Source organism: Pseudomonas danubii, assembly GCF_042980055.1.
GTDB lineage: Bacteria > Pseudomonadota > Gammaproteobacteria > Pseudomonadales > Pseudomonadaceae > Aquipseudomonas > Aquipseudomonas danubii.
Genome location: NZ_CP116502.1, coordinates 1,104,480 through 1,159,414, shown reverse-complemented (window position 1 = coordinate 1,159,414; position 54,935 = coordinate 1,104,480). Strand labels below are relative to the sequence as shown.

Below are 54,935 nucleotides of genomic sequence, written 5' to 3'. Positions count from 1 at the left end.
CCGTCTTCCAGGTTGCGCGTGCCCTCCGGAAAGATGATCAGCGAGTCGCCGTTGTCCAGGGCATCGAGCATCGGCTGCAGCGGGTTGTTATCCACAGCCTCCTTGCGCTCGCGGTCGATCAGCACGCCGTTGAACACCCGGTTGATGATGTAGCGGCGCAGGGCGCTTTTGTGCCAGTAGTCGGCACCGGCCACGGGCCGGGTCAGTTTGCGCAGGGCCGGCGGCAGCGAGGCCCAGAGCAGCACGAAGTCGCCGTGGCTGCTGTGGTTGGCGAAGTAGATCCGCTGCACCGGTCGCGGCGCGGAGCCGAGCCACAGGCTGCGGGCGCCAGTGATGCTGCGGGCGGCGGAGGTGATGAGGTTGGCAACCAGGGGTTCGAACATGGGCATTCCTTATCCGGCGAAGGTCAGCCAGGGGCTGGCCAGGATCAAGCTCAACAGCACCAGCACTTGTGCCGCCAGCAGCAACGCCTGGCGGCGCAGCAGGCCCAGGGCACCGCGGCTGCGTTCGTTCCAGGGCCGGCCGCCGCGCTGCGCAGGTTGCAGGCCGAGGGCGCTCAGGGCCTGATCCAGGGCCTGGGTGCTGTGTTCGAGGGACGCGGGGCCATCGGCCACGCGCTGAAACAGGTCGGCGTCGAAGGCCACGCGCAGCGCCAGGTACTTTTCCACCAGCCCCAGCAGCACCAGGGCGAGGCTGACGATCAGTCCTCCCAGGCTGACACTGGCCAGCAGGTACTGGCCCAGGCCATACAGGGCGCCCAGCAGGGTCAGGCCTGTGGATAACTGATCCAGGGCCCGGCCCCGGCGCAGCAGGCTGGCGACGCTGTAGAGCTGCATCTCACTGGACATGGGCCGCTCTCTTGCTACTGATCAGGGTTTCCAGCGCCTGCCGATGGGCCGCTTGCAGGACGATCTGCGGGCGTGCCCGCTGGATCTGCACGATGGCCGCGTCCACGGTGGCGGCGCGGCCGCTGTGCAGCAGCCAGGCGGCAATGGCCGTGGCACTGCGGGAATAGCCCAGGGCGCAGCACACCAGCAGCGGGCCTTGCTGGCGCAGGCGTTCAACGGCTTGCGCCGCAGCCAGGCACTGCTCGGGGCTGAGGGCACACAGGTCCAGTACCGGCAGGCTCTGGTAGGCCTGCAAGCCACGGCGGTCCAGGGACAGCTCGGCGCACAGGTCGAGCACCGCGACAAAGGGGCTGTCCTTGAGCTCGGCTGGGGTGGGCAGGCGGCCGAGCCAGACGTTATCCACAACCTGATCCGGCTGTGGATGTTTTTTTGTCCACAGCCGCGAGTTGATCCAGGCCGCTGCCAGATAGGGCGCCAGCAACCAGCGGGCGGCGGGGCTCAGGCGTCCGTCCTCGCGTTTCTGGAACCCTGCGGCGCCGAGCAGCGCATAGTTCAGGGCCACCAGCAACAGCGCCACGGCGGGCCAGATCAACCACAGCCCGGTGCCGCCCCAGGTGAAGGCGGCCACCGCCAATAGCGCCGCGCCCAGGGCGTAGCGCCAGGCCAGTTGGCGGCGCCGCGGGTCTTGGGCCCGCTGTGCGCTGAACAGCGGGCTGGGGCGATCCAGCGGCCACAGCCAGACACACAGCCAGCCGGCCAGGGCGCCGGTAGGCACATCGACAAAGTGGTGTTGATAAGTGGTGAGCACCGACACCCCGATCAAGCCGAACCAGCCATGCACCAGCCAGCGCCAGAAGCCCTGGCTATGCCGGGCGTAGCAGACCCACAGCACCACCAGCAGCGCGATGTGCAGGGAAGGGGCCTGGTTGAAAGGTTTGTCGAAGCCGGCCAGCACCTCGAACAGCCAGCCGAACACCCCGTCCAGTTCTGGCCGGGCAAAGGTGAAGCGCAGCGGCCAGAGCAGGAAGCAACTGACCGCGATCACCTGGGCGGTGAGCAGGCGCAGGGCGTGGCGCTTGAGCTCGTCCCGGCTGCGCGGCAGCAGCAGGGAGAAGCCGTAGAGCAGGTCGATGGACCAGTAGGGCACGATGGTCCAGGCCCAGAACGGCATATGCTGCTCCCAGTCGAAGACCAGACTGCCGACGTCGTCCCGTTGCGCGGTGACCCAGGTGGCGAAGCCGTAGGTGCTGAAGAACAGCGGTGCCAAGAGCAGCAGCCAGAGCACCGCCGGTTTCAGCAGGCCTGGCTCCCGCGCCGGCAAGGCGCCTGCGCTCATCATTGCACCCGTTGCGCCAGGGACACGCTGAAGATCCCCCACTCATCCACGCGCATGGTGATCTTGCGAAAGCCCGCGGCTTCCACCAACTGATCCATTTCCGCCTGGGTGCGGCGGCGCATGACCCAGGCCTGGCCTTCGCGGTGGCTGGTCAGGGCGCGGGCGATCAGTTCCAGTTGCGGGTGCCACGGCTGGCCGGTGTACACCAGGTAGCCGCCGGGTTCCACGGCGCTGGCCAGCCCCGCCAGGGAACCGCCGACCATCTGGTTGTCGGCGAACAGTTCATAGAGCCCGGAGACCACCGCCAGGGTCGGCTTGGGATCAAGGGCGGCGAGGTCCTCACGGTCGAAGGCGTTGCCTTTGACGAAGCGCGCGATGTCACCCAGGCCCTTTTCCTGGATCAGGGCACTGCCGTCGCGCACGTTGATGTCGCTGTAGTCGCGCAGCAGGATCGATTCCGGCAGCGGGCTGACCCCTTGCAGGGCTTCGAGGATGTAGCGGCCGTGGCCGGCAGCGATGTCGACGATGCGCACTTCGCTGTCCTGCTCACGGAGCTTTTCCATGGCCTGGCGCAGCAACTCTTCCACGTGTAGCTTGCGCTGGCGAATGCCGCGCCAGCCGATGGAGTTCAGGTAGTTCTGGTCAATCAGCCGGCCCAGGGCGGAATGCCCGGTGGGTTGGTTGCGGTAGACGTAGTCCAGGGTGCTGCCGGAGTCGAAGCCGGTGTCGAAGCCCAGCTTGACCCCCGCCGACAGCTGGCTGCCCAGGCGCATGCTGGCGCGGGTGGCGCGCCAGTACAGGTCGCGCAGGGAGTTGTGGGGCAGCGGCGCGGCCAGGGCTTCGGACTCGGCGCAGGTCACGCCCAGGCGGTCGGCGTCCAGCAGGGCAGGGCGGTTCAGCGGGCGGGCGAAGTTCTGCAGGATGAAGCGGCGGATGCTGGCCATGGCCGGCGCGCGGTTCTTTTCTCCCAGGGTGTCGTGGAAGAAGCCCGGGAGGATGTGTTTTTCCTTGTGCAGGCTGCCCAGGCGTTCGAAGAACTGCTCCTGGGGCTTGCGGTGCACCACGAAGTCCGAGCCGGAGATCAGCAGTTGGGTCGGCACCTGAATGGCCTGGGCATCGGCCACCACCCGGTCGGCTGCTTCATACAGGCCCAGCAGCACGTTGACCGAGATCGCCTTGGTGATCAGCGGGTCGGCGTCGTAGCTGTGGACCCGTTCCGGGTCGTGGCTCAAGAAGCGCGCCTTGACGTAGCTGTTGACGAAGAAGTTGCCGCGAAAGCGCCGCATCAGGGCCAGGCCCGGGCGGGCGAAAGGCACGTACAGCTTGACCTTGAACGCCGGCGAGGCCAGCACCAGGGAGCGAATCCGTGGGGCGTAGTCGTGGACCCAGGTGGAGGCGATCACCGCACCGACGCTCTGAGCCACCACGGCGATGTTTTCTTCGTCGATGCCGTGGGCGCTGCCCAGGTGGTCGCAGAAGGTCTGCACGTCACGCACGCTGGTGGCGAAGCTCGGGCTGTCGCCCCGGGCGCCCGGCGATTGGCCGTGGCCGCGAGCGTCCCAGGCGAAGAAGTCGACCTGCGGCAGGTTCAGCTCGTCCACCAGATGGGCAATGCGCCCGGAGTGTTCGTGACCGCGATGGAACAGCATCACCGCCTGCCGCGGTTCGCCTGGGGCCACTTCAGTGGCCGGCCAGTGGCGGTAAAACAGTTCGACGCCGTCATGGGTCCGGAACGTCTGGTGTTGAGCGTCGCGCATTACCATTTCCTTATGCAGAGGGAGCGTTGTGCTGAACTTCTTTGAGGCCCTGGCGGACCCGATTGATCAGGGTGTAGACCAGCAGTGCGGCGACCAGTGCCAACACGCCGTTGATCCACAGGGCGCCGAGCCAGCCCAGGGCGATGCCGGTGGCCAGCACGCCGAGGATGAAGGCGCGGTCGCTTTTGCCCATGGGCCCGTCGTAGCGCCGTGAGGCGCCGACCATCGGCCCGAGCACACCGGCGTATTCGCTTAACAGCGCCAATAGGGTCACGGCCAGCACCAGCAGCAGGCTGACGCCCGGGAGCAGGGCGAAGGGCAGGATCAGGGCGCTGTCGGCGACCACGTCGCACAGTTCATTGAGGTAGGCGCCCAGGCGCGATTGCTGGCCGAATTCCCGGGCCAGCATGCCGTCGATGGCATTGAGCGCCATGCGCAGGATCATCCACAGCGGAATCAGGGCGAAGAGCCAGGTGTGGCTGGCGAACAGGGCGATGACGGTGCCGACCAGGAGTGAGACGACGGCGGCCAGGACGGTGATCTGGTTGGCCGTGGTGCCGTTGTCGTACAGGCGCTGCACCAACGGCCGCAGCAGGTTCTGAAAGCGCGGTTTGAGCTGGTAAATCGAGAGCATGATGGGACGGTTCCTTGTCGCACGCGGTGAGCAGGGCTGGATTATTGCCATAAATGCCAGGGGCTGACATCAGAAGTTTCTGCGTGAGCAACTGGCTGCCAGTGGTGTCTGGGCTCTGTACGAAAAGCCTGGATACTCGGTGATGCTGCGTTGAAAACGGTCTCGTGCGCGAGTCCGATCGGAATGCTCATTTACACCCCGTAAAGTCGAACGCGACCCCGGCCGTTCCTCGACCGTTTTCGCCTTGCCTGACCTTCGTCTCAAAACTGTTCGTACAGAGACTACGACGCACGCCGTAGATGAAAAGGCATGGCGTGCGACAAAAAAATCACTCGATGGCTTATACAGCAACGCATTGTCCCAGCGTTATCCGCAGCGCCGGCGCGCCTGGCGGTATTGATCGGCGCGCAGTTCCGGGTACTGGTGGATGGTCCGCCGAGCCTGCCGAGCAAAGCATCCGGATCGCAGCCATGAGTAAGGTTCCACGTGGAACACATGAACTGGGTAGCCCGTGGATTCCCGTCGGTCGTCTGGCGTTTATCGCTCTGTTTGCTGTCGCGGTACTGGCTGCTGCGGTGTGTGTGCTGCTGATCCGCGGCACCTGCTGCGGTTTCAGGAGCCGTTGCTGAAGCCTGTAGCTGCCGGGTTACCGGCGAAAGGCCGCCGCGCAGAATTTTTTTAAACCGGCTGTAACGCCGGGGAGCTTCCTCTCTCTAGTGCTATGACGGGATTGCACACGCCTCCCGTCGTCCCCTGCGATTATTGAGGAACAAAAAATGAACATGAAGAAAACTGCTGCTGGTGCTGCCCTGGCTTTCGCTGCCGCCACCCTGTTTGCCGGTGTTGCCACTCAGGCGTCGGCAGCTGATGCCCAGGTTCATTGTTATGGCGTCAACGGCTGCAAAGGCCAGAACGACTGCAAGACCAAAGACCACGCCTGCAAAGGCATGGGCGCTTGCAAAGGCCAGGGCTTCAAGGCGATGACCCAGTCGGAGTGCGAAAAAGCCGGCGGCAAAGTCGGCGAGTAAGCGGCGAATCCGTGCAGCCGCAGTGGGACTGACGACCACTGCGGCCACCTTGCGAGGAGTTCGCTATGTCTGACCTTTCTTCCTGCCTGGGCTATGGCCTGGGTTTGCGCAGCGCCTACTACCAGCAGATTCTCGATGAAGCACCGGACGTCGACTGGTTTGAAGTGGTGTCCGAGAACTTCATGGTCGAGGGCGGCAAGGCCCTTTACTACCTGGACGCCATTGCCGAGCGTTACCCCATCGTGATGCATGGGGTGTCGTTGTCCATTGGCGGTCCCCACGCCCTGGACCTGGACTACCTCAAGCAACTCAAGCAACTGGCCCGGCGGGTTGAGCCGGCCTGGATTTCCGATCACCTGTGCTGGAGCCGCGGCAACGCTCATCAACTGCACGATCTGCTGCCCTTGCCCTACACCGAGGAAAGCCTGGAATACGTGGCGGGCCGGGTGCGCCAGGTGCAGGAGGTGCTGGAGCGTCCCCTGGTGCTGGAGAACGTCTCCAGCTATGTGCGGGCCGCGGCGGATCAGTTCAGCGAGTGGGAGTTTCTGGCCGCCTTGAGCCAGCTCAGTGGCTGCGAGCTGTTGCTGGACGTGAACAACGTCTACGTCAGTTCACGCAATCACGGCTTCGATCCCTGGCAGTTCATCCAGGGGCTGCCGGCGCAACGGGTGCGGCAATTGCATCTGGCCGGGCATCAGGATCATGGCGACTACGTGATCGACACCCATGACCAGCCGGTCTGCGATCCGGTCTGGGCGCTGTATCAGCGCACCCTGCAACACCTTGGGCCGGTCGCGACCCTGCTGGAGCGTGACGATCATTTTCCGCCGTTGAGCGAACTGCTCGGCGAACTGCACAAGGCTCGCGCGCTGGGGCAACGGGCGCTGTCCGGGAGGCTTGAATGCGCCTGAACGAATGGCAACTGGCCTTTGAACGCTACCTGCTGGCCGAGCAGTCCCAGGCGGACAGCCTGCTGGGCAACAGCCTGATCGGCGGACCGACCCTGAATGTCGCCACCGGTCTGGCGATTTACCACAACGCCTACCAGGCGCGGCTGCTGGAAGTCATGGTGGCGGACTTTCCGACGATCCTGCAGTGGCTTGGCGATGAGGAGTTCGCGTCACTGGCCGGCGCTTATATACGCCAATCTCCCTCCCGGCATTTCAGCCTGCGCTGGTTGGGGCAGGGCTTCGCCGAGTTCATCCAGGGCCATCTGGTGCCGGAGCAGGGCCTGCCCCTGGCGGAACTGGCGCGCCTGGAGTGGGCGTTCACCCTGGCCTTTGACGCCGCCGAGGCCCAGGTGCTGACGGTGGCGGACATGGCGGCCCTGGACGCCGAAGAGTGGCCGCTGCTGCAACTGCAACTGGCGCCTTGTGTGCAGTGGCTGGACTGCCGTTACAACAGCCTCGCCCAGTGGCGCGCGGTCAAGGATCGGGCGGATTTCCCCGAGAGTGCTTTACTCGAACAAGAGCAGCCTTGCCTGGTATGGCGGGTGGATCGGGTCTGTCGCTATCGCAGCTTGTCGTCAGCAGAAGCCCAAGGGTTGCGAGGCATGATCGAGGCGCAGTGGAGTTTCGCGGAACTCTGTGCCGAGCTGGCCGTCACTTACCTTGAGGGGGCCCCGTTGCAGGCCGTTACCTGGCTCAAACAGTGGGTCGAAGACGGCCTGGTGGTACGCCGCGAGTCCTGGAAAACCGCTGGAAATTCGATAGCCAGCTAATTTTCCAAGATGGTCTACCCTCATTTCAGACGTCTGAAACAGGGGGGATTTTTCATGCTCGCGCAACTTCCACCGGCCTTACAGAATCTGCAATTACCCTTGCGCCTGCGGCTCTGGGATGGCCATGAATTCAATCTTGGGCCGGAGCCCAGCGTCACCATCGTGGTCAAGGACCCGCAGCTGGTTGCGCAATTTACCCATCCCAGCCTGGACGCACTGGGGGGCGCCTTTGTCGAGGGCAAGCTGGAACTCGAAGGCTCCATCAGTGAAGTCATCCGGGTGTGCGATGAGCTGAGCCAGGCCTTGCTGAATGAGGATGACGACGATCAGCCGGTGCGCACGCAGCACGACAAGGCCACGGACGCGGCGGCCATTTCCTACCATTACGACCTTTCCAACGCCTTCTATCAGCTCTGGCTCGACAGTGACATGGCCTATTCCTGCGCCTACTTCGAGACCGGCAGCGAGTCCCTGGAACAGGCCCAGCAAGCCAAGTTCCGCCACCTGTGCCGCAAGCTGCGCCTGCAACCGGGGGATTACCTGCTGGATGTCGGTTGCGGTTGGGGCGGGCTGGCCCGTTACGCTGCCCGCGAGTTCGGCGCCAAGGTCTTTGGCATCACCTTGAGCAAGGAACAACTGGCCCTGGCCCGTGAACGGGTCAGTGCCGAAGGCCTGGACGATCTGGTGGAGCTGCAGTTGCTGGACTATCGCGACCTGCCTCAGGATGGCCGCTTCGACAAGGTGGTCAGCGTCGGCATGTTCGAACATGTGGGCCATGCCAATCTGCCGGAATACTGCCGGACCCTGTTCAACGCGGTGCGCGAGGGCGGCCTGGTGATGAACCACGGCATCACCGCCAAGCACACCGACGGACGTCCCGTGGGCCGGGGCGCCGGGGATTTCATCGAGCGGTATGTATTCCCCAATGGCGAGCTGCCGCACCTGGCGATGATCTCGGCGCAAATCAGCGAGGCCGGGCTGGAAATCGTCGATGTCGAAAGCCTGCGCCTGCATTACGCCCGCACCCTGGATCACTGGAGCGAGCGCCTGGAGGACAACCTGGAGGCGGCCGGCCAGCAGGTGCCGCCGCAAGCGCTACGGATCTGGCGGCTGTACCTGGCGGGTTGCGCTTATGCGTTTGCCAAGGGCTGGATCAATCTGCACCAGATCCTCGCGGTCAAGACCCATGCCGATGGCAGTCATGAGTTGCCCTGGACCCGGGACGACCTCTATCACCCCTAGGCCCGGCAGCGTTTGCTGCAGACCCTGAGTGGCTCCCTACAGGATCGGTGAAATCAGCCGCGCGACCCGCATGCCCAGTTGTTGCAGGCGGTGGGTCTGGCGGCTTTCTTCCCGGGCGATTTCCCGGGCCTTGGCGAAGTCGGCGTCCAGCATCTGCTCCACCTCGGTGGCGAAGTCGTCATCCACGGTCAGCAGCATCACTTCGAAATTCAAGCGGAACGAACGGTTGTCCAGGTTGGCGCTGCCAATGGCGCTGATCTCGTTGTCGATCAACACCACCTTTTGATGCAGGAACCCCGGCTGATAACGGAAGACCCGGACCCCGGCGCGCACCGCCTCGAAGGCGTAGAGGCTGGAGGCGGCGTAGACGATGCGATGGTCCGGGCGCGAGGGCAGCAGGATGCGCACGTCCACATCCCGCAGCACGGCCAGGCGCAGGGCGGCGAAGACCGCTTCATCGGGAATGAAATACGGGCTGGTGATCCACACCCGTTCGGTGGCGGCATGGATCGCTTCGACGAAGAACAGCGAGCATGTTTCGTAGGCATCGGCGGGACCGCTGGCGAGCAATTGGCAGAGCACGCCGTCATCCGGGTAGGTGTCTGGAAGGATCAGCGGCGGCAGTTCCCGGGCCGCCCAGAACCAGTCTTCGGCAAAGGACTCCTGCAGGCAGGCCACCACCGGGCCGCTGACCTGGACGTGGGTATCGCGCCAGGGCGCCAAGGGCGGCTTCTTGCCCAGGTATTCGTCACCGACGTTGTGCCCGCCGACAAAGCCCAGCAAGCCGTCCACCACCACAATCTTGCGGTGATTGCGGAAGTTCACCTGGAAGCGGTTGAGCCAGCCACTGCGAGTGGCGAAGGCATGCACCTGGACCCCGGCGTCACGCAGGGTCTGCACATAAGCGGCGGGCAGGGAATGGCTGCCGACGCGGTCGTAGAGCAGATGGATGGAGACGCCTTCGGCGGCCTTTTCCAGCAGCAGGCGTTGCAGGCGCCGGCCCAGCTCGTCGTCGTGAATGATGAAGAACTGGATCAGCACCGCCTTGTGGGAGCGGCGGATGGCATTGAAGATCGCTTCGAAGGTGGCGTCGCCGTTGACCAGCAGGCGCACCTGATTGTTGGCCAGGCACGGCATGCGCCCCAGCTTGGGCATGGCCCGCAGCGTGGCATAGGCCTGGGAGGCACGGGCGGTGAGCGCCTCTTCGACCCAGGGCCGCCAGTTCAGCTCATTGATGGCCTTGTGCATTTCCACGTTGGCCTGGCGCCGGGCCTGGATGTAGGCATCGAAGGTGCTGCGGCCGAACACCAGGTAGGGAATCAGGGTCAGGTAGGGCATGAACATCAGTGACAGGGCCCAGGCAATGGCGCCTTGGGCGGTCCTGACGGTGAGCACCGCGTGGATCGCGGCGATCAGCCCGAGAAAATGCAACAGCGCGATGAGATAGCCGAAGATGTGCGGGCCAAAATAATCCATGGGGCAACCTTTGCTCCTGAAGATTCAATGCCTAACAGACCATGTTCCACAGCGAATGTCGCTATTTTATTCTGCATGCAACGCCGTGCCTTGGCCGAAGTCTAACGGCCACTACTGTCTAGGAGTCATTCGATGAAACTTCGTTTACTGGGTTGGGCCTTGGCGGCGGGATTGGCGCTGCCACTGGCTGCGCAGGCGCAGATGCTGCAACCGGGCTTGTGGGAACTGACCAGCAGCAACATGAAGGTTGATGACCAGAACTTGCCGGACTTGTCGCTGATTCTTGGCCAGCTGCAGCAACAGATGACCCCGGAACAACGGGCGATGCTGGAGAAACAGGGCGTGACCATGGGCGGCAAGGGTATTCGGGTGTGCTTGACGCCGGACCAGGTGAAATCCGACACCATTCCGCTGCAGGACCCGCAATCGGGTTGCCAGCAGCAGGTCACCGAGCGCAACGGCAATCAATGGAAGTTTCGTTTCACTTGTCCCAAGGCTCAGGGCAACGGGGTGGCCAAGTTCATCAGTGATCGCGAGTTCACCACCAACGTGATCGGCACCTTCAATGCCACCGGCCTGCAGCAAAAAGGCAGCATGGACACCCGCGCCGTATGGCTGGGCCAGGACTGCGGCACGGTCAAACCTCGCGCTTCCTGACCGCCCCTGGTGAGCGGCCGGAGGGCCGCTGCGCTTGTCGGCGAAGCGGCCCTCCAGGCACCTGGACCAGGGCCCTCGCCGACAAGCCCGGGCTCCGGCTAGCTAATCCGTTCCACTACCTGCTCCAGCGTCAGCTGTCCCAGATCCTCGCCATCTCTGCTGCGCAGGCTGACGTAGCCTCCGGCTTTCTCCTTGTCCCCGATCACCAGCAGGTAGGGCACTTTCTGCAGGCTGTGCTCACGGATCTTGTAGCCGATCTTTTCGTTGCGCAGGTCGGCACTGGACCGCAGCCCCTCTCGGCGCAGGCGTTCGCTGATTTCCCAGGCATAGTCCGCCTGAGCTTCGCTGATGTTGAGCACCACCACCTGCTGCGGCGCCAGCCACAAGGGCAGGGCGCCGCCATGGTGCTCGATGAGGATGCCGATGAAGCGCTCCAGGGAGCCGAACAGCGCGCGGTGCAGCATCACCGGTTGCCGGCGTTCGCCGTTGTCGGCGATGTAGCTGATGGCGAAGCGCTCGGGGAGGTTGAGATCCACTTGCAGGGTGCCGCACTGCCAGTCGCGGCCAATGGCGTCGCGCAGCACGAACTCCAGTTTCGGACCGTAGAAGGCGCCTTCTCCCGGGTTGAGCCGATAGTCGATCTGCATGCTTTGCAGGGCGCCGACCAGGGCGCTTTCCAGCTGATCCCAGGTCTCGTCGCTGCCGATGCGATTGGCCGGGCGCGTGGAGAGCTTCACCGCCACCTCGTCAAAACCGAACTCCTTATAGATGTCGAACACCAGGGCGATGGTGCGGGCGCATTCGTCTTGCATCTGTTCCGGGGTGCAGAAGATGTGGGCGTCGTCCTGGGTGAAGTGGCGGACCCGCAGCAAGCCGTGCAGTGCCCCTGAAGGTTCGTAGCGATGGACCTTGCCGAATTCGGCGATGCGCAGGGGCAGGTCGCGGTAGCTCTTCAAGCCGTGGCCGAAGATCGCCACCGCGCCGGGGCAGTTCATGGGCTTGAGGGCGAAGGTGCGCTGGTCCTCGGTGCTGGTGGTGAACATGTGGTCGCGGTAGTTCTGCCAGTGCCCGGAGGTTTCCCAGAGGCTGCGGTCCATCACGTCCGGGGTGTTCACTTCCTGGTAGCCGGCCTGTTCCTGGCGCTGGCGCATGTAGCCGATCAACAGCTTGAACAGGGTCCAGCCCTTGGCGTGCCAGAACACCGAACCCGGCGCGCAATCGTCGAAGTGGAACAGGTCCAGTTGCTGCCCCAGCTTGCGGTGGTCGCGCTTGGCGGCCTGTTCCTGACGCAGCAGATAGGCGTCCAGATCCTGGCGGGTGGCCCAGCAGGTGCCGTAGATCCGTTGCAACGGCGCGTTGCTGGCATCGCCGCGCCAATAGGCGCCGGCCACCTTGGTCAGCTTGAAGGCCCGCAACTGGCCGGTGGTACGCACGTGGGGGCCGCGGCACAGGTCTTCGAAATCGCCCTGGCGGTACAGCGACAGCACGGCCTCCGGGGGCAGGTCGCGGATCAGCTCGACCTTGTAGTGCTCGCCCTGGTCGGCGAAGTGTTGCAGCGCCTGCTCCCGGGACAGCTCGCGGCGGCGCAAGGTGTGGTTGGTGGCGGCAAGGCTGTGCATGCGCGCCTCGATCAGTTCCAGATCCTCGGGGGTGAAAGGGCGCTCATAGGCGAAGTCGTAGAAGAAGCCGTCCTCGATCACCGGGCCGATGGTGACCTGGGCCGAGGGATACAGCTGCTTCACCGCCATGGCCAGCAGGTGGGCGCAGGAGTGACGCAGGACTTCCAGGCCATCGGCATCGGTCGCGGTGACGATGCTCAGGCGGCTGTCGGTGTCCAACAGGTAGTCACAGTCCACCAGCCGGCCATCGACCCGTCCGGCCACGGCGGCTTTGGCCAGGCCGCTGCCAATGCTGGCGGCCACTTCGAACACGGACAACGGCTGGTCGTACTCACGGCACGCGCCATCAGGCAGGGTGATGCGGATCATCTTCGGTGGTCCTTGGTCAGGCTTGGGGGATTAGCGGATGAAGCGCAGGGGCAGGCCCTGACAGTGGTCGTACAGACGCCCCTGGTGCCAGGCGAGCTGACCCGAGACCAGGGTGGTGGCGACGCTATGGCGAAAGCGTTGGCCGGCAAACGGCGTCCAGCCGCATTGGGCAAGAATCGGCTGGCGGTCCACAGCCAAGCCCTCGGGCTCGGCGCGGATCAGCACCAAGTCGGCCCAGTAGCCTTCGCGCAGGTAGCCACGGTCGGGGATGGCGAACAGGTCGGCGACCCGGTGGCTGGTCTTGGCCACCAGGGTGGTCAGGGGCAGGACCTGGTCCGCCACCAGTTCCAGCAAGGCCGGCAAGGCGTGCTGCACCAGAGGCAGGCCGGCGGGCGCACGGGTGTAGGGCTGCTGTTTCTGTTCCCAGGTGTGGGGCGCGTGGTCACTGCCGATGATGTCCAGGCGCTGGCTGTTGAGGGCCTGGCGCAAGGCGTCGCGATCGGCCTGGGTCTTGATCGCCGGGTTGCATTTGATCAGGTGGCCAAGACGCGAGTAGTCGCGGTCATCGAACAGCAGGTGGTGCAGGCAGACTTCGGCGGTGATGCGCTTTTCGGCCAGGGGCCGGTCCTCGAACAGGGCCAGTTCCCGGGCGCTGGTCAGGTGCAGGACGTGCAGGCGGGTGCCGTGTTTCTTCGCCAGTTCCACCGCCAGGGACGAGGAGCGGTAGCAGGCCTCGGCGTCGCGAATGCGTGGGTGAGCTGCGGCGGGAATCTGCTCGCCATAGAGTTGCTGCCAGCGTTGTTGCTTGAGCTGGATGCTCGGGGTGTGTTCGCAGTGGGCCAGGAGGAGGGTCGGTACCTGGCGAAACAGCCGGTCCAGCACGTGCGGATCGTCCACCAGCATGTTGCCGGTGGAGGCGCCCATGAACACCTTGACCCCGGCGACCTCGGTGGGATCGAGGGCGGCGACGGTGTCGAGGTTGTCGTTGCTGACGCCGAAGTGAAAGCCGTAGTTGGCCACCGAGGCGATCGCTGCGCGGCGTTTCTTGTCGGCCAGGGCGGCCAGGGTCAAGGTCGCCGGCGAGGTGTTGGGCATGTCCATGAAGCTGGTGATGCCACCGGCCACTGCGGCGCGCGACTCGCTATGGATGCTGCCTTTTTCCGGGGCGCCGGGATCGCGAAAGTGCACCTGGTCGTCGATCATCCCTGGCAGCAGCCATTGGCCCTGGGCGTCGATTTCCAGTTCGGCGCTGAGGTGGTCGAGGCTGCCGATGGTCTCGATGCGCCCGTGATTGACCAGCAGGTCGGCGTCGAACTCCCGTCCTTCGTTCACCAGGCGGGCATTGCGGATAAGGATTCGGCTCATGCTCAAAACTCGTTCTGCAGGGCCTTGTAGCCGCGGACCAGATCGACGTTGGTGCGGGCCACGTCCTCGGAAAACTCCGAGGCACTGATGCTCACCGGAGGGAACTGCGCCAGGTCGGTCTTGGGGCCGATGCGGGTGGTGGAGGGCACGTAGAAGCCTGGGGGCAGGTCGCGCCCGTCCACCACCGAGTTGTGGCGGACCACGCTGCCGTCGCCCACCACGCAGTTGAACAGCACGCTGTTGAAACCGATGAACACCCGGTCGCCGACCACGCAGGGGCCGTGGACGATGGAGCGGTGGGCGATGGAGGTGTGCTGGCCGATGGTGACGGCGGCGCCGGATTTGGAGTGGATCACCACGCCGTCCTGAATGTTCGAATTGGCGCCGATGGTGATGGCTTCCATCTGGCCGCTGGCGTCGACCTCGTCGGCGCGGATCACCGCGTAGGGGCCGACGAACACGTTGTCGCCGATCACCACCTTGCCGCAGATGATGGCGGTCTTGTCCACGTAGGCGGATTCGGCGATCACCGGCAGATCGCCGGAAGGGTTTTTACGAATCATGGCGCGAGTCCTTCAAGGGGGAACTGATGACTTCCACCGCGCCATCGCGAATGGCGTTGTAGAAACAGTTGGGGCGGCCGGTGTGGCAGGCGGGGCCTTGTTGCTCCACTTGCAGCAACACGGCGTCGCCATCGCAGTCCAGGCGCGCTTCGATCAGGCGCTGGCGGTGGCCCGAGCTTTCGCCCTTGCGCCACAGGCACTGGCGCGAGCGCGACCAGTAGCAGACCTGGCCGCTGGCCAGGGTTTCGGCCAGGGCCCGGCGGTTCATCCAGGCCAGCATCAGCACCTCGCCGCTGTCGTGTTGCTGGGCGATGGCGGCGATCAGTCCGTCGCTGTTCCAGGGCAGGGCATCGAGCACCGCGGTCAGCGGCCAGCGACTGCCCTGGGCAGCGCTTTCCAGGTCCAGCAGTGTCAGCGGCGGGCGTTGGATCATGGTCGGCTCAGGGCGTCGTACAGGGTGTTGAGGTTGTATTCGAACAGCCCGATGAAGGTGCTGGCCGGACCCGTGGCGGAGAGCGCGTCGGAGTACAGGGTGCCGCCGATATGGGCGCCGCTTTCGTCGGCGATCTGCTTGAGCAGGCGGGCGTCCTTGATGTTCTCCATGAACACCGCCTTGACCTTGGCGTTGCGGATCTGGGTGATCAGCGCCGCGACTTCGGCGGCCGAGGGTTCGCGTTCGGTGGACAGACCCTGGGGCGCCATGAAGTCGATACCGTAGGCCTGGCCCAGGTAGCCGAAGGCGTCGTGGGAGGTGACGATCTTGCGGTTGCCCGGGGGCAGGGCGCCGAGTTTGGTCTTGGCCTCGGCCAGCAGGCGGTAGATCTGTTGCAGGTAGGCCTGGCTGTTGCGCTGGTAGTCGGCCTGGTGGGCCGGGTCGGCGGCGATCAGCGCCTGGGTGATGGTGTTCACATAGAGTTCGCTGTTGGCCAGGTTGTGCCAGGCGTGCGGGTCGGGCACCTGTTCGCCGTCCTCGTCCAGGGTCCGTGGAATCACCCCGCGACTGGCGGTGATCACCGCAGTCTTGGTGGCCGAGCTGGCCACCAGGCGATCCAGCCAGGGTTCGAAGCCCAGGCCGTTCTTGATGATCAGCCGGGCCTTGAGCAGGGCCTTGGCATCGTCCGGCGTGGGTTCGTAGGTGTGGGCGTCTTCATCGGCGCCTACCAGGTTGGTGATCTGTACATGCTCGCCGCCGACCTGGCGGGTGATGTCGGCGAGGATGCTGAAGCTGGTGACCACGGCCAGCTTGTCCGCGGCCTGGGCGGTGGACCACGACAGTGGCAGCAGCAGGCTGAACAGCACGAGTAGAGCGCGCATCGGGAAACACCTCATGGGGATGTGAGTAACGGCGGGCGGTGCAACAGGCCGTGTACCGGACCGAACACCACGGACAGCAGGTACAGGCTGCCCGCCACCAGCACGATGGCCGGTCCGCTGGGCAGCGAGTAATGGAATGACAGCAACAGGCCGAGCCACACCGAGAGACAACCCAGCAGCGCGGCGATGCCCATCAACAGCGGCAGCCGCCGGCTCCAGAAGCGCGAGGCGGCGGCCGGCAGCATCATCAGCCCCACCACCATCAGGGCGCCGATGGCCTGGAAACCGATCACCAGATTGAGCACCACCAGGGTCAGGAACAGGCCGTGAGCCAGGGGACCCAGGCGACTGACACTGTGCAGGAACAGTGGGTCGAGGGTGTCCAGCAGCAGGGGTTTGTAGATCAGGGCCATGGCCAGCAGGCTGACGGCCGAGACCAGGAGCATGCCGTTGAGGGTCGGGCCGTCCACCGCCAGGGCCGAGCCGAACAGCAGGTGCAACAGATCCAGGCGTTTGCCCGCCAGCCCGAGGATCAACACGCCGCTGGCCAGGGAGATGGGGTAGATAGCCGCGATGCTGGCGTCTTCCCGCAGGCCGGTGCGGCGGGTGATCCAGGCCGCGAGGCCGGCCATGCCCAAGCCGGCGCCCAGGCCGCCGAAGGTCAGGGCCGGCAAACTGAGACCGGCGAACCAGAAGCCCAGGGCCGCTCCGGGAAGGATGCCGTGGGCCACCGCATCGCCGATCAAGCTCATACGTCGCAGGATCAGGAAGACGCCCAGGGGGGCGGTGCTGCAGGCCAGGACCAAACCGCCGAGCAAGGCCCGGCGCATGAACACGAATTCGCTGAAGGGTTGCCAGAACTGTGCGGCGAACTGCATCACACCACCTGCGTCTGGAAGGGCGGGGCGATCAGTTCTTGGCTCTGGCCCAAGACACAGCCGCTGCTTTTGACCCACAAGGTCTGGGGGATGTGCTGGCGCACGGCGGCCAGGTCATGACAAACCACTACCAGCGTTCGGCCCTGGGCGTGCCAGCTGTGCAGGTGTTGCCAGAGCAGGGTCTGGCCCGCTTCGTCGAGGGCGGCGTGGGGTTCGTCCAGGAGCAGCAGAGGCGCTTCGGTCAGGCTCAGTCGGGCCAGCAGCGCGCGCTGTAATTCCCCACCGGAAAGGGCCATCAACGGGCGGCTTTCCAAGCCACTCAAATGCCAGTCTTCGAGCACCGCCTGAAGTTTTTCTGCCCGGGCCCTGGCGGGTTCACGCTTGCCCCAGAAGCCACCGGCCACCAGCGCTTCAAGGCTGATAGGGAACTGGCGATCGAGGTGTTGCTGTTGCGGCAGAAACGAAAAGCCGCCCCGTTTGGGCGCCGCCAGATCGACCTTGCCGGCCAAGGGTTTTTGCAGCCCGGCCAGGACTTTCAGCAGGCTGCTTTTGCCCGAACCGTTGGCGCCGATGATGGCGCTCAGGCTGCCGCTGGGCAGGTGCAGGTCCAGGGCTGGAGTCAGGGGTTGGCCCGGCGCGCCCCAGCGCAAACCTCGACAGCGGATCATCAGGCCTCCCAGTTCCAGCGGCTTTGCGCCACGGCGTCGTGGGCGTGCAGGCTTTCCGCATGCACGACCCGCAGTTGGAAGGCGTTGACCCCGGGGGAGCGGCGCAGGGCCAGATTCAGGCGGCGGGCGGCGTCTTCGCAGAACATCAGGTTTTGTCCGTTGGCCAGGGCGAAGGCCTGCTCATCGGCGCGTTTGACCGCCGTCTGCACGGCAGTGCCCAGGGCGTTTTCCGCGTCGTTGATCAGTGCAATCAACGGCAGTTCGTCGAGGAAGTCGTCCAGGCGCAGATGCAGTTCGGCGTTGCTGCGTTGGCTATGGGGCGTGGCGACTATGCCTTGGGTCGAGCCCAGCCAGGCCAGGATCTCGGCGTGCTGCAATGGCCGGTTGGCGAAATCGTCGACGAATTGCTGTTGGATCAACTGACGGGACAGGGCGGCCGAGCAAGGGCAAGTGGAGGAATAAGGCACGACAATTTTTAGTTCCACGTGGAACATCGCGTTTTTCAGCCGTACTTCGATGCTCAACGGATAGCTCTTCCAACCGGCCAAAGGACTGACCAATGCCGGGCGTTTGAGCAGCAGATCGAAGTGCAGGCGCAGGTAGGCGCTGTTGGCCAGGCCTTCGTGACTGTCGAGAAAGCGCTGTAGCACTTGGCGCAGCAGAGCAGGCGTGAGGTTGTCCTGTTCGAGCATTTCCAGGGCCAGGTACAGCCGCGACATATGAATGCCTCGCGCCTCGCCGTCGTCGAGGCTGACTCCGGCGTCCGCTTTGGCAGCGATCCGTTGGCTGTCCATCAGTACAGGTAAGGCAATGCCGCACATGCCCACCCATTCCAGGGGCAAGGCTTGGCGTGAGGCCTGCGCGGCGATATCCGGCAGAGTCAGCGCGTTCATGAACAGGTCCGTCGTTAGGAATATTTCTGCATGTTATATTATAACAATACATCCGATGAAACATTTTTCCTCGGCGGTTCTTTGGCCTGTTCTTGTGAGTACGGACACTCCCTCATCTGCGGTATTTGTCATGCACAGACGTCAATTGCTCAACCTGCTGTTGGCCGGTACGGCCCTGATGTTGCCCTGGGCTGTTTCTGCCGCGCAGATCCGTAATGCGCGGCTGTGGAAAGACGCCGACAAGCTGCGGCTGGTGCTCGATCTGAGTGGCCCGGTGCAGTACAAGACCTTCACTCTGAGCGCACCGGAGCGCTTGATCATCGATTTGAACGGCGCTCGCCTGAGTGGCGATTTCAGTCAGTTGCCCCTGGCCCGTACGGTGATCCGCGCGATCCGCTCCGGGCATTTTGGCCAGGGCGATACGCGGATCGTCCTCGACCTGAATGAGCCGGTGCAGCTCAACAGTTTTCTCCTGCCGCCCCAGGATGGGCAGGGCCATCGACTGGTGCTGGACCTGTCTGCGCCCGGCAAGGCGCCGTTGCAGATCGCCGCGGCCGCTGCGCCCCTGGCCAAACCCGAGGCGTCGCCGGGCAAGCCTCATCCCAAGCGCGACATCATCGTGGTGGTGGACCCCGGCCACGGTGGCAAGGACCCCGGCGCCGTGGGGGCCAAGGGTGAGCGAGAGAAGGATGTGGTGCTGTCCATCGCCCGGTTGCTGGCCAAGCGGCTCAAGCGCGAGAAGGGCTTTGCCGTGAAGCTAGTGCGCAACGACGACTTCTTCGTGCCGCTGCGCAAGCGGGTAGAGATCGCCCGCAAGCACAAGGCCGACATGTTCATCTCGGTGCACGCCGATGCGGCGCCGCGCCTTAGCGCTTCCGGTGCCTCGGTGTATGCCTTGTCCGAAGGCGGGGCGACTTCGGCCACTGCGCGCTTCATGGCCCAGCGGGAAAACGATGCCGACCTGCTGGGGGCCAGCAGCCTGCTCAATCTCAAGGACAAGGACCCGATGCTGGCGGGGGTGATTCTCGACATGTCGATGAATGCCACTATTGCCGCCAGCCTGCAGCTAGGGGGCACTGTGCTGGACAGCCTGTCGGGGATCACCACCCTGCATCAGAAGCGCGTGGAACAGGCCGGGTTCGCGGTGCTCAAGTCGCCGGACGTGCCATCGATCCTGGTGGAAACCGGCTTCATCTCCAACCGCCGCGACAGCCAGCAACTGGTCACCACGCGGCATCAGCAGGCGATTGCCGACGGCCTGTTCCTGGGTTTGCAGCGCTACTTCGAAAAGAACCCGCCGGCCAACAGCTATCTGGCCTGGCTCCAGGAAACAAAGAACAACCGCACCGTGTAGCCACCAGCGCCTGCATCTGGCGCGATGTGGGGGCGGCTAGCAACCGCTAATGCGGCTGCAGGTGAACTTGGCGCTGCTGCCGCCAGAACTGGAGAAGCGATTGCGGGTGGTCCAACCCACGCGCTGGCTGTAGCCCACCCAGGCTTCACCATCGGAGGCCAGGCCGGTGAAGAAGGTCAGTTGCCCGTAGCGACTGTTGGTCTGCGCCCAGTAGCGTTTGCCGATCACCTCGAACCCGCGCAAGTAAGTGGTGCTGCCCGCCGTGGCGACGCTGTAGGCATTGCCCAAGGGATCGACGCAGGCCAGCAGGGTGGCGCTGCGGGTGCAGGTGGCCAAGGTACTGGGCACGGCGGCTGTGGCGTGGCCGGCCAGCAGCATCAGGCTTGAAAGCAGGGTGGGCAGGACAAGGCGCATGGCAGTTCTCGTGGCGACAGGGGCGCAGCATTGCGCCCTTCGTCGTGGTCGGCAAGGGAGTATTGGCTAATCTGCATTGTTATAATATAACATAAAATAAAGCCTGACCCGTGACCCCCGCCATGACTGAACAAGAGCTCCTCGCCGAACCCTCGGCGCATTACATGAACGACGCCCAGCAGGGCTTCTTCCGCGATCTGCTGCTGGCCCAGCGCAGCGAATTGCAGGAGCGCATTGCCGCTGAGTTCGACCAACTGCGCGAGCAGGAACCCCACAGCGACCCCGCCGACATCGGCAGCGCCGAAGAGCAGCGGCAATGGCAACTGCGCCTGCTGGAGCGGGAAAAGAAGCTCCTGGACAAGATCGACGAGGCCCTGGAGCGCCTGGCCCGCGGCGAGTACGGCTGGTGCCGCGACACCGGCGAGCCCATCGGCCTGCAGCGCCTGCTGCTGCGGCCCACCGCCACCTTGTGTATCGAAGCCAAAGAACGCCAAGAGCTGCGCGAACGCCACCAACGGGCGCTTTGACCCAGCCGCGAACCTGATGAGGAACCCCCCATGACCGAGCGTCTTCCCGTTACCGTGCTGTCCGGCTTTCTTGGCGCGGGCAAAAGCACCCTGCTCAATCACGTCCTGCGTAATCGCGACAACCTGCGGGTAGCGGTGATCGTCAACGACATGAGCGAAATCAACATCGACGGCAGCGAGGTGCAGCGCGATGTCAGCCTCAACCGCGCCGAAGAGAAGCTGGTGGAGATGAGCAACGGCTGCATTTGCTGCACCCTGCGCGAAGACCTGCTGGAGGAAGTGGGCAAGCTGGCCCGCGACGGGCGCTTCGACTACCTGCTGATCGAATCCACCGGGATCTCCGAGCCGCTGCCGGTGGCGGAAACCTTTACCTTTCGCGATGAGGCCGGGCAGAGCCTGGCGGACATCGCCCGCCTCGACACCATGGTGACTGTGGTCGACGGCATGAACTTCCTGCTGGATTACCAGGCGGCGGAAAGCCTCGCCAGTCGCGGTGAAACCCTGGGCGAGGAAGACGAGCGTTCGATCACCGACCTGCTGATCGAGCAGGTGGAGTTTGCCGACGTGATCCTGGTCAGCAAGATCGACCTGATCAGCAGCGCCGAGCGCCAGGAGCTGATGGCGATCCTGGCGCGGCTCAACGCCCAGGCAGAGATCATCCCCATGGTCATGGGCCAGGTGCCCTTGGCCAAGATCCTCAATACCGGGCGCTTCGACTTTGAACGCGCGGCCCAGGCGCCGGGCTGGCTGCAGGAGTTGCGCGGCGAGCACGTGCCGGAAACCCAGGAGTACGGAATCGCTTCAACCGCCTATCGGGCGCGGCGTCCCTTTCATCCGCAGCGCTTCTTCAACTTCATCAACCGGCCCTGGGTCAACGGCAAGCTGCTGCGCTCCAAAGGCTTCTTCTGGCTGGCCAGCAAGTACCAGGAGGCGGGCAGCTGGTCCCAGGCCGGTGGCTTGATGCGCCACGGTTTTGCCGGGCGCTGGTGGCGCTTCGTGCCCAAGCAGCAATGGCCCCAGGACGAGGAAAGCATGGCGGCGATCCTGCACAACTGGACCCCGGCCACGGGCGACTGTCGCCAGGAGCTGGTGTTCATCGGCCAGAACATCGACTTCACCCGGCTCTGTGCCGAGCTCGACCTGTGCCTGCTGGATGACGATGAAATGGCCCTGGGTGTCGAGGGCTGGAGCCTGATGACCGACCCTTTCGGTGCCTGGCATGAAGAGGAGGCGGCCTGATGCTGACCCTGAGTTCTCCGGTGACTCCACTGAGCATTCCATTGGCGGCCAGGAGCTTGCTGCTGCCTTGTGCGGTGCCGCTGGTTTCCCGGCGCGCGGCCATTGGCCCGACCCCGGCGGTCCTGGCCGAGGTGCTGGACGATGAGGTCAACCTCGGCCTCTGGCAGCGCCAGTTGCCGGCGCACATCGAGGACTTCGGCCAGTTGCTGTTGTCCCTCAACGAGCCCTTGGCCGAGTCCCTGTCCCTGGAACTGCCGGATGAGGATTGCCCACCGAACCTGCGGGGCCTGGCCTCGCGCTTCAGCGACTTGCACGGTTATGACGGCTTTATCGCCGACGTTTCCTGGCTGGTCAGCGCCTTTGCCTGCCTGTTGGGCGCCAAGCGCGTGGGCCTGCGCTTGCGGGTGCTGGACAAGGCCATGTGCCCGCGCTTTCACGTCGACCATGTGCCCGTGCGCCTGATCACCACCTATGCCGGGATTGGCAGCCAGTGGTTGCGCGAAGGGGCGATGGACCGTCGGCAACTGGGACAGGCCAGCGCTGAACCTCGAGACCCGGCGCTGATCCAGCAGATCGGCAGCGGTGAGGTGGCGCTGTTCAAGGGCGAGAAGTGGCACGGCAACGAAGGTTTCGGCCTGATCCACCGCTCGCCGCAACTGGCGCCGGGGGAGCGCCGGCTGATCCTTACCCTTGATTGGCTGGGTTGAGCCAGGCGTGTAGCCGCTGCCGAGCCTGTGAGGCTGCGCCAAGGTCCGCAGGACCTTCAGTGCGCTCAAGAACGGCGTCTGCTGCGGCGTCGTTCTTGAGCGCGCGGATTTTCGCCTTGCTCGGGAAGGGCGTAGCATCACCTCACAGGCTTTCCGGACCCCTTCCCATGCTGCAGAACATTCCTACCCATGTGATCGCCGGCCCCCTGGGGGCCGGCAAGACCAGCCTGATCCGTCATCTGCTGAGCCAGCGTCCGGCCCATGAGCGCTGGGCGGTGCTGATCAATGAGTTCGGCCAGATCGGCCTGGACGCGGCCTTGCTGACTCGGGATGACGATGGCATCGCCCTGGGCGAAGTGGCCGGCGGCTGTCTGTGCTGCGTCAACGGCGCACCGTTTCAGGTGGGCTTGGGGCGTCTGCTGCGCAAGGCCAAGCCGGATCGTCTGTTCATCGAGCCTTCCGGCCTCGGTCACCCGGCGCAATTGCTCAAGCAACTGAGCGTCGCGCCCTGGCAAGGGGTGCTGGCGTTGCAGCCCTGTGTGCTGGTGCTCGACGCCCAGGCCCTGGCGGCCGGCAAGCCGCTGCCCCAGGCCCAGCAGGACGCCCTGTCCAGCGCCGGCCTGTTGGTGTTGAACAAGGACGAACTGCTCAGCGACAGCGATCGGCTGCGGGTGCTGGAGCAGTTGCCGGACCTGCCCTTGTTCTGGACGCGCCACGCCGCCTTGCCCCTGGCCGAGCTACCGGGCCTGGAGGCCAGCGCCGGGGCGGCGCTGGAGCACCTGGATGTTCCCCAGGGCCTGGCACAGTTACCGGCGGTGTGGAGCGATCCGGCGTTGCCGATCTGCCTCAGTCAGTCTCAAGAGGAGGGCTGGAGCATCGGCTGGCGCTGGCACCCGAGCCAGCAGTTCGACCTGACCCGGGTCGATCACTGGCTGCAGAACCTCGACTGGCGTCGGGCCAAACTGGTGATCCACAGCGATGAGGGCTGGCGCTCGGGCAATGGCTTGGATAATTCACCGCTGAACTGGCTGCCCAGCGAATGGCGACGGGATTCGCGCCTGGAGTTGATTTTCAGTGCCCCTCAGGACATGGCCGCCCTGCAAGCCAGCCTCAGCGCTTGCCGCCTGTAGGCGCAGGCTTGCCTGCGCATCTCACGGCTTGAACTTGCGATGCTCTTCGCGCCACTGGCTCAGCTCGATCACCTCGGCGCTGGGCAACGGCTCTTTCACTTCGAATGGATAGGGTGCCAGCTCGATGTGCGCGCTGTGGGCTCCGAACTGAGTGATGGTTCCGGCGTGGCGGGTTTCGCCAGTCACGGTGAATTCGAAGTTGTAGATTCGCGCCAGGCGCCGACGACCGTTGGCGTCCTTGACCAAACCGATGCGCTTGAGTGCGACGTTGCCGTCCAGCAGCTCGATGTCGAGCCGTGCACAGTGCTGCTTGACCCGCGCCAGCGCCCGCTCCCGCAGGCCGTGGTTGTGCCATAGCCAGGCGGCGCCGGTCGCCAGCAGCATCAGCACAAAAATGTTTCCAAGGGTCAGCATGAAGGTTTGCTCCAACGAAGTGGCGTCAGCTTAACTGCGTCTCCGGTCTGTCGTACAGGCTGCGTTTAGTCGCATACTGCGCGGCTTGAATTCCACCGGTTTTATGGAAAATCCTGCATGAAACGTACGCCCCACCTGCTTGCGATCCAGTCCCATGTGGTTTTCGGCCACGCCGGTAACAGTGCTGCGGTGTTTCCCATGCAGCGGGTCGGGGTGAATGTCTGGCCCCTGAATACCGTACAGTTCTCCAACCACACTCAGTATGGTCACTGGGCCGGAGAAGTGTTGGCGCCCCAGCAGATTCCCGAGCTGGTGGAAGGTATCGCCGCCATCGGCGAGTTGGGCAACTGCGATGCGATTCTCTCCGGTTACCTGGGCAGCGCGGCCCAGGGCCGGGCGATTCTCAGTGGCGTGGCGCGGATCAAGGCGACCAATCCCAAGGCCTTGTACCTGTGCGACCCGGTGATGGGCCATCCGGAGAAGGGCTGCAGCGTGCCAGCGGAGGTCAGCGACTTCCTGCTGGATGAGGCGGTGGCCATGGCGGATTTTCTCTGCCCCAACCAGCTGGAACTGGACAGCTTCTGCGGACGCAAGCCGCAATCGCTGTTCGATTGCCTGGGCATGGCCCGCTCGCTGCTGGAGAAGGGCCCCAAGGCGGTGCTGGTCAAGCACCTGGATTACCCCGGCAAGTTGGCGGAAGGCTTCGAGATGCTGCTGGTGACCGCCGAGGGCAGCTGGCACCTGCGGCGCCCGCTGCTGGCGTTTCCGCGCCAGCCGGTGGGAGTGGGCGACCTGACGTCGGGTCTGTTCCTGGCCCGGGTGCTGTTGGGTGACAGCCTGGTGGCGGCGTTCGAATTCACCGCCGCGGCGGTGCATGAAGTGCTGCTGGAAACCCAGGCCTGCGCCAGCTACGAGCTGGAGCTGGTGCGGGCCCAGGATCGCATTGCCCATCCGCGAGTACGGTTCGAGGCCACGCCGATCGGCTTCTGATGGCGACCGGCGGGCGCTGAGTCAGGCCTGTTCGGAGAATTGCACCGTCGGCGCCGGCTGACGGAAGCCCCGGGTGTGGACGCCCAGGTACGCCAGGCCCAAGGCAAACCAGGCCAGGCCAATCCCCAGGGTCAGGGCCGAGAGGCTGGTCCACAGCCAGACGATCAGGCCGAAGCCGATCAACGGCAGCAGGCCGTACTGCAGCAGTCGCGCGCCCGTGCGCGGCTGTCCCTGCCCCAGGTGACTCTTGATCACCGCCAGGTTGACCACCGAGAACGCCACCAGTGCGCCGAAGCTGATCATCGACGCCAGGGTGGTGAGGTCGATGATCACTGCCAGCAAGGACACCAGCGACACCAGGACAATGGCGATCACCGGGGTCTTGTAGCGCTCGGAGAGGGTGCCGAACACTCGCCGTGGCAAGATGCCGTCGCGGCCCATGCTGAACAGGATGCGCGACACCGAGGCCTGTGACGCCAGGGCCGAACCGGCGGCGCCAGCGACATAGGTGGCGGTAAAGAACATCTCCAGGAAACGTCCGCCGGCGTGCAGCATCACCTCGCTGGCTGCCGAATCGGCGTCCTTGAAGCTGCTGCCGGGGAAGGCCAGCTGGCTGGTCATGGCCAGCAGGATGAACAGCAGCCCTGCGCCCAGGGTGGTGATGACAATGGCTCGGGGGATGTCCCGGCGCGGGTCGCGGGTTTCCTCGGCCAGGGTCGACACCGCGTCAAAGCCGAGGAACGACAGGCACAGCACCGCCGCTCCGGCCATCAACGGCAACAGCCCGCTCTGGCTGCCGTCGCCGATCCAGGGCGCGCTCAGGTCCAGGCTCTCGGCCCCGGCCAACTGGCGAATCACCAGGGCCACGAACACCACCACGAACACCATCTGCGCGCAGACGATCAGGTTGCTCATGCTCGATACCGAACCGATGCCGCGAATGTTCAGCAGCGTCACCAGGCTGATGGTCGCCACCACGAAGACCCAGGCCGGCACGGCGGGAAAGGCCAGGTTGAGAAACAGGCCGATCACCAGGTAGTTGATCATCGGTAGAAACAGGTAATCCAGCAGCAGCGACCAGCCGGCAAGAAAGCCGATGCCCGGTCCGAAACTGAGGCTGGCGTAGGAATAGGCCGAGCCGGCAATCGGGTACTTCCTGACCATGACGCTGTAGGACAGGGCGGTGAAGATCATGGCCAGCAGGGTGATCACGTACGCGGCGGCGGTACGCCCGCCGGTGATCTGGGTGACCACGCCGTAGGTGGTGAAGACGGTCAGCGGGACCATGTACACCAGGCCGAAGAACACCAGGGCCGGCAGCCCGAGGATGCGGCGCAGGGAGGTGCCCTGGGCACTGTGGGTGAAATCGCTGGGGGCGAGGGTGGGATTGTCGGAGAGAGTATTGGCGCTGGGCATTGTTATTGTTCTCACGCGTTCGTGGGTTCGAAGGCTCCCCAAACGGGGAGTGCGCTTGTGCCTTGCCCAACGATTCTGGCAGCGGTGCCCCTGGGGCATAACTCTCTAAGTGGTCAAAAAGGGATGGATGTGGCCATTCGGGATGACCGCAGAAGACTGCCTGGAGCAGCGGAAGGAGAGGGGGCGAGTGCGCAAGGCTTTGCAGGGGCGTGGCGAGGGGACCGTCCGTGGTCCTGCTGAATCAGCGTATCTGTCTGAGGATCAAGGGCCGTCGGCCTTGATTTCCTGGTAGCGCTTTTCCAGCTCCTGGCGGATCTGCCGACGCTGCTGGGCCTGGATATAGCGGCGTTTGCCGTCGGCGGTCTCGGGCTGCAGCGGTGGCACCTGGGCCGGTTTGCGCTGGTCGTCTACCGCCACCATGGTGAAGAAGCAGCTGTTGGTGTGGCGCACCGAGCGCTCGCGGATGTTCTCGGTCACCACCTTGATGCCCACCTCCATGGAGGTGTTGCCGGTGTAGTTGACCGAGGCCAGGAAGGTCACCAGTTCGCCGACATGCACCGGCTCGCGGAAGATCACCTGGTCCACCGACAAGGTCACTACGTAGCGGCCGGCATAACGGCTGGCGCAGGCATAGGCGACTTCGTCGAGGTACTTGAGCAGGGTGCCGCCGTGGACATTGCCAGAGAAATTGGCCATGTCAGGGGTCATCAATACCGTCATCGACAGCTGGGCGTTTCCGGGTTCCATAGCACACTCACGGTTCAAGGCAGGGGTTGCTGGAGCACCTCTGCGGGTGCTGGTTTCAAGGATTTTCAAACCATCGATAACGGGACGCCGGGCCGCGTCGTGCCGTCACGCTCCGGTGGATCTGTTTCCTAATATTGCATCGCCTTTCTGCCAGAAGTCCCGGTGTTAACCTGCGAAACACCCTTTTCAGGGCTTTTTCCTCTAATTCTTTGGATATTTCTTTGTACTGATCAGATTTTTCTTTTTAGGCGATCTGCGCCGCCCAGCGTTCAAGGAGAACCCCGTCCATGCATGCCATCAGCTTCATTCAGGACCTGGCCGTGATCATGCTGGTCGCAGGTGTAGTGACCATTCTCTTTCATCGATTCAAGCAACCGGTGGTGCTGGGCTACATCGTCGCTGGCTTCATCATCGGTCCCCACACTCCGCCGTTCGGCCTGATCCACGACGAACAGACCATCAAGACCCTGGCCGAGCTTGGGGTGATTTTCCTGATGTTCTGCCTGGGGCTGGAATTCAGCCTGCGCAAGCTGTTCAAGGTGGGCGCCACGGCATTTATCGCGGCGTTCCTGGAAATCGTCCTGATGATCTGGATCGGCTACGAGATCGGTCGCTGGTTCGATTGGAGCACCATGGATTCGCTGTTCCTCGGGGCGATCCTGGCCATTTCCTCCACCACCATCATCGTCAAGGCGCTCAACGACCTGAAGATGAAGAACGAGCGCTTCGCCCAGCTGATCTTCGGTGTGTTGATCGTCGAAGACATTCTCGGCATCGGCATCATCGCCTTGCTGTCGAGTATTGCGGTCAGTGGCACCGTGAGTTCCGGCGATGTGTTCTCCACCGTCGGCAAGCTTTCGCTGTTCATGATCGTGGCGCTGGTGATCGGCATTCTGCTGGTGCCGCGCCTCTTGGCCTACGTGGCCAGGTTCGACAGCAACGAGATGCTGCTGATCACGGTGCTGGGGCTGTGTTTCGGCTTCTGCCTGCTGGTGGTCAAGCTGGAGTACAGCATGGTCCTGGGCGCCTTCCTGATCGGCGCGATCATGGCCGAGTCCCGTCAGTTGCTGAAGATCGAACGGCTGATCGAGCCGGTTCGTGACCTGTTCAGTGCCATCTTCTTTGTCGCCATCGGTCTGATGATCGACCCGCAGATCCTTCTGCAATACGCCTGGCCCATCGCCGTGATCAGCGTGGCAGTGGTGCTGGGCAAGATGCTGTCCTGCGGCATGGGCGCCTTTATCGCTGGTAACGATGGACGGACCTCGTTGCGAGTCGGGATGGGCCTGTCACAGATTGGCGAATTTTCGTTCATCATCGCCGCCCTGGGCATGACCCTGCAGGTCACCAGCGATTTTCTCTATCCGGTCGCGGTTGCCGTGTCGGCGATCACCACCTTGCTCACGCCTTATCTGATTCGTGCGGCCGATCCTTTGTCGCACAAGCTGGCTGGAGTCCTGCCTCAACGCCTGAGCCGGGTGCTGGGCATGTATGGGGAGTGGTTGCGCAGTATCCAGCCTCAGGGGGAGGGCGCATTGCTGGCGTCGATGATCCGCAAGATCCTGCTGCAAGTGGGGGTGAATCTGGCGCTGGTGGTGGCGATCTTCTTTTCCGGCGGCTATTTCGCCAAGCGCATCGGCACTTATCTGGAGGAATGGGTCAGTGATCCTAGCTGGCAGAAGGCGCTGATCTGGGGCGCAGCGTTGCTGCTGTCCCTGCCATTCCTGATTGCCGCCTACCGCAAGCTCAAGGCGCTGTCGATGCTGCTGGCGGAGATGGGGGTCAAGGCGGAAATGGCCGGGCGTCATACCCAGCGAGTGCGTCGGGTGATCGCCGAGGTGATTCCGATCCTGTCGCTACTGGTGATCTTTCTGCTGTTGGCGGCGCTGTCGTCGAGCATCCTGCCGACCCTGGAGTTGCTGGTACTGATTGCCGTGGTGGCGGCGGTGGTGGCCGCGGTGTTGTGGCGCTGGTTCATCCGCGTGCACACGCGGATGCAGGTGGCGCTGATCGAAACCCTCGATCACAGCAAGGACAACGGTGGGCATTGACCTTGCCGCTCGCCAGCAGGGCGCTGGCGAGCCGGTTGCAAGGGCGGGGGCTCAGCTTTCCAGCCAGACGTCCCGCGCCCAGTGCCACACCGATTCCCAGGACTCTTCGGTGATCAGCTCTTCTTCGCCGGACCACAGCACCACGGTGCCGTCTTCTTCGACGCAGTAGTAGTCGTCGCCGTCCTGGCAGATCGGGATCAGCTCACGAGGCACGCCCAGGTCCCAGGCGGTCGCGGCCACTTCCGGCAGGTAGGTGTGGGATTGCGGGTCGGTGACGGTGACCGGTTCCAGGCTGCCGTAAACCACGTCGCTGACCGTCAACAGGAACTCTTTGAAGACGAACGGGATATTGATGAACAGCTGTTCTTCAATTTCCACCAGTTGGTCTTCGTCCGGCAGTTCCAGGGGGACGGGTACCGGTTCGTTGGCTTCTCGGAGTTGTTCGATGACTTCTTCCACGGCCTGGGTCCTCTTTGCTCTATGGCGCGGTTGTTTGACGGCGGTTTATACAGTAGCTCGCTATAAGTGCAATCGTGAAATGCAAAACCCCGACCTGAGTCGGGGTTTTGCCTTACAGCTGTGACAGCAGAATGAATCAGCCGTTCTGGCGGATACCTGCCACCAGCCATGGCTGGTTGTCGCCCTGGGCGCGTTCCATGTTCCAGCTTTCGCTGAACACTTCGCCCTGGTCGAAGCGCGAGGTCTTCGATACACCGCTGAAGGTCAGGGTGGCGATGGTCTTGTCGGCACGGTCATCCACACCTTCAAGTTGCACTTGCAGGTTGTCGATGTAGGTGGACTGGAAGCTGTCGCCCAGATCGGCACGTTCCTGTTTCAGGAACTGCAGCATCTGCGGGGTGACGAACTCGGCAATCTTGTCCATTTCGTTGGCGTCCCAGTGTTGCTGCAGGGACTGGAAGTGATTGCGCGCCGCTTCAATGAAGCGCTCTTCGTTGAACCAGGCCGGAGCGTTGATCACCGGACGCGCGGCAGGTGCTGCCGAGCCACCGAAGATCGAACCGCCAGCCGGTTGCTGAGGCTCGAAAGCTTCACGCTGCATCGGTGCGTGACCCGCTGGAGCGAACTGCTCCTGCTGCTTGCGACGGCGAGCGGCGATAAAGCGGAAGATCACAAAGGCGATGACCGCCATGATCAGGATGTCGAAGATCTGCATGCCCTGGAAGCCGTCACCCATGAACATGGAGGCCAGCAGGCCACCGGCTGCGATGCCGGCCAGAGGGCCGAGCCAGCGCGAAGCACCACCGGCCTTGGCCGCGGCACCTGCAGCTCCGGCTGCGCCAGCGGTGGCTGCAGCGGCAGGAGCGCCCGGAGTGGTTGGCGCCGCCTGGCGAGTTTGGTGGGTCGGGGCAGCGCCGGCGCTTTTGCCGCCACCGAAGCGCTTGGCGTTGGCGTCGAGGCTCATCGTCAGGCCGATGCACAGCGCCATGGCGATGCTAAGAAAACGTTTCATAAAGGGGGTTCCCATTTGTGGATGGCACGCGCGCCATATTGCACAGGTCAAGTGTCAGTGGCGAGCGGCATAATGTTTCGGGCTTTTGCCTGAAAGGCTTGATTCAGCCCTGTCCGCAATCATGCTCGCCGCTAGGTTTTTTGTCTGTAAGGACGTGGTTTAGGTTCAATCCCCAAGCCGAACAGCGACGCATTGCCAGCAGTACCACGCCAGCCCTTATCAGCGCGATTTCTGCGCTGACCTGTAGCAGCCGGCTTGCTGGCGAAGAAGTTCTTCACCAGCAAGATTCGCTGGCAAGCCAGCGCCTGCGGATCGTCTGCGGTTAGATGGCTTCCAGCTTGGCGTAGCCGAGCATCAGCCATTTGCTGCCTTCACTGAAGTTGACCTGGACCCGGGCCTGGGCGCCGGCACCTTCGAAGTTGAGGATCACTCCGTCGCCGAAGACCGAATGGCGCACGGCCTGACCCAGGCTCAGGCCGGTGTCCGGAATCTCGCTGCCGCCGAACAGGCTGCTGGTGCTTTGCGACTGGCCGCCACCGAAAGGCCGGCTGACGCTGTTGGACAGGCGCACTTCCTGGATCAGCCCCTTGGGCACCTCGCGTACGAAGCGCGACACCTTGTTGTAGGTTTCGCTGCCATATAGACGACGGGTCTCTGCATAGGTCATCACCAGGTTCTGCATGGCCCGGGTAATGCCCACGTAGGCCAGGCGGCGTTCTTCCTCAAGGCGGCCGGGTTCCTCCAGGCTCATCTTGTGGGGGAACAGGCCTTCTTCCATGCCCACCAGGAACACGTAGGGGAACTCCAGGCCCTTGGCGCTGTGCAGGGTCATCAGTTGCACGCTGTCTTCGTGCTCGTCGGCCTGGGTATCGCCGGCTTCCAGGGACGCGTGGCCGAGGAAGGCCGCCAGGGGCGTCAGGTCCTCGTCTTCTTCGGTGTTCTCGAAGTTGCGCGCGGCGCTCACCAGTTCCTCAAGGTTTTCCACCCGGGCCTGGCCTTTCTCGCCTTTTTCCGCTTCGTGGTAGGCGATCAGCCCCGACTGCTCGATCACCGTCTGGGTCATCAGGTGCAGGGGCATTTCCTGGGTCTTGGCCGCCAGGTTCTCGATCAGCTCGATGAAGGCGCCGAGGGCGCCGGCCGCACGACCGGTGAGGCCTTTATTGGCCACCAGTTGGCGCATGGCTTCCCACATCGACACATCGCTGTGGCGCGCGTGCTCGCGGATGGCTTCGACGGTCTTTTCGCCGATGCCCCGGGCTGGAACGTTGATCACCCGTTCCAGGGCTGCGTCGTTGCCCCGGCCTTCCAGCAAGCGCAGGTAAGCCATGGCGTTCTTGATCTCGGCCCGTTCGAAGAAGCGCTGACCGCCATAGATGCGGTACGGAATGCGCTCGCGCAGCAGGGCTTCTTCCAGCACCCGGGACTGGGCGTTGGAGCGGTAGAGAATGGCGATGTCGCTGCGGGCCAGGCCGGTTTTCAGCGCGCTCTCGATGGTTTCCACGACATAGCGGGCTTCATCGTGCTCGTTGAAGGCGGCGTACAGGTTGATGGCTTCGCCGTCGCCGCCATCGGTCCACAGCTCCTTGCCCAGGCGCCCGGTGTTGTTGGCGATCAGGGCGTTGGCAGCCTTGAGGATGCCGGCGGTGGAGCGGTAGTTCTGCTCCAGGCGGATCACTTCGGTGTCCGGGAAGTCGGCGGAATACTGATGGATGTTCTCGATCTTCGCTCCACGCCAGCCGTAGATCGACTGGTCGTCGTCGCCCACCACCATCAGGCTGTCGCCACCCTGGGCCAGTAGCCGCAGCCAGGCGTATTGCACGGCGTTGGTGTCTTGGAACTCGTCCACCAGCACATGGCGGAAGCGCTTCTGGTAGTGCGCCAGCAGGCCCGGGTGGTCGCGCCACAAGTCCAGGGCGCGCAGCAGCAGTTCGGAGAAGTCGATGACTCCGGCGCGCTGGCAGGCGGCCTCGTAGGCCTCATAGATGCCGCGCATGGTGGCCAGGAAAAGATCGCCGCTGGCCTGGATGTTTTGCGGGCGCAGGCCTTCGTCTTTCTGTCCGTTGATGAACCACTGGGCCTGACGGGCCGGCCAGCGCTGCTCATCCAGGCCCAGCTCGCGGATCACCCGCTTGACCAGGCGTTGCTGGTCGTCGCTGTCGAGAATCTGGAAGGTCTGGCTCAGGCCGGCTTCCTGCCAGTGGGCTCGCAGCAGGCGGTGTGCCAGGCCGTGGAAGGTGCCGACCCACATGCCCGCCGGGTTGATACCCAGCAATTGTTCGATGCGGTGGCGCATCTCGGCGGCGGCCTTGTTGGTGAAGGTCACCGACAGGATCGAGTGGGGCGAGGCGTTCTCGACCTGGATCAACCAGGCGATACGGTGCACCAGCACTCGGGTTTTGCCGGAGCCAGCACCGGCCAGGACCAACTGACGACCCACGGAGGCAGCTACGGCCTGGCGTTGGGCATCGTTGAGGGAGTTCAACAGGAGGGAGAGATCATCGCGCATCGGGGCATTCTAGGGGGCCGCGTCACCCCGGGCAAACCCGGCATTGCATTAGCCGATAAAACAACGGCCGGGGACGACCGGTTGGTCACAGGCCGCAGCCATTGGTGTCTCTCGCGCGCACACTTGCACGGCGGATTACGGAGGGATTTGTTTTATCGATTTTATGATCCAGAGCAGTTTGGCTCGAGCTTGTGCTTGTGTATGCTCCGCCGACGTTTCGGGCTCTACATTATAAGAATACTGCCTATGACACTTAACCCCGACCCGTCCGGGCCCTTCATGGCGCCGGGGGGCATCCGCCAGCATTACGCCGTCGAGATGGCAGTGGAGCGTACGCGCCTGCTGTATCAGGGCTCGCTGCTGCCGACCCTTTTCATGCTGCTCAACGGTCTGGTGTGCACCTGGTTGCTCTGGAGTCCGGCGCGCTATCTGTTGCTCAGCGTGTGGATGGTCTGGCTGCTGGCCCTGGTGGCCTTGCGGGTGATCCAGGTGGCGGCGTTCGACTCGGCGATTCCCAGTCGCCAGGCGCAGCCCATCTGGCAGCGCATGTTTCTTCTGGGGTCGGCGGTCAGTGGCCTGACCCTGGCCTGCGCCGGCATCGCCCTGGTGCCCACCGACAGCTTTTTGCAGCAGGCCTGGGTTTTCGGCCTGATCGGCGCGGCGATTCTTTCCGCCAGCGTGGCCTACGCGGTCAGCCTGCAGGCTTTTCTCTCCTTCACATTGCCCTGCCTGTTGCCGGCCATCGCCTATCTGTTCTGGGGCGGAGACGATCAGCAGCGCGGCTGGGGCTGGCTTGGGTTGATTCTCCTGGTATCCCTGAGCGTGGTGGCCTGGCAGGTCAACCGCCTGATTCAGCGAGGCCTGTTGCGGCGCTTTCAGAATCAGGCGCTGATCGAGCATCTGCAGGATGCCCAGAGCCGCGGCAGCCAGCTCAACCGCGAGCTGGCCCGTGAGATCGAACAGCGCCGACGGGCCGAAGAACAATTGCGTGAAGCCCAGGCGGGACTGGAGCAGCGGGTGGCCCAGCGCAGCCTGGAACTGGACCAGGCCAACCAGGCCCTGAGCAAGAGCGAGGCGCGCCTGGCCCTGGCCCTGAATGCCAGCGAGCTGGGACTTTGGGACTGGAACCTGCAGACCGACGAAATCCATCACACCCAGATCAAGGAACTGTTTGGCCTGGAGCCCGAAGACGTCACCGCGATGCTCAGCCATCTCAAGCCGCGCCTGCACCCCGAGGATTTGCCGCTGCTCAAACGTGCCCTGGTGGAGCACCTCAAGGGCCGCAGTGAGGATTACCAGGTGGAGTACCGGGTGCGCCATGGCGACGGCCATTGGGTGTGGATCGAGGACCGGGGCAGGGCGGTGGAGCGCAGTCCTGGTGGAAGGGTGTTGCGCATGGTGGGCACGCGGCGGGATATCAGCGCCGACAAGGAAGTGGAGGTGCAGCGCAATCTGGCGGCGACAGTGTTCGAGGCGGCCAGTGAAGGCATCGTCATCCTCGACCCCGAGTACGCCCTGATCGCCGCCAATCAGGCCTTCAGCCAGGTCACGGGCTATCAGATCGAGGACATGCTCGGGCGCAATGTGGTGGAACTGTCCTGTAGCCGCGATGCCCGCCGGCATTACCCGTTGATTCATCAGGCCCTGGAGCAGCACGGCAGTTGGCAGGGCGAGCTGGTGGAGACCCGCAAGAACGGCGAGCTCTATCCGCAATGGCTGCAATTGAACGTCGTGCGGGATAAGCGAGGGAAAATCCGCCACATCGTGGGCTTCTTCGCCGATCTCTCGGCTCGGCGCGAGTCCGAGGAGCGCATGCGCTACCTCACTCACTACGATGAACTCACCGGGCTGGCCAACCGTTCCCTGTTTCGCGAGCGCCTGGGCGAGGCCCACCAACGGGTACGCCAGGGCGGCCGCAGCCTGGCCTTGCTGCACATCAATCTGGATCGCTTCAAATTGCTCAACGACAGCCTCGGCCATGAAGTGGCCGACCAGTTGCTGCAGAAGATGTCCAGGCGACTGGTCAATGCCCTGCCGGAGGCCGACACCATCGCCCGGCTGTCCGGGGATGAGTTCGCTGTGTTGTTCGACGCCTACGGCAGCCTGTCGAGCCTGACGCGGGTGGCGACCCGGCTGCTGAGCAAGCTGCGCCTGCCGATCACCGTCGATGGCCATGAATTGGTGGTCAGCGCCTCCATGGGCATCAGCATGCTGCCGGACAGCGCCCGGGAGATTGCTGCTTTGGTCAGTCAGGCGAACATGGCCATGGCCCACGCCAAGCACCTGGGCGGCAACAACTTCCAGTTCTACACCGAGAGCCTGCAGGCCAGCACCCTGGAGCGTCTGCAACTGGAGAACCAGCTGCGCAAGGCCATCGAAGAAGGCCAGTTGATGGTGTTCTACCAACCCAAGCTGTGCTTGGCCACGGGCCGGCTGAATGCTGCCGAAGCCCTGGTGCGCTGGGATCACCCGACCATGGGCCGGGTGCCGCCGGGGGACTTCATCGGCCTGGCGGAAGAGACCGGGCTGATCGGGCCCATCGGCGAATTTGTGTTGCGCCAGGCCTGCCGCCAAGCCTGCGACTGGCAGCGCCAGGGGCTGGAGCCGATTCGGGTGTCGGTCAACCTGTCGGTGTATCAACTGCGCCAAGGCAAGCTGGTGAGCCTGGTGCGCCAGGTATTGGAAGAAACCGGCCTTGCGCCGCATTTCCTCGAACTGGAACTGACTGAAAGCCAGCTCCTGGACAGCGTCGAGCACATCATCGCGACCTTCCAGCAACTGCGTGATCTGGGAGTGAAGCTGGCCATTGACGACTTCGGCACGGGCTACTCGTCCCTGAGCTACCTCAAGCGCATTCCGGTGGACTACGTGAAGATCGACCAGGCCTTTATCCGTGGCCTTGCCGAAGGTGGCGAGGACGCGGCGATTACCCGGGCAATCATTGCCATGGCGCACGGGCTGTCGCTGAAAGTGGTGGCCGAGGGGGTCGAGGACCCGGCGCAGTTGACCTTCCTGCGGGCCGAACACTGCGATGAAGTGCAGGGCTACCTGATCAGTCGTCCGGTGAATGCCGAAGCGCTCGCGCAGCTGTTGCAGGCCCAGTCTGGCTAGTGGGCGGCGACGCCAGCCACAACGGCTACATAAGTCGTACCCGGCTGAAAATGGGGGGCAGGCCGGCAAATTGATGATGCATTGAACAGGCAAAAAGACGATTCCTGTAGTATAACTACAAGCTTGCTACATCCCCGGCGTCAGCCAATAACAATGAGTCCAGCCCTTTGAACCTGTTGCAGCACATCGCCCAGTCACGTCATTTGTTACGCAAATCGGAACTCAAGGTCGCCGATCACGTGCTCCTTGATCCTGCGGCCGTGATGCACAGTTCCATGGCGGACCTGGCCCACAGCGTGGGCATCAGCGAACCGACCATCGTGCGTTTCTGCCGGGCCATCGGTTGCTCCGGTTTTCAGGACCTGAAGCTCAAGTTGGCTCAGAGCCTCGCCGCCGGTGCCAGCTTTGGCCAGTTCGCGATCCATGAAGACGATTCTGTCGCTGACTACAGCCTGAAGATCTTCGACACCACCCTGCACACCCTGATGGAGGTTCGCGAGAAGCTCGATCCGGTGGCCCTGCAGCAGGCGGTGACCGCCATGTCCCAGGCCCAGCGTGTGGAGTTCTACGGCTTTGGCGCGTCGGGCGCGGTGGCGGCGGATGCCCAGCACAAGTTCTTCCGCCTGCTGCTGACTGCGGCGGCCTATTCCGACCCACACATGCAGGCGATGTCGGCGGTGACCTTGAAGCCTACCGACGTGGCCATCTGTATTTCCCAGTCCGGGCGCTCCAAAGACCTGCTGATCACCGCCAATCTTGTGCGTGAAAGCGGCGCCTCGCTGATCACCCTGTGCCCGAGCCAGACGCCGTTGGCCGAGCTGTCCACGGTCAACCTGGCCATCGATGTGCACGAAGACACCGAGATCTATACCCCGCTGACCTCGCGTATCGCCCACCTGGTGGTGATCGACGTGCTGGCCATGGGCGTGGCCATGGCTCGCGGGCCGAGCCTGGTGAACCACCTCAAGAGCGTCAAGCGCAGTCTGCGCAGCCTGCGTCTGTCGCCCAAGTCGGTCAAAGCCCTGGACGATTGAGTCTGGAGAGGGGCGAATGTTCATCGTCCTGTAACCGACCCGCCGCCAAACCGTAACCGCCGACGTCCATCGTGAAGCTCCCGTACTCGCATTGGGAGACTCGAAATGGCCCGGCCTTACGAAGACAGCAACAGCGCAGTCAAGACCCGTCGTCAGCAGGAAGACCAGCGCCGCATGGAATTTCGTCGTGCGATCGAACACCGCTTCGAGCTGCGTCAGTTGCAGCAGCAAATCAACGATTACCCCGAGCTTGAGGCCGTCAATTACTGGCAGGCGGCACCCGCGGCTTCCCGTCGAAGCGTTCAACCAGCCCGCTGATCTGCACGCGTTCGCTGCGGATGAATCCCAGGAACGCATGCGCTACCGGTGACAGGCGTTTGGCTTTGGCCTGCACCAGGCACCAGCTGCGAAGCAATGGCAGCTCTTCGACCGGCAACTCGATCAAGCCGCCGGTCGCCAACTCAAGGTTCAGGGCGTGGCGCGTCAGCAAGGCCACGCCCAGACCCGCCCGCACACATTCACGCTGAGCTTCCGCCGACGACACTTCGAGGATCTGGGTGAAGTGCACGCGCTTCTCCTTGAAGTACTCCTCGCAGGCCAGGCGCGTGCCCGAGCCCTGTTCCCGCAGCACCAGGGTGTAGGGCTCCAGGTCCTGCAGGCGCAGCGGACCCATGTGGCTCAGGGGGTGATCCGGCGGCGCCACGGCGACGATGGGGTTATTGAGGAACGGCAGGAACTCCAGCTCCATGTCCTGGGGCACCATGGACATGATCACCAGGTCATCACGGTTGTCCGAGAGGCGGCGGATTACCTGGGCGCGGTTGACCACGGTCAGTTGCAAGTGCACTTCCGGATGCTGGCGCTTGAAGGCGGCGAACAGGTGCGGGACGAAGTACTTGGCGCTGGATTCCACCGCCAGCTTGAGCTGGCCCTGCAGCGAGCCCTGCATGTCCGAGAGCTGCATGTCGAGGTTTTCCAGGCGCCCGAAGATGTCCCGGCTGGCCCGTTGCAGGGCCTCGGCGGCTTCGGTCATGTAGAGCTTCTTGCCGACGTAATCGAACAGTGGCTGGCCGATCAGCTCCTCCAGCTGACGGATCTGCAGGCTGACCGCGGGCTGGGTGAGATTCATTTCATCGGCGGCGCGGCTGTAGGAGCGTAGATCGCAGACTTCATTGAAAATCTGCAACTGACGTAATGTCAGTCTCATCAAGGACTTACGCATTTTTCAGTGCTCGCGCCAAGGGCTGGTAGCACAACTATAAGTCTTTACTTATGCCCAACCCAATAATTATTGATTTTTGTTAATCCCTCTGCAGAGCTAGTGTGACGCGGCGACTGACTTGAAACATTTGGTCACGCGCCGACTCGGTCTAGCGGGTCGTTTGTTCCAACGGCTCAAGGGAACCTCCAAGTGATAAAAAAGATCCTGATCGCCAACCGTGGTGAGATCGCCGTACGAATCGTGCGTGCCTGCGCCGAGATGGGCATCCGTTCGGTAGCGATCTTCTCCGACGCTGATCGCCATGCCCTGCATGTAAAGCGTGCGGATGAGGCCCACAGCATTGGCGCCGAGCCGCTGGCCGGCTACCTGAACCCCCGCAAACTGGTGAACCTGGCGGTGGAAACCGGCTGTGATGCCTTGCATCCCGGCTATGGTTTCCTTTCGGAAAACGCCGAACTGGCGGACATCTGCGCCGAACGTGGAATCAAATTCATTGGCCCGTCGGCGGAAGTCATCCGCCGCATGGGCGACAAGACTGAAGCCCGTCGCAGCATGATCAAGGCCGGTGTGCCGGTGACCCCAGGCACCGAAGGCAACGTCGCGGATATCCACGAAGCCCTGACTGAAGGCGACCGCATCGGCTACCCGGTGATGCTCAAGGCCACCTCCGGTGGTGGCGGCCGCGGCATTCGTCGCTGCAACAGCCGTGAAGAGCTGGAGCAGGCCTTCCCCCGAGTGATTTCCGAAGCCACCAAGGCTTTCGGTTCGGCGGAAGTGTTCCTGGAAAAGTGCATCGTCAATCCCAAGCACATCGAAGCGCAGATCCTCGGCGACAGCTTTGGCAACGTGGTGCACCTGTTCGAGCGCGACTGCTCGATCCAGCGCCGCAACCAGAAGCTCATCGAGATCGCCCCGAGCCCGCAACTGACCCCGGAACAGCGCGCCTACATCGGCGATCTGTCGGTGCGCGCGGCCAAAGCCGTGGGCTACGAGAACGCCGGCACCGTGGAGTTCCTGCTCGCCGAGGGCGAGGTGTACTTCATGGAGATGAACACCCGGGTGCAGGTGGAACACACCATCACCGAGGAAATCACCGGCATCGACATCGTCCGCGAGCAGATCCGCATCGCCTCGGGCCTGCCACTGTCGGTGAAGCAGGAAGACATCCACCACCGTGGTTTCGCCCTGCAGTTCCGGATCAACGCCGAGGACCCGAAGAACAACTTCCTCCCCAGCTTCGGCAAGATCACCCGTTACTACGCCCCCGGCGGTCCCGGCGTGCGCACCGACACGGCGATCTACACCGGCTACACCATTCCGCCGTTCTACGACTCCATGTGCCTGAAGCTGGTGGTCTGGGCCCTGACCTGGGAAGAGGCGATGGACCGTGGCCTGCGCGCCCTGGACGACATGCGTCTGCAAGGGGTCAAGACCACCGCCGCCTACTACCAGGAAATCCTGCGTAACCCGGAATTCCGTAGCGGTCAGTTCAATACCAGCTTCGTTGAAAGCCATCCGGAACTGACCAACTACTCGATCAAGCGCAAACCCGAAGAGCTGGCCCTGGCCATCGCCGCCGCCATCGCCGCCCACGCAGGCCTGTGAGGAATAAAACAATGTCCAAGAAGATTCATGTAACCGACACCATCCTGCGCGACGCCCACCAATCGCTGCTGGCGACCCGCATGCGCACCGAAGACATGCTGCCGATCTGCGACAAGCTCGACAAAGTCGGCTACTGGTCCCTGGAAGTCTGGGGCGGCGCGACCTTCGACGCCTGCGTGCGCTTCCTCAAGGAAGACCCCTGGGAGCGCCTGCGCCAACTGCGCGCGGCGCTGCCCAACACTCGCCTGCAAATGCTCCTGCGCGGGCAGAACCTGCTGGGCTATCGCCACTACAGCGATGACGTGGTCAAAGCCTTCGTGGCCAAGGCCGCGGTCAATGGCATCGACGTGTTCCGCATCTTCGACGCGATGAACGACGTACGTAACCTGCGGGTGGCGATCGAAGCGGTGAAAGCCGCCGGCAAGCACGCCCAGGGCACCATTGCCTACACCACCAGCCCGGTGCACACCATCGAGGCCTTCGTGGCCCAGGCCAAGCAGATGGAAGCGATGGGCTGCGACTCCATCGCCATCAAGGACATGGCCGGCCTGCTGACCCCTTATGCCACCGGCGAGCTGGTCAAGGCGCTGAAGGCCGAGCTTTCGCTGCCGGTGTTCATCCACTCCCACGACACCGCCGGCCTGGCTGCCATGTGCCAGCTCAAGGCCATCGAGAACGGCGCCGACCATATCGACACCGCCATCTCCAGCTTCGCCTGGGGCACCAGTCACCCGGGCACCGAGTCGATGGTTGCGGCCCTTAAAGGCAGCGAGTTCGACACCGGCCTGGACCTGGAGCTGCTGCAAGAGATCGGCCTGTACTTCTACGCCGTGCGCAAGAAGTACCACCAGTTCGAAAGCGAATTCACCGCGGTCGACACCCGGGTGCAAGTCAACCAGGTGCCGGGCGGGATGATTTCCAACCTGGCCAACCAGTTGAAAGAGCAGGGCGCGTTGAACCGCATGGGCGAAGTGCTGGCGGAGATCCCGCGGGTGCGTCACGACCTGGGCTACCCGCCGCTGGTGACCCCGACCTCGCAGATCGTCGGCACCCAGGCGTTCTTCAACGTCCTGGCCGGCGAGCGCTACAAGACCATCACCAACGAAGTGAAGCTCTACCTGCAAGGCGGCTACGGCAAGGCCCCGGGTCAGGTGGACGAAAACCTGCGGCGCCAGGCCATCGGCAGCGAGGATGTGATCGATGTGCGTCCGGCCGACCTGCTGAAACCGGAAATGACCAAGCTGCGCGGCGAAATCGGTGCCCTGGCCCATTCCGAAGAAGACGTACTGACCTACGCCATGTTCCCGGACATCGGACGCAAGTTCCTCGAAGAGCGTGAGGCCGGCACCCTGGTTCCGGAAGCGTTGCTGCCGATCCCCGAAGCCGGTGGCGTCAGCAAGCCGGGCGGTGAAGGCGTGCCTACCGAGTTCGTCATCGACGTCCACGGCGAAACCTACCGCGTCGACATCACTGGCGTCGGGGTCAAGGCCGAAGGCAAGCGCCACTTCTACCTGTCCATCGATGGCATGCCGGAAGAAGTGGTGTTCGAGCCACTCAACGAGTTCGTCGGCGGCGGTACCAGCAAGCGCAAACAGGCCAGCGCCCCGGGCCATGTCAGCACCACCATGCCGGGCAACATCGTCGATGTGCTGGTCAAGGAAGGTGACGTGGTCAAGGAAGGTCAGGCGGTGCTGATCACCGAAGCCATGAAGATGGAAACCGAAGTCCAGGCGGCCGTCGCCGGCAAGGTCGTGGCGATCCACGTGGCCAAGGGCGACCGGGTCAACCCGGGCGAAATCCTCATCGAAATCGAGGGCTGAATTCAGGCCCTCATCTGCAACGGTTTACCTCGGGGGAGCTACGGCTCCCCTTTTTTTTGCTTTTCTGAAGTGTCTTTTAATACATTTTATGGGAGGAATATTTTATTGAAGTGCATTTTGATGCACTTATAGGCATATTGGCTTGGAAGAACTGCAATATAATGCACTTATGATTGAAGCGGAGCGTCTCTTGAAGTGCAGCAAATGACAGGTACCCCAATGCTCCGGCTGACGTTGCAGCTCTACGGCGCAGGGGCGTGGGCCGATGCCATGACCCTGAGTTTCGACAACCCTGAAGAGGGCTTTGCCAGCCCTTGCAGCTTTGGTTATGTCCCGCAGTATCTGGTGGACAACCTGGACGCTGTTGCCAGCCCGTTGGGCCGTTCGGTCAGTGCACAGATTCCTTTGGGGTGGGAGCCCTGGCGAGAAGACCGGGCGCCGGCCTTTCTTTATGACCTGATCGCAACGCCGGCGGCACGCAGCTTTTTGCTCCGACAGATCGGCCATGAGCGACCCGATGGCATGGGCAGCGAGTTGTTCCTCCTGGCCCGAAGCACTGCGGCGCCCATTGGCCATCTGCGGATCAAGGAGTCCCTGGCGGGGTTGCACAGGCGTCCGGCCCTGGGCTTCACGCGGGAACAGGTGGTGACCCTGGATAACCGTTTTCTTGAATACGCCCATGAGCAGGCGGCGGCCTTTGGTGGCACGGCGAGCATCGGCGACGAAGCGCCCAAGCTGTTGCTGACAGAAAACCGCGAGGGCTTGTTGTTCCCCGACGCGTTGCTCGATGACGCTTGTGCAGCGCGTCACTGGTGGGTGAAGTTCCCCCGTAACCCGGCTTCGCCGAATGCCTGCGACATCCTCAGAAGCGAGTTCCATTACTACCGGGCGCTGCAGCAGCTGGGTATCGAGACGTTCCCGGCGCCTGGGCTGGCGCTGGAAGAGGGTCGGCGGCCAAGCCTGTGGATGCAGCGTTTTGACCGTCGGCTAACGCCCGCCGGAGTCGAGCGTCTGGCGGTGGAGTCGATCTACTCCCTGGCCGGGCTGGTGGGCCATGGCCAAGGCATGCGCCATACCGAAGTGCTGGGGATCCTCGCCGAACTGTGGCGCGCCACCGGCCAGGAGGCGTTGATCCCCGAACTGGTGGCGGACTACCTGCGGCGCGATCTGCTCAACAGGATCCTCGGCAACACCGACAATCATGGCCGCACGCTTGCGGTGGTTCGCACGGCTACAGAGGTGCGCCTGGCCCCGATCCATGACCTGGCGCCCAAGGTCATGGATGACCAGGGGATTGCCCGCACCACCAAATGGCCCGGACGCATGGAAGTAGCCGGCGACGTCGACTGGCGCCTGGTGTGTGCCAGCCTCAAGCCGCTGCTCGATCCCGAGGTCGCCCTGACGCGCCTGCGCGCAGATGCGGAACACCTGCGGGCCCTGCCGGACCTGTTGAGTGCCGGCGGCCTGCCCGAAGCCACCTTCAATCATCCGCGCATTCACCTGCGCCACCTGGACCGACGCCTGCAGGAGTGGGGATTGCGATGAGCATGACGCTGGAAGAACGCGGGGCCTTGATCGACCACATCCAGCAGGAGCTGGCGGGCGGTCGCTTGTCGCTTGGCGACGCGGTCAAGCGCCTGCGCACTGAAGTCACGGGGCTGCATCAGAGCCAGTTTGCCCGTATGTGCCGGATTTCCCTGCGCACCCTGATCCATATCGAACACGGTGACGGCAACCCGACCCTCAAGTCATTGAATGCGGTGTTCAAGCCGTTCGGCTTGCAGATGGGGGTGGTGAAGGTGCAGAAGACCAGCCGCGCCCGTTCGCTGCTCGATGAACTTGAGCGCTCGGCAAGAAGCCCGGGTATTCCCGGGCCTTCGACGCTTGCCTGAGCCTTAGCCGCGTTTGGCGTAGCCCTTGCCGTAATGCTTTTCCATCCGTGCCTGGATCAGTTCCAGGCCGATGGACAGCAGCCAGTAGATCAGCGCCGCGGTGCTGAGCATTTCAATGTAGCGGTAGCTGGAGCGGCCGTAGGACTGGGCCAGGAACATCACTTCCCAGACCCCCATCACCGAGATCAACGACGAGTCCTTGAGCATCGAGATGAACTGGTTGGTGGCCGGCGGAATGATGGTGCGCATGGCCTGGGGCAGGGTCACCTGCCAGAAGATCACGCTGTCGCTCATGCCCAGGGCCAGGGCAGCCTGGCGTTGGCCGTGAGGCACGCCAAGGATGCCGGCACGGAAAATCTCGCTGAGGTAGGCGCCGTAGTTCAGCGACAGGGCGATGATCCCGGCGGTAATGGCGCCCGGCACCACCCCCAGTTGCGGCAGGCCGAGGTAGATCAGCAGGATCTGGATCAGCAACGGCGTGCCGCGAAAGAACGAGGCATAGAAGCTGGCGATGCCGAAGGCCACGGCGCTGGACGACAGGCGCGCCAGGGCGGTGACAAAGCCCAGCAGCGACGAAGCGACGATGGAGCAGGCGCAGAGGAACAGGGTCAGCGCCGCGCCCTGGAGAAAGCCGCTGGGGGACAGGTGCAGGCCCAGCAGGTTCGGCAGCTTGTCGAGGATGATCGAGAACTTCAGATCGAAGCTCAGGAAGAAGCTGGCGAACAGCACCAGCAGCGCCGCCCAGGTCAGGTACAGACGAGTGCGAAAGCCCAGCAGACGCTTGAGCAGCGGTTCAGCCACCGGTTGCGGTGGCTGAGGCGGTGGCGTGTAGGCAGTCATTGGCTGATATCGGCGCCGATCCATTTCTGCGACAGCTTGCTCAGGGTGCCGTCCTGCTTCAGCTGGGCGAAGACTTCACGCACCTTGGCGTTCCACTGCGCATCGCCTTTCTCGATGGCCACCGAGTTGGGCTCGGCGTACAAGGCCTCGCCGGCCAGCTTGAAGCGCGCATCCTGGGTCAGCCGCGGTTGCGCGGTGACCAGGTTGGTGAGGATCGCATCCAGGCGCACGCCCGGGCCCAGGCCGAGGTCCTGGAAGGCCACGTTGTCGGTGTCGTAGGGGGCGATCTGTACGTTCTCGAAGGGGTATTGCAGGTGGGTGTCCTCGGCGCCTTCGATCACCAGGTTCTTGTTCAGGTAGCTCTCGTAGCTGGAGGCGGCGGTCAGGCCGACCTTCTTGTCGCTCAGGTCCTTGGCGCTGTGGATACGATCATCCTTGGCATTGACCACAATCACCGCCGGCGAGGCGTAGTACTGCACCGGGAAGTCGAAGACTTCGGCGCGGGCCTTGCTCGGGGTCATGGAGCAGATGCAGATGTCGTAGCGTCCGCTCCAGCGTCCCGCGGCGATCACATCCCAGGACGGGGTTTCCAGGCGCAGCTTGACGCCGAGCTTGTCGGCCACGGCCTTGGCCACGTCGACGTCGAAGCCGTCCAGCTGGTTCTGGTCATTGAGGAACGAGAAGGGCGGGTAGCTTTCCATCAGCACTCCGACCAGCTCCTTTTTCTGCTCGATACGCTCCAGGGTGGCGCCGGCGAAGGCTTGGGAAGAGGCGGTAAGCAGGGTCAGGCCGAGGGCCAGCAGCGGTTTGAAATTCATCGGAATCCTGACTGAAAAAGAGTTGTTATTAACCGAATGGTGCGTATTTAATAGTTATAAGAACGACTCCGGTAGTGAGTTATTTTCATAAGCATATGAGTAAAAAGCATATGGGCGCAGGTAGCACGGTAATTCTGGATGGCGGTATGGGTCGTGAGTTGCAGCGCCGTGGTGCGCCGTTCCGGCAGCCCGAGTGGTCGGCCCTGGCGTTGAGCGAGGACCCCCAGGCGGTGGAGGCGGTGCATGCGGCCTATATCGCCAGCGGTTCCAACGTGATCACCAGCAACAGCTACGCCGTGGTGCCTTTCCACATCGGTGAAGAGCGTTTTGCCGCCGAAGGCCAGGCCCTGGCGGCCCTGGCCGGTGAGCTGGCGCGCCGCGCAGTAGAGGCCTCCGGCAAGCCGGTGCGGGTGGCGGGTTCGTTGCCGCCGCTGTTCGGTTCCTATCGCCCGGACCTGTTCGATGCGTCCCGGGTCGAGGAAGTGCTGAGCCCACTGGTTAAAGGGCTGGCGCCTTTCGTGGACCTGTGGCTCGCAGAAACCCAAAGCTCGATCGCCGAGGCGCGGGCCATCCACGCCGGACTGCCCAAGGACGGCAAGCCGTTCTGGCTGTCCTTCACCCTCAAGGACGAAGAGGTCGATGAAGTGCCGCGCCTGCGTTCCGGCGAGCCGGTGGCTGAAGCGGCGGCGGTGGCGGCGCAGTTGGGCGTGCAGACCCTGCTGTTCAACTGCAGCCAGCCGGAAGTGATTGGTGCGGCGGTGGATGCCGCTCGCGAGACCTTCGAGCGCCTGGGGGTGCAGATCCATATCGGCGTGTACGCCAATGCCTTCCCGCCGCAGCCCGAGGATGCCACCGCCAACGACGGCCTGTGCCCCCTGCGGGAAGACCTGGACCCGTCGGGTTATCTGCAATGGGTGGCGGACTGGCACCAGCGCGGTGCCAGCCATGTCGGCGGTTGCTGCGGCATTGGGCCGGAGCATATTGCGGTGCTGGCGCAGAAGCTGGGCTGACCCCTGTAGCCGCTGCCGCAGGCTGCGCCAAGGTCCGCAGGACCTTCCGAGGCCTTCAACGGCGGCGCCCGCTGCGTCGGAGTGCCGCCCAGCCCGGTCGCAGCCTGCGGCAGCGGCTACAGGTCTTCTGCCAGGCCGGGTTCACCGCTCCCTTGTAGGCGCCGGCTTGCCGGCGAAAACCACGGTTACCCGCGACACTCCGCCAGCGACTTGAGCTGCCCCGCACCGCTCTGGTTCTCATCGCTGAGCCATTGTTCGAACCCTTTGGCAATCACCGGCCATTCCCCGTCCAGGATCGAGAACCACGCGGTATCGCGGTTCTGCCCCTTGGCCACCATGTGCTGGCGAAACACCCCCTCGAAGCTGAAACCCAAACGCTCGGCGGCATAGCGCGAGCGGGCGTTGGCGTTGTTGCACTTCCATTCCAGGCGCCGGTAGCCCAGGGCGAAAGCTTCCTTGGCCAGCAGGTACACCGCCTCGGTGCTCTTGGGTGAGCGCTGCATCGGTGCGCCGAAAGTGACGTGGCCGATCTCGATGCGGCCCTGGGCCGGGACGATGGACATCAGGCTGATCAGGCCCTGGGCCTGGCCACTGGCGCGGTCGATCACGGTGAAGAAATACGGGTCACTGGCAAGGGCGTGGTTACCGAGCCAGGCATCGAATGCCGCACGCTCGGGGAAGGGGCCATAAGGCAGGTAGTTCCACAGCACGGGGTCGGCGCCGGGGCCTTGCAGCACCTGGAACAGCTCATCGCCATGGCGCACCGGGTCGAGCCTTTCCAAACGGATGAAACGCCCTTCAAGCAGGGTGGCCGAAGGGGCGGGGACGCCTTTCCAATCGGCGAGAGAAATCGACATGCAGTGGCTCCTTGCGGGTTCAGAGGGGTTTGCGGAACTGGATAAAGCCCGGGCGCTCGGCGATGCGCTCGTAGAGCTGGATGGCCGTGGCATTGGTTTCGTGGGTCAGCCAATGCACCTTGGCGCAGCCGTCCTGTTTCGCCTGGGCGTAGACGAACTCGATCAGCTGCCGGCCGACGCCGGTGCCGCGCTGGTCCGGGGTCACCAGCAGGTCTTGCAGGTAGCAGGAATTCTCGATGCTCCAGTTGGAGCGGTGGTAGATGAAATGCACCAGGCCCACGGCGCGCTCGCCGTCCCAGGCCAGGGCCGCGTGGGTCGGTTCGCGAGCATCGAGGAAGCGCTGCCAGGTGCTCTGGGTCACGGCGTCCGGCAGTTCGGTTTCGTAGAAGCGCAGGTAGGCCTGCCACAACGGCAGCCAGGCGGCGTGGTCGGCGGTGGTAACCGGGCGGATCTGGATCTGGCTCATGAAAGCTCCTTTATTGTTCTGGGCGGGCACTCAGCCCATCAGTTGCGACAGGTGTTGGTCACGCGGGTCGGCGCTGGCCGCCAGACCGTCGCGGACCCCGGCAATATCTTCGGCATTGCGGTTCTGGCTGAGCTTGCGCTTGCCCTCCAGGCGCTGGATCGGCAGGGCGAAACCGACAATCGCTTTGAGCATGCCGTCGATGTAGTCGGCCGGGGCATCGGCCACCTTCCACGGCTGCGGGCGACCGGCCTCGTAACGCTCGGTCAGGCCCTCGACCACCTGCAGCAGCCGCTGCGGGTCGGTGAAGACCTCCGGCTGGCCATAGGCGTGCACCGCCACGTAGTTCCAGGTGGGCACCACTTTGCCGTGTTCGGCCTTGCTCGGATAGAACGAAGGGCTGATATAGGCGTCCTCGCCCATGAAGATCAGCAACGCTTCGGCGCCACTGGCGAGCTCGGCGCACTGTGGGTTGGCCTTGGCCAAGTGTCCGTAGAGGGTGCCATTGGCCCCCTGTTCGGGGTCCAGCAGCAGTGGCACGTGGCTAGCCTGCAGGCCCAGGGCGCCCCAGGTCACCAGGGTCGCCAGACGGCTGTGTTGGATCACGCCCTGCAGGCGGGGGAGGTCTTCATCGACGAAAGCGCGCGGTAGGTACATGGAAAAAATCCTTGGCGAGTGGCTGCATCCTAGGCAGGCTAATGGTTCGTTGTAAGAGCCATCTTTGGTCTATTTTGTGGGTCCAATCCCTGGGGCGCCTCGATGAACAGTGCTTTGCCTCCGCTGTCTTTCAACCCTGCCGGGATCGAGCTGGATCGCCGCCAGGGCCTCAGCCGCCAGCTGTACCAGGCCCTGCGCCTGCGGGTGCTGGACGGGCGCCTGGCCAGCGGCACGCGCCTGCCGGCCAGCCGTGATCTGGCGGCGGCATTGGGGATTTCCCGCAACAGCGTGGTGCGCGCCTATGACCAGCTGTATGCCGAGGGTTTTATCGAAGGCCGGGTCGGCGATGGCACCTACGTGGCCCAATTGCCAGAAACCCGCTTACCCATCAAAAAACTATCCACAAAAGTATCCACAGGGTTGTCAACAGGCTTACCCACAGGTTTATCCACAAAATCGACCGAAATAACTGGTGATGCATCCAGTAAAGTTATCCACAGCAGTGGTGTGCAGCGCCTGCAAAAGCATCATCTGAGCACGCCACCCAGTGGCCCGCCGCGGGCTTTTCGGGTCGGCGTGCCGGCTTTCGATCTGTTCCCGTTCGAGGTCTGGGCCAAGCTGAATGCGGCTTTCTGGCGCAGGCCGGACCTGCGTCAGCTGTGCTACGGCGATTCCGCTGGCGATTCGCGACTGCGCAGCCTGATCGCCGCCTACTTGCGCAGTGCCCGTGGGCTGCAATGCAGCGCTGAACAAATTGTGATCACCAGTGGCGCGCAACAGGGCATCAGCCTTTGTGCACAGCTGCTGGTGGAGCCCGGCGACAGCGTGGCTGTGGAAAACCCCGGCTATCGGGCGGCCGGTCACGCCTTCGCCGTAGCCGGGGCACAGTTGCAGGGCGTGGCGGTGGATCAGGAGGGCATCGACTGCCGTCAGTTGGAGCAGTTGCCCAACTGCCGCCTGGCCTATGTCACCCCGTCCCACCAGTACCCCACCGGGGTGATCATGAGCCTGGCCCGGCGCCTGGAGCTGCTGGCCTGGGCCGAGCGCAGCGGCGGCTGGATCGTCGAGGACGACTACGACGGCGAGTACCGCTACAGCGGCGCGCCCCTGGCCCCCCTGGCGGCGCTGGACCGGCATGGCCGGGTGATCTACGTCGGCACCTTCGGCAAGGTGGCGTTCCCGGCCTTGCGCCTGGGTTACCTGGTGCTGCCGCCGAATCTGGTGCAGGCCTTCGCCCAGCGCCGGGCGGTGGACGTGCGCCACTCCGAGGTCAGCACCCAGGCGGTGATGGCCGAGTTCATGGCCGCCGGGCATTTCCAGCGGCATATCCGGCGCATGCGCCGGGCCGCCCTGAGCCGGCGCAATACCTTGCTCGCCGGCTGGCCCGAGGCGATCCCGGGCGTCGGACCGCAGCCCACGGTGGCCGCCGGGTTGCACCTGACAGTGCGCGTGGACAGCCTGGCCCGGGAGCAGCAACTGCTGGAGCAGGCGGCCAGCGTCGATGTCGAGGTTAACGGCTTGAGCACTTATTGGTTACCGGAAACCCTGTTGCCCGAGGACCAACGGGCTGGGCTGGTGCTGGGCTTCGCCGCGGTGCCTGAGGCCGATATCCAGGCAGCCCTGGGCCGCCTGCGCCAGGCCTGGCGGGTCTGACGGGTTATACTCGCGGCCATTTCCCTGCCCGAGAAGCCTCATGAGCCAGACCCTCCCCGTGGCCCCGCAACGCATGTTCGGCGCCCCCCTGTTCGCCTTGCTGCTACTGGTGGCCGGCGCCCTGTTCCTGCAGACCCAGGTGGGTGCGCGACAGGTGCTGCTGTTGCTGCTGGGTGCCGCCCTGGGGCTCACCCTGTACCACGCTGCCTTCGGTTTCACCTCGGCCTGGCGGGTGTTTATCCGTGATCGGCGTGGTGCCGGCCTGCGGGCGCAGATGGTCATGCTGGCCCTGGCGGTGTTGCTGTTCTTCCCGGCGCTGGGGGCGGGCAGCCTGTTCGGCCAGCCGGTGGTGGGGCTGGTGGCGCCGGCCGGGGTGTCGGTGATCTTCGGTGCCTTCATTTTCGGCATCGGCATGCAACTGGGGGGCGGTTGCGCCTCGGGCACCCTGTTCACCGTCGGCGGCGGCAATGCGCGGATGCTGGTGACCCTGGCGTTCTTCATCTGCGGCTCGCTGATTGCCACCCATCATGTGGACTGGTGGTTTGCCTTGCCGTCGCTGCCACCGATCTCCATCGTCCAGAGCTTCGGCGTCGGCCCGGCCCTGGGCTTGAGCCTGTGCCTGTTCGCGCTGATCGCCTTGCTCACCCAGACCCTGGAAAAACGCCGCTACGGCAGCCTTGAAGCCCCGGTCGCCAGCCAGCACCAGGGCTGGCGCCGACTGTTGCGCGGTCCCTGGCCGCTGGTCTGGGGCGCGGTGGCCCTGGCCTTGCTCAACTTCGCCACCCTGGCCCTGGCCGGGCGCCCATGGGGCATCACCTCGGCCTTTGCCCTGTGGGGCGCGAAAGTCGCCAGTGGCTTGGGCGTAGACGTGGGCAGTTGGGTGTTCTGGCAGGGTGCGGCAAACGCCAAGGCCCTGGCCGCCCCGGTGTGGCAGGACATCACCAGCGTCATGGACATCGGCATCGTCCTGGGGGCCTTGCTGGCAGCAGGACTGGCGGGACGTTTTGCCCCCAACCTGAGAATCCCCACCCGTTCCCTGGTGGCGGCGGTGATTGGCGGGCTGCTGCTGGGCTACGGTTCGCGCCTGGCCTATGGCTGCAACATCGGCGCCTACTTCAGCGGCATCGCCTCCGGCAGCCTGCATGGCTGGCTGTGGCTGGTGGCGGCCTTTATCGGCAACGGCGTCGGCGTACGCCTGCGCCCCTGGTTCTTCGCCGAAGAGCGCACGCCCCAAGGCCTCACGGGCTGCTAAACGCCGCGGTGCAGGAGCCGGCTTGCCGGCGCAGCAGACAGCGCGGTCTATCACTGACCGCGCGCCCATCGTCCGCCGGATCAGGTCCCGGACTTGATCTTGGTCCAGGCCCGGGTCCGCGCCCGCTCTGCATCACGGGGCAGCGGTTGCAGCGTGTACAGGGTGCTCATCGCCGCTTCCGTCGGATACAGGTTGGGGTTGTTGCGGATCGAAGGGTCCACCAGTCCGGTAGCGTCCTTGTTCGGGTTCGGGTAACCGACAAAGTCGCTGACCGGGGCGATCACCTGAGGTTGCAGCAGGTAGTTGATGAAGGTGTAGGCATCTTCCGGGTTCTTGGCGCCTTTAGGGACCGCCAGCATGTCGAACCAGATCGGCGCGCCTTCCTTGGGCAGACGCATGTCCACGGTCACGCCGTTCTTGGCTTCCTTGGCGCGGTTGGCGGCCTGGGAGAAGCTCCCCGAGTAGCCCACCGCCACGCAGATATCGCCATTGGCGATGTCGGCCATGTACTTGGACGAGTGGAAGTAGGTGATGTACGGCCGGATCTTCATCAGCAGCGCCTCAGCCTTCTCGTAGTCCGCCGGCTTCTTGCTGTTGGGGTCCAGGCCCAGGTGCTGCAGGGCCAGGGGCAGGATTTCCGAAGGCGAATCCAGCAGGGCCACGCCGCACTGCTTGAGTTTGCTGATGTTCTCTTCCTTGAAGATCAGGTCCCAACTGTCCACCGGCGCCTTGTCGCCCAGGGCGGCCTTGACCTTGTCCGGGTTGAAGCCGATCAGGATGGTGCCGTACATGTAGGGCACGGCGAACTGGTTGCCCGGGTCGTTGGCCTCGATCAGCTTCATCAGCTTGGGGTCCAGGTGGTTCCAGTTGGGCAGCTTGCTGCGGTCCAGGGGCTGGAACACCCCGGCCTCGATCTGCTTGGCCAGGAACACGTTGGACGGCACCACCACGTCATAGCCGGAGTTGCCGGTCAGCAGCTTGGCTTCCAGGGCTTCGTTGGTGTCGAAGATGTCGTAGACCAGCTTCACCTGGCTGTTCTGCGCCTTGAAATCTTCCAGGGCCTTGGGGGTGATGTAGTCGAACCAGTTGTACACCCGCAGCGTGCGTTCTTCGGCGTGGGCGGCGGTGCCCAGCAGGCTGGCGCACAGGGCTGGAACCATTAAGCGTTTGAGTCTTTGCATGATGCGAGTCCCTCACTGGGCGCTTTGAAAACCTTCGAGAACGTTCACGGCGTTGATGCCGATTTCCTCTACCGCGTAACCGCCTTCCATGACGAACAGCGTCGGCTTGCCGAGGGCGGCGATGCGCTTGCCCATGGCCAGGTAATCCGGGCTGTCGAGTTTGAATTGCGAGATCGGGTCGTCCTTGAAGGTGTCCACGCCCAGGGACACCACGATGATGTCGGCGTCATAGCTGTGGATCTGGTTGCAGGCCTGCTCCAGGGCTGCGCTCCACTCATCCCAGCCGCTACCGGCGGCCAGCGGGTAGTTGAAGTTGAAACCTTCCCCGGCGCCTTCGCCGCTTTCGTCGGCATAGCCCAGGAAGAACGGGAACTCGGCTTCCGGGTGGCCGTGGATCGAGGTGAAGAGCACGTCGCTGCGCGCGTAGAAGATCGACTGGGTGCCGTTGCCGTGGTGGTAGTCGACATCGAGGATCGCGACTTTCTTGTGGCCCTGGTCGAGGAAGGCCTGGGCGGCGATGGCCGCGTTGTTCAGGTAGCAGTAGCCGCCCATCAGGTCGCTGGCGGCGTGGTGTCCTGGTGGCCGGCACAGGGCAAAGGCACTGCGGGCGCCGCGCTGGATCACCGCCTGGGCGGTGAGGGCCACTTGCGCTGCGCTGTAGGCCGCCTGCCAGGTGCCGGCGGTGATCGGCGCGCCGCCGTCGAAGCTGTAGTAGCCGAGCTGGCCATGGAGGCTGGTGGGAATCACGCTGCGCAGGGTGCGCGCCGGCCAGGTGTAGGGCAGCAGGTCGCCGTCGATGCCCTGTGCCGCCCAGCGCTCCCAGGCGCCTTTGAAGAAGTCCAGGTAGGCCCGGCTGTGGACGCGTTCGATGGGCCCCAGGCCGAAGTCCTTGGGCGCCTCTACCGGGCCAAGGTTGCGGTACTTCACCCGGTCCAGCACATGGTCGGCCCGGGAAGGCATTTCAAAGCAGGGCATCAATTGCCCGTCGATAAGTTCACAACGGCCGTGGTGCAGGTGGTGATCGTCCGAGTAGATCGTCAGCATTTTCTTGTTCTCCGCAGGCTGATTCGGTGGATCACAGTCTTGCGGGGCGCGGGGTTTCGGAGAACGGCAGGAGCGGCCAAAAGGGGATCAATCTGGCCAAAGTGTTTGACCGAAATTCGCCCCTTAAAGAGGCAGGGCGCCCCGTTGCGGGGCGCCGTCCGGTTCAACTGGCGGGCGGGGTGGGAACGAAGCGCTGCAGCACCTTGAGCATGTCCTCGCGTTTTTTCCGGGCGATGGCTTCCAGCAACAGCGCGTAGCCCTTTTTCTCGCAGTGCTGGCCGACATTGGGATCGGCGCCTTTTTCCAGCAGCAGGGTGAACAGGTCCAGGGTGTCCCGTTGGCTGACGTAGGGCGCCTTGTCGTCGGCGGAGGTCTTGTCGGCCACCAGGGTCAGCAGGCTCTCGCCGACGGGCTGGTTGTAGCAGGTGCCACGGCCGTAGCTCAGGTTGAGGTTGGCACCAGCGGCTATCAGTTGTCGCACGGCCTCGTAGTTGTTGCCCGAGAACGCCCGATACAGCGCGGTTTCACCATCGTCGGTTCTGCGCCGGTCGAGGTTTTGCGGGTGTTGCAGCAGCCAAGTGAAGCCTTGCAGGCTGCGCTTGTTCTCGGCCATCTGCATCAGGGGCGTCTGGCCCTGGCTGTCCGGCTCGTCGACGGCGACACCGGCCTCGATGAGGAACTTCAGGCGCCCGCCCTGGCTCAGGTCGGGGCTGTCGCCCAGGTCGCGGCGCATGGCCAGGGTCGCCAGGGTGGTCCAGTTGTACAGGCCGCTGGTGTGGGCGCCGTGCTCCAGCAGCAGCCGGGCGATGTCCAGGCGCGGGGCGTCCAGGGCATGCAGCAAGGCGCTGCGACCATCGTCGGCCATGACCTCGCCGCTGATGCCACTGGCCAGCAGGCGCTGCACTTCGGCCAGGTCGCCGGCATCCACCGCGTCCACCAGCGGCCAGAAGGCCTGGCAGTCCCGGGGGTTGGCGGCGTTCAGGCCCAAGCGCTGCAGGACCCGGGGCGGGATGCTCATCTGGCGCTTCAGGCGCAGGCCGCAATACACCCGGTAACCCTCGATGGCCCGGCCCTGGTGGATGTTGTCCTGCGTGCGTTGTTGGTAGATCGCCCAGTCCAGGTCCGCCAGGTTGAGGTAGGTCG

Annotated in this window: 52 protein-coding genes and 1 pseudogene (2 of these 53 cut by a window edge); 23 read left to right on the top strand and 30 right to left on the bottom strand. The window is 64.0% G+C overall.

Translation table 11 applies throughout. From position 1 onward, the window contains the following. The 5 genes in view from PFZ56_RS05500 to PFZ56_RS05480 are tightly spaced (at most 10 nt apart) and all read right to left on the bottom strand, a layout consistent with a single transcriptional unit that may run on beyond the window. A protein-coding gene (locus PFZ56_RS05500; RefSeq protein ID WP_102881377.1) for a 1-acyl-sn-glycerol-3-phosphate acyltransferase crosses the window boundary here: on the bottom strand, positions 1-383 show its 5' portion. 241 nt of this gene lie to the left of the window's left edge; 383 of the gene's 624 nt are visible here — the first part of the coding sequence; it begins with the start codon at positions 381-383; its stop codon lies off the left edge, out of view. A 9-nt stretch (positions 384-392) separates the two neighbouring features. Continuing rightward, positions 393-848 (bottom strand): hypothetical protein, encoded by a 456-nt coding sequence (locus PFZ56_RS05495; RefSeq protein ID WP_102881376.1) that lies wholly within the window; start codon positions 846-848, stop codon positions 393-395. Then, positions 838-2,184 carry a phosphatase PAP2/dual specificity phosphatase family protein gene (locus PFZ56_RS05490; RefSeq protein WP_170001429.1) on the bottom strand — a complete coding sequence of 449 codons (1,347 nt, stop codon included), beginning with the start codon at positions 2,182-2,184 and terminating at the stop codon, positions 838-840. Before PFZ56_RS05490 ends, PFZ56_RS05495 begins: the two co-directional genes overlap by 11 nt. Beyond that, positions 2,184-3,941 (bottom strand): bifunctional alpha/beta hydrolase/class I SAM-dependent methyltransferase, encoded by a 1,758-nt coding sequence (locus PFZ56_RS05485; RefSeq protein ID WP_102881375.1) that lies wholly within the window; start codon positions 3,939-3,941, stop codon positions 2,184-2,186. The genes PFZ56_RS05490 and PFZ56_RS05485 overlap by 1 nt, the downstream gene beginning before the upstream one ends. Positions 3,942-3,951: 10 nt before the next feature. Beyond that, a complete protein-coding gene (locus tag PFZ56_RS05480) occupies positions 3,952-4,575 on the bottom strand; it encodes a CDP-alcohol phosphatidyltransferase family protein (RefSeq protein WP_170001388.1) in 624 nt (207 codons plus the stop codon). Between the two features lie 470 nt (positions 4,576-5,045). Between PFZ56_RS05480 and PFZ56_RS05475 the strand changes: the two genes are divergently transcribed. The 5 genes from PFZ56_RS05475 (at position 5,046) to cfaB (ending at position 8,565) form a co-directional block, all read left to right on the top strand. Continuing rightward, a complete protein-coding gene (locus PFZ56_RS05475; protein ID WP_170001344.1) occupies positions 5,046-5,204 on the top strand; it encodes a hypothetical protein in 159 nt (52 codons plus the stop codon). Between the two features lie 147 nt (positions 5,205-5,351). Further along, complete coding sequence (locus PFZ56_RS05470; protein WP_102862397.1) at positions 5,352-5,603, top strand: hypothetical protein; 252 nt, start codon at positions 5,352-5,354, stop codon at positions 5,601-5,603. 65 nt (positions 5,604-5,668) lie between these two features. Further along, a complete protein-coding gene (locus tag PFZ56_RS05465; RefSeq protein ID WP_102862396.1) occupies positions 5,669-6,514 on the top strand; it encodes a DUF692 domain-containing protein in 846 nt (281 codons plus the stop codon). After that, a complete protein-coding gene (locus PFZ56_RS05460; protein WP_170001389.1) occupies positions 6,505-7,323 on the top strand; it encodes a DNA-binding domain-containing protein in 819 nt (272 codons plus the stop codon). Before PFZ56_RS05465 ends, PFZ56_RS05460 begins: the two co-directional genes overlap by 10 nt. Before the next feature lie 54 nt (positions 7,324-7,377). Then, the gene (cfaB, locus tag PFZ56_RS05455) at positions 7,378-8,565 is read left to right on the top strand and encodes a C17 cyclopropane fatty acid synthase CfaB (protein ID WP_102881372.1); all 1,188 of its coding nucleotides are present in this window, start codon (positions 7,378-7,380) and stop codon (positions 8,563-8,565) included. Positions 8,566-8,601: 36 nt separating this feature from the next. Here the strand turns inward: cfaB and cls are convergent, their stop codons facing one another. Continuing rightward, positions 8,602-10,041: a cardiolipin synthase gene (cls, locus tag PFZ56_RS05450; RefSeq protein ID WP_170001390.1), complete on the bottom strand. Its 1,440-nt coding sequence runs from the start codon at positions 10,039-10,041 to the stop codon at positions 8,602-8,604. A 132-nt stretch (positions 10,042-10,173) separates the two neighbouring features. Here cls and PFZ56_RS05445 point away from each other — a divergent pair, with 132 nt between their 5' ends. Then, positions 10,174-10,698 carry a DUF3617 domain-containing protein gene (locus tag PFZ56_RS05445; protein WP_170001391.1) on the top strand — a complete coding sequence of 175 codons (525 nt, stop codon included), beginning with the start codon at positions 10,174-10,176 and terminating at the stop codon, positions 10,696-10,698. Between the two features lie 98 nt (positions 10,699-10,796). Here PFZ56_RS05445 and thrS read toward each other — a convergent pair whose 3' ends face one another. The 8 genes from thrS to folE2 are packed head-to-tail and all read right to left on the bottom strand — an operon-like array spanning position 10,797 to position 18,367. Then, positions 10,797-12,686 carry a threonine--tRNA ligase gene (gene thrS, locus PFZ56_RS05440; protein ID WP_170001392.1) on the bottom strand — a complete coding sequence of 630 codons (1,890 nt, stop codon included), beginning with the start codon at positions 12,684-12,686 and terminating at the stop codon, positions 10,797-10,799. Between the two features lie 30 nt (positions 12,687-12,716). Further along, positions 12,717-14,051 (bottom strand): dihydroorotase, encoded by a 1,335-nt coding sequence (locus tag PFZ56_RS05435; protein ID WP_170001393.1) that lies wholly within the window; start codon positions 14,049-14,051, stop codon positions 12,717-12,719. Between the two features lie 2 nt (positions 14,052-14,053). Next, complete coding sequence (locus tag PFZ56_RS05430) at positions 14,054-14,614, bottom strand: carbonate dehydratase (RefSeq protein WP_102862389.1); 561 nt, start codon at positions 14,612-14,614, stop codon at positions 14,054-14,056. Next, positions 14,604-15,047 carry a phosphoribosyl-AMP cyclohydrolase gene (gene hisI, locus PFZ56_RS05425; RefSeq protein WP_102862388.1) on the bottom strand — a complete coding sequence of 148 codons (444 nt, stop codon included), beginning with the start codon at positions 15,045-15,047 and terminating at the stop codon, positions 14,604-14,606. The genes PFZ56_RS05430 and hisI overlap by 11 nt, the downstream gene beginning before the upstream one ends. Beyond that, entirely contained in the window at positions 15,044-15,928 is an 885-nt protein-coding gene (locus tag PFZ56_RS05420; protein WP_170001394.1) for a metal ABC transporter substrate-binding protein, read from the bottom strand. Before PFZ56_RS05420 ends, hisI begins: the two co-directional genes overlap by 4 nt. A gap of 11 nt (positions 15,929-15,939) precedes the next feature. Further along, positions 15,940-16,806 (bottom strand): metal ABC transporter permease, encoded by an 867-nt coding sequence (locus PFZ56_RS05415; protein WP_102862386.1) that lies wholly within the window; start codon positions 16,804-16,806, stop codon positions 15,940-15,942. After that, positions 16,806-17,474 (bottom strand): metal ABC transporter ATP-binding protein, encoded by a 669-nt coding sequence (locus PFZ56_RS05410; protein ID WP_170001395.1) that lies wholly within the window; start codon positions 17,472-17,474, stop codon positions 16,806-16,808. The genes PFZ56_RS05415 and PFZ56_RS05410 overlap by 1 nt, the downstream gene beginning before the upstream one ends. After that, on the bottom strand, positions 17,474-18,367 hold the full coding sequence (gene folE2, locus PFZ56_RS05405; RefSeq protein WP_170001396.1) for a GTP cyclohydrolase FolE2: 894 nt from the start codon (positions 18,365-18,367) through the stop codon (positions 17,474-17,476). The genes PFZ56_RS05410 and folE2 overlap by 1 nt, the downstream gene beginning before the upstream one ends. Before the next feature lie 130 nt (positions 18,368-18,497). On the opposite strand from folE2, the gene PFZ56_RS05400 reads away from it, so the two are divergent. Further along, positions 18,498-19,721: an N-acetylmuramoyl-L-alanine amidase gene (locus PFZ56_RS05400; RefSeq protein ID WP_170001397.1), complete on the top strand. Its 1,224-nt coding sequence runs from the start codon at positions 18,498-18,500 to the stop codon at positions 19,719-19,721. A 36-nt stretch (positions 19,722-19,757) separates the two neighbouring features. On the opposite strand, the gene PFZ56_RS05395 is transcribed toward PFZ56_RS05400, so the two are convergent. Further along, a complete protein-coding gene (locus PFZ56_RS05395) occupies positions 19,758-20,135 on the bottom strand; it encodes a glutamine synthetase (protein WP_102881365.1) in 378 nt (125 codons plus the stop codon). 122 nt (positions 20,136-20,257) lie between these two features. Between PFZ56_RS05395 and dksA the strand changes: the two genes are divergently transcribed. From dksA to PFZ56_RS05375, 4 genes are all read left to right on the top strand, one after another. Then, a complete protein-coding gene (dksA, locus tag PFZ56_RS05390) occupies positions 20,258-20,662 on the top strand; it encodes an RNA polymerase-binding protein DksA (RefSeq protein ID WP_102862381.1) in 405 nt (134 codons plus the stop codon). Between the two features lie 30 nt (positions 20,663-20,692). Continuing rightward, positions 20,693-21,901: a zinc metallochaperone GTPase ZigA gene (zigA, locus tag PFZ56_RS05385; protein ID WP_102862380.1), complete on the top strand. Its 1,209-nt coding sequence runs from the start codon at positions 20,693-20,695 to the stop codon at positions 21,899-21,901. Then, entirely contained in the window at positions 21,901-22,608 is a 708-nt protein-coding gene (locus tag PFZ56_RS05380) for a DUF1826 domain-containing protein (protein WP_170001398.1), read from the top strand. The genes zigA and PFZ56_RS05380 overlap by 1 nt, the downstream gene beginning before the upstream one ends. 167 nt (positions 22,609-22,775) lie before the next feature. Next, positions 22,776-23,738: a GTP-binding protein gene (locus PFZ56_RS05375; RefSeq protein ID WP_170001399.1), complete on the top strand. Its 963-nt coding sequence runs from the start codon at positions 22,776-22,778 to the stop codon at positions 23,736-23,738. 21 nt (positions 23,739-23,759) lie between these two features. On the opposite strand, the gene PFZ56_RS05370 is transcribed toward PFZ56_RS05375, so the two are convergent. After that, entirely contained in the window at positions 23,760-24,152 is a 393-nt protein-coding gene (locus PFZ56_RS05370; protein ID WP_102862377.1) for a DUF3301 domain-containing protein, read from the bottom strand. A gap of 117 nt (positions 24,153-24,269) precedes the next feature. Between PFZ56_RS05370 and pdxY the strand changes: the two genes are divergently transcribed. Beyond that, positions 24,270-25,142, top strand: coding sequence for a pyridoxal kinase PdxY (gene pdxY, locus PFZ56_RS05365; RefSeq protein ID WP_102862376.1), 873 nt, complete (start codon positions 24,270-24,272; stop codon positions 25,140-25,142). A gap of 21 nt (positions 25,143-25,163) precedes the next feature. Here the strand turns inward: pdxY and PFZ56_RS05360 are convergent, their stop codons facing one another. Together PFZ56_RS05360 and PFZ56_RS05355 are read right to left on the bottom strand one after the other, a co-directional pair. Beyond that, positions 25,164-26,558 (bottom strand): APC family permease, encoded by a 1,395-nt coding sequence (locus PFZ56_RS05360; protein WP_110594175.1) that lies wholly within the window; start codon positions 26,556-26,558, stop codon positions 25,164-25,166. A gap of 261 nt (positions 26,559-26,819) precedes the next feature. Continuing rightward, positions 26,820-27,305 (bottom strand): acyl-CoA thioesterase, encoded by a 486-nt coding sequence (locus tag PFZ56_RS05355; protein ID WP_102862374.1) that lies wholly within the window; start codon positions 27,303-27,305, stop codon positions 26,820-26,822. Between the two features lie 287 nt (positions 27,306-27,592). Between PFZ56_RS05355 and PFZ56_RS05350 the strand changes: the two genes are divergently transcribed. Beyond that, positions 27,593-29,356 carry a cation:proton antiporter gene (locus tag PFZ56_RS05350; protein WP_102862373.1) on the top strand — a complete coding sequence of 588 codons (1,764 nt, stop codon included), beginning with the start codon at positions 27,593-27,595 and terminating at the stop codon, positions 29,354-29,356. Between the two features lie 51 nt (positions 29,357-29,407). Here the strand turns inward: PFZ56_RS05350 and PFZ56_RS05345 are convergent, their stop codons facing one another. From PFZ56_RS05345 to uvrD, 3 genes are all read right to left on the bottom strand, one after another. Then, entirely contained in the window at positions 29,408-29,815 is a 408-nt protein-coding gene (locus tag PFZ56_RS05345; protein WP_102862372.1) for an SMI1/KNR4 family protein, read from the bottom strand. A 136-nt stretch (positions 29,816-29,951) separates the two neighbouring features. Then, positions 29,952-30,827 (bottom strand): Tim44 domain-containing protein, encoded by an 876-nt coding sequence (locus PFZ56_RS05340; RefSeq protein ID WP_102881360.1) that lies wholly within the window; start codon positions 30,825-30,827, stop codon positions 29,952-29,954. Positions 30,828-31,149: 322 nt separating this feature from the next. Further along, positions 31,150-33,333 carry a DNA helicase II gene (uvrD, locus tag PFZ56_RS05335; RefSeq protein ID WP_170001400.1) on the bottom strand — a complete coding sequence of 728 codons (2,184 nt, stop codon included), beginning with the start codon at positions 33,331-33,333 and terminating at the stop codon, positions 31,150-31,152. 246 nt (positions 33,334-33,579) lie between these two features. On the opposite strand from uvrD, the gene PFZ56_RS05330 reads away from it, so the two are divergent. The 3 genes from PFZ56_RS05330 to PFZ56_RS05320 all read left to right on the top strand — a co-directional run bounded on the left by PFZ56_RS05330 (position 33,580) and on the right by PFZ56_RS05320 (position 37,796). Beyond that, on the top strand, positions 33,580-36,444 hold the full coding sequence (locus tag PFZ56_RS05330; protein ID WP_102881358.1) for an EAL domain-containing protein: 2,865 nt from the start codon (positions 33,580-33,582) through the stop codon (positions 36,442-36,444). Between the two features lie 167 nt (positions 36,445-36,611). Beyond that, positions 36,612-37,478 (top strand): transcriptional regulator HexR, encoded by an 867-nt coding sequence (gene hexR / locus PFZ56_RS05325; RefSeq protein ID WP_011064325.1) that lies wholly within the window; start codon positions 36,612-36,614, stop codon positions 37,476-37,478. Positions 37,479-37,583: 105 nt separating this feature from the next. Then, entirely contained in the window at positions 37,584-37,796 is a 213-nt protein-coding gene (locus PFZ56_RS05320) for a PA3496 family putative envelope integrity protein (protein ID WP_262379252.1), read from the top strand. Here the strand turns inward: PFZ56_RS05320 and PFZ56_RS05315 are convergent. Continuing rightward, positions 37,738-38,700 (bottom strand): LysR family transcriptional regulator, encoded by a 963-nt coding sequence (locus PFZ56_RS05315; protein WP_123723652.1) that lies wholly within the window; start codon positions 38,698-38,700, stop codon positions 37,738-37,740. The two genes, PFZ56_RS05320 and PFZ56_RS05315, sit on opposite strands and share 59 nt — an antisense overlap. Before the next feature lie 189 nt (positions 38,701-38,889). On the opposite strand from PFZ56_RS05315, the gene PFZ56_RS05310 reads away from it, so the two are divergent. The 4 genes and pseudogenes from PFZ56_RS05310 to PFZ56_RS05295 all read left to right on the top strand — a co-directional run. Further along, on the top strand, positions 38,890-40,305 hold the full coding sequence (locus PFZ56_RS05310) for an acetyl-CoA carboxylase biotin carboxylase subunit (RefSeq protein WP_025131542.1): 1,416 nt from the start codon (positions 38,890-38,892) through the stop codon (positions 40,303-40,305). A gap of 11 nt (positions 40,306-40,316) precedes the next feature. Further along, positions 40,317-42,125 (top strand): sodium-extruding oxaloacetate decarboxylase subunit alpha, encoded by a 1,809-nt coding sequence (gene oadA / locus PFZ56_RS05305; RefSeq protein ID WP_102862366.1) that lies wholly within the window; start codon positions 40,317-40,319, stop codon positions 42,123-42,125. Between the two features lie 270 nt (positions 42,126-42,395). Then, positions 42,396-43,670, top strand: a complete 1,275-nt coding sequence (locus PFZ56_RS05300; protein WP_170001430.1) for a type II toxin-antitoxin system HipA family toxin — start codon at positions 42,396-42,398, stop codon at positions 43,668-43,670. Beyond that, positions 43,667-43,933: pseudogene (locus PFZ56_RS05295) on the top strand (helix-turn-helix domain-containing protein); the annotation flags it as partial. The gene PFZ56_RS05300 and the pseudogene PFZ56_RS05295, both read left to right, overlap by 4 nt. A gap of 87 nt (positions 43,934-44,020) precedes the next feature. On the opposite strand, the gene PFZ56_RS05290 reads toward PFZ56_RS05295, so the two are convergent. Together PFZ56_RS05290 and PFZ56_RS05285 are read right to left on the bottom strand one after the other, a co-directional pair. Then, positions 44,021-44,857: an amino acid ABC transporter permease gene (locus PFZ56_RS05290; RefSeq protein WP_102862364.1), complete on the bottom strand. Its 837-nt coding sequence runs from the start codon at positions 44,855-44,857 to the stop codon at positions 44,021-44,023. Continuing rightward, complete coding sequence (locus PFZ56_RS05285) at positions 44,854-45,675, bottom strand: ABC transporter substrate-binding protein (protein ID WP_102881355.1); 822 nt, start codon at positions 45,673-45,675, stop codon at positions 44,854-44,856. Before PFZ56_RS05285 ends, PFZ56_RS05290 begins: the two co-directional genes overlap by 4 nt. Before the next feature lie 110 nt (positions 45,676-45,785). On the opposite strand from PFZ56_RS05285, the gene PFZ56_RS05280 reads away from it, so the two are divergent. After that, complete coding sequence (locus tag PFZ56_RS05280; RefSeq protein ID WP_170001401.1) at positions 45,786-46,685, top strand: homocysteine S-methyltransferase family protein; 900 nt, start codon at positions 45,786-45,788, stop codon at positions 46,683-46,685. A gap of 185 nt (positions 46,686-46,870) precedes the next feature. Here the strand turns inward: PFZ56_RS05280 and PFZ56_RS05275 are convergent, their stop codons facing one another. The 3 genes from PFZ56_RS05275 to PFZ56_RS05265 are packed head-to-tail and all read right to left on the bottom strand — an operon-like array spanning position 46,871 to position 48,662. Next, positions 46,871-47,542 (bottom strand): GNAT family N-acetyltransferase, encoded by a 672-nt coding sequence (locus tag PFZ56_RS05275; RefSeq protein WP_102881352.1) that lies wholly within the window; start codon positions 47,540-47,542, stop codon positions 46,871-46,873. Between the two features lie 19 nt (positions 47,543-47,561). Further along, complete coding sequence (locus PFZ56_RS05270) at positions 47,562-48,008, bottom strand: GNAT family N-acetyltransferase (protein WP_170001403.1); 447 nt, start codon at positions 48,006-48,008, stop codon at positions 47,562-47,564. A gap of 30 nt (positions 48,009-48,038) precedes the next feature. Further along, a complete protein-coding gene (locus PFZ56_RS05265) occupies positions 48,039-48,662 on the bottom strand; it encodes an FMN-binding negative transcriptional regulator (protein ID WP_170001404.1) in 624 nt (207 codons plus the stop codon). Between the two features lie 102 nt (positions 48,663-48,764). Here PFZ56_RS05265 and PFZ56_RS05260 point away from each other — a divergent pair, with 102 nt between their 5' ends. Both PFZ56_RS05260 and PFZ56_RS05255 read left to right on the top strand, forming a co-directional pair. Then, positions 48,765-50,315: a PLP-dependent aminotransferase family protein gene (locus PFZ56_RS05260; protein WP_170001405.1), complete on the top strand. Its 1,551-nt coding sequence runs from the start codon at positions 48,765-48,767 to the stop codon at positions 50,313-50,315. A 40-nt stretch (positions 50,316-50,355) separates the two neighbouring features. Continuing rightward, positions 50,356-51,567, top strand: a complete 1,212-nt coding sequence (locus tag PFZ56_RS05255) for a YeeE/YedE family protein (RefSeq protein WP_102881348.1) — start codon at positions 50,356-50,358, stop codon at positions 51,565-51,567. 80 nt (positions 51,568-51,647) lie between these two features. Here PFZ56_RS05255 and PFZ56_RS05250 read toward each other — a convergent pair whose 3' ends face one another. The 3 genes from PFZ56_RS05250 to PFZ56_RS05240 form a co-directional block, all read right to left on the bottom strand. Next, complete coding sequence (locus PFZ56_RS05250) at positions 51,648-52,748, bottom strand: polyamine ABC transporter substrate-binding protein (protein WP_102862356.1); 1,101 nt, start codon at positions 52,746-52,748, stop codon at positions 51,648-51,650. 12 nt (positions 52,749-52,760) lie between these two features. Beyond that, on the bottom strand, positions 52,761-53,792 hold the full coding sequence (locus PFZ56_RS05245; protein WP_170001406.1) for a histone deacetylase family protein: 1,032 nt from the start codon (positions 53,790-53,792) through the stop codon (positions 52,761-52,763). A gap of 163 nt (positions 53,793-53,955) precedes the next feature. Next, positions 53,956-54,935, bottom strand: partial view of an ankyrin repeat domain-containing protein gene (locus PFZ56_RS05240; protein ID WP_170001407.1) — the 3' portion only. 946 nt of this gene lie beyond the right edge of the window; 980 of the gene's 1,926 nt are visible here — the last part of the coding sequence; its start codon lies beyond the right edge, outside the window — the gene reads right to left on this strand; the stop codon is at positions 53,956-53,958.

Bases quoted from the DNA above. Each gene is read 5' to 3' on its own strand.
- PFZ56_RS05370 (WP_102862377.1), bottom strand. From the start codon at position 24,152: ATGCTGACCCTTGGAAACATTTTTGTGCTGATGCTGCTGGCGACCGGC.
- PFZ56_RS05395 (WP_102881365.1), bottom strand. From the start codon at position 20,135: ATGCGCCTTGTCCTGCCCACCCTGCTTTCAAGCCTGATGCTGCTGGCC.
- folE2 (WP_170001396.1), bottom strand. From the start codon at position 18,367: ATGAACGCGCTGACTCTGCCGGATATCGCCGCGCAGGCCTCACGCCAA.
- dksA (WP_102862381.1), top strand. From the start codon at position 20,258: ATGACTGAACAAGAGCTCCTCGCCGAACCCTCGGCGCATTACATGAAC.
- PFZ56_RS05280 (WP_170001401.1), top strand. From the start codon at position 45,786: ATGGGCGCAGGTAGCACGGTAATTCTGGATGGCGGTATGGGTCGTGAG.
- PFZ56_RS05435 (WP_170001393.1), bottom strand. From the start codon at position 14,051: ATGAGCCGAATCCTTATCCGCAATGCCCGCCTGGTGAACGAAGGACGG.
- hisI (WP_102862388.1), bottom strand. From the start codon at position 15,047: ATGATCCAACGCCCGCCGCTGACACTGCTGGACCTGGAAAGCGCTGCC.
- PFZ56_RS05250 (WP_102862356.1), bottom strand. From the start codon at position 52,748: ATGCAAAGACTCAAACGCTTAATGGTTCCAGCCCTGTGCGCCAGCCTG.
- PFZ56_RS05490 (WP_170001429.1), bottom strand. From the start codon at position 2,184: ATGAGCGCAGGCGCCTTGCCGGCGCGGGAGCCAGGCCTGCTGAAACCG.
- PFZ56_RS05420 (WP_170001394.1), bottom strand. From the start codon at position 15,928: ATGCGCGCTCTACTCGTGCTGTTCAGCCTGCTGCTGCCACTGTCGTGG.
- PFZ56_RS05355 (WP_102862374.1), bottom strand. From the start codon at position 27,305: ATGGAACCCGGAAACGCCCAGCTGTCGATGACGGTATTGATGACCCCT.
- PFZ56_RS05430 (WP_102862389.1), bottom strand. From the start codon at position 14,614: ATGATTCGTAAAAACCCTTCCGGCGATCTGCCGGTGATCGCCGAATCC.
- PFZ56_RS05255 (WP_102881348.1), top strand. From the start codon at position 50,356: ATGAGCCAGACCCTCCCCGTGGCCCCGCAACGCATGTTCGGCGCCCCC.
- PFZ56_RS05290 (WP_102862364.1), bottom strand. From the start codon at position 44,857: ATGACTGCCTACACGCCACCGCCTCAGCCACCGCAACCGGTGGCTGAA.
- PFZ56_RS05475 (WP_170001344.1), top strand. From the start codon at position 5,046: ATGAGTAAGGTTCCACGTGGAACACATGAACTGGGTAGCCCGTGGATT.
- PFZ56_RS05400 (WP_170001397.1), top strand. From the start codon at position 18,498: ATGCACAGACGTCAATTGCTCAACCTGCTGTTGGCCGGTACGGCCCTG.
- PFZ56_RS05245 (WP_170001406.1), bottom strand. From the start codon at position 53,792: ATGCTGACGATCTACTCGGACGATCACCACCTGCACCACGGCCGTTGT.
- PFZ56_RS05265 (WP_170001404.1), bottom strand. From the start codon at position 48,662: ATGTACCTACCGCGCGCTTTCGTCGATGAAGACCTCCCCCGCCTGCAG.
- cfaB (WP_102881372.1), top strand. From the start codon at position 7,378: ATGCTCGCGCAACTTCCACCGGCCTTACAGAATCTGCAATTACCCTTG.
- PFZ56_RS05480 (WP_170001388.1), bottom strand. From the start codon at position 4,575: ATGCTCTCGATTTACCAGCTCAAACCGCGCTTTCAGAACCTGCTGCGG.
- PFZ56_RS05470 (WP_102862397.1), top strand. From the start codon at position 5,352: ATGAACATGAAGAAAACTGCTGCTGGTGCTGCCCTGGCTTTCGCTGCC.
- thrS (WP_170001392.1), bottom strand. From the start codon at position 12,686: ATGATCCGCATCACCCTGCCTGATGGCGCGTGCCGTGAGTACGACCAG.
- PFZ56_RS05285 (WP_102881355.1), bottom strand. From the start codon at position 45,675: ATGAATTTCAAACCGCTGCTGGCCCTCGGCCTGACCCTGCTTACCGCC.
- PFZ56_RS05340 (WP_102881360.1), bottom strand. From the start codon at position 30,827: ATGAAACGTTTTCTTAGCATCGCCATGGCGCTGTGCATCGGCCTGACG.
- cls (WP_170001390.1), bottom strand. From the start codon at position 10,041: ATGGATTATTTTGGCCCGCACATCTTCGGCTATCTCATCGCGCTGTTG.
- PFZ56_RS05300 (WP_170001430.1), top strand. From the start codon at position 42,396: ATGACCCTGAGTTTCGACAACCCTGAAGAGGGCTTTGCCAGCCCTTGC.
- PFZ56_RS05465 (WP_102862396.1), top strand. From the start codon at position 5,669: ATGTCTGACCTTTCTTCCTGCCTGGGCTATGGCCTGGGTTTGCGCAGC.
- PFZ56_RS05460 (WP_170001389.1), top strand. From the start codon at position 6,505: ATGCGCCTGAACGAATGGCAACTGGCCTTTGAACGCTACCTGCTGGCC.
- PFZ56_RS05410 (WP_170001395.1), bottom strand. From the start codon at position 17,474: ATGATCCGCTGTCGAGGTTTGCGCTGGGGCGCGCCGGGCCAACCCCTG.
- PFZ56_RS05315 (WP_123723652.1), bottom strand. From the start codon at position 38,700: ATGCGTAAGTCCTTGATGAGACTGACATTACGTCAGTTGCAGATTTTC.
- PFZ56_RS05445 (WP_170001391.1), top strand. From the start codon at position 10,174: ATGAAACTTCGTTTACTGGGTTGGGCCTTGGCGGCGGGATTGGCGCTG.
- PFZ56_RS05350 (WP_102862373.1), top strand. From the start codon at position 27,593: ATGCATGCCATCAGCTTCATTCAGGACCTGGCCGTGATCATGCTGGTC.
- PFZ56_RS05415 (WP_102862386.1), bottom strand. From the start codon at position 16,806: ATGCAGTTCGCCGCACAGTTCTGGCAACCCTTCAGCGAATTCGTGTTC.
- PFZ56_RS05375 (WP_170001399.1), top strand. From the start codon at position 22,776: ATGCTGCAGAACATTCCTACCCATGTGATCGCCGGCCCCCTGGGGGCC.
- PFZ56_RS05330 (WP_102881358.1), top strand. From the start codon at position 33,580: ATGACACTTAACCCCGACCCGTCCGGGCCCTTCATGGCGCCGGGGGGC.
- pdxY (WP_102862376.1), top strand. From the start codon at position 24,270: ATGAAACGTACGCCCCACCTGCTTGCGATCCAGTCCCATGTGGTTTTC.
- PFZ56_RS05260 (WP_170001405.1), top strand. From the start codon at position 48,765: ATGAACAGTGCTTTGCCTCCGCTGTCTTTCAACCCTGCCGGGATCGAG.
- zigA (WP_102862380.1), top strand. From the start codon at position 20,693: ATGACCGAGCGTCTTCCCGTTACCGTGCTGTCCGGCTTTCTTGGCGCG.
- uvrD (WP_170001400.1), bottom strand. From the start codon at position 33,333: ATGCGCGATGATCTCTCCCTCCTGTTGAACTCCCTCAACGATGCCCAA.
- PFZ56_RS05360 (WP_110594175.1), bottom strand. From the start codon at position 26,558: ATGCCCAGCGCCAATACTCTCTCCGACAATCCCACCCTCGCCCCCAGC.
- oadA (WP_102862366.1), top strand. From the start codon at position 40,317: ATGTCCAAGAAGATTCATGTAACCGACACCATCCTGCGCGACGCCCAC.
- PFZ56_RS05495 (WP_102881376.1), bottom strand. From the start codon at position 848: ATGTCCAGTGAGATGCAGCTCTACAGCGTCGCCAGCCTGCTGCGCCGG.
- PFZ56_RS05485 (WP_102881375.1), bottom strand. From the start codon at position 3,941: ATGCGCGACGCTCAACACCAGACGTTCCGGACCCATGACGGCGTCGAA.
- PFZ56_RS05275 (WP_102881352.1), bottom strand. From the start codon at position 47,542: ATGTCGATTTCTCTCGCCGATTGGAAAGGCGTCCCCGCCCCTTCGGCC.
- PFZ56_RS05380 (WP_170001398.1), top strand. From the start codon at position 21,901: ATGCTGACCCTGAGTTCTCCGGTGACTCCACTGAGCATTCCATTGGCG.
- PFZ56_RS05320 (WP_262379252.1), top strand. From the start codon at position 37,584: ATGGCCCGGCCTTACGAAGACAGCAACAGCGCAGTCAAGACCCGTCGT.
- PFZ56_RS05270 (WP_170001403.1), bottom strand. From the start codon at position 48,008: ATGAGCCAGATCCAGATCCGCCCGGTTACCACCGCCGACCACGCCGCC.